The organism is Cupriavidus sp. FW305-F7, from assembly GCF_058782875.1.
The window spans coordinates 1-55,430 of sequence record NZ_JBYSYC010000012.1 but is presented as its reverse complement, the minus strand read 5'-3'; the positions used below and the strand labels follow the sequence as shown (position 1 = coordinate 55,430).

At 66.1% G+C, this 55,430-nt stretch carries 53 protein-coding genes, 1 tRNA gene, 1 pseudogene and 1 riboswitch (1 of these 56 running past the window's edge); of the genes and pseudogenes, 24 read left to right on the top strand and 31 right to left on the bottom strand.

Annotated features, from left to right (window positions below; translation table 11 throughout):
- The 15 genes from nuoH to AC3WL8_RS13455 form a co-directional block, all read right to left on the bottom strand.
- A protein-coding gene (nuoH, locus tag AC3WL8_RS13525; protein ID WP_013956018.1) for an NADH-quinone oxidoreductase subunit NuoH crosses the window boundary here: on the bottom strand, positions 1-757 show its 5' portion. 308 nt of this gene lie to the left of the window's left edge; 757 of the gene's 1,065 nt are visible here — the first part of the coding sequence; its start codon is at positions 755-757; the stop codon falls past the left edge of the window.
- Positions 758-778: 21 nt separating this feature from the next.
- On the bottom strand, positions 779-3,145 hold the full coding sequence (gene nuoG, locus AC3WL8_RS13520; protein WP_153955096.1) for an NADH-quinone oxidoreductase subunit NuoG: 2,367 nt from the start codon (positions 3,143-3,145) through the stop codon (positions 779-781).
- 12 nt (positions 3,146-3,157) lie between these two features.
- On the bottom strand, positions 3,158-4,453 hold the full coding sequence (nuoF, locus tag AC3WL8_RS13515) for an NADH-quinone oxidoreductase subunit NuoF (RefSeq protein WP_013956016.1): 1,296 nt from the start codon (positions 4,451-4,453) through the stop codon (positions 3,158-3,160).
- Between the two features lies 1 nt (position 4,454).
- Positions 4,455-4,952 (bottom strand): NADH-quinone oxidoreductase subunit NuoE, encoded by a 498-nt coding sequence (nuoE, locus tag AC3WL8_RS13510; RefSeq protein WP_041228324.1) that lies wholly within the window; start codon positions 4,950-4,952, stop codon positions 4,455-4,457.
- Between the two features lie 185 nt (positions 4,953-5,137).
- Entirely contained in the window at positions 5,138-6,391 is a 1,254-nt protein-coding gene (locus tag AC3WL8_RS13505; RefSeq protein WP_013956014.1) for an NADH-quinone oxidoreductase subunit D, read from the bottom strand.
- A gap of 9 nt (positions 6,392-6,400) precedes the next feature.
- Complete coding sequence (locus AC3WL8_RS13500; protein WP_013956013.1) at positions 6,401-6,997, bottom strand: NADH-quinone oxidoreductase subunit C; 597 nt, start codon at positions 6,995-6,997, stop codon at positions 6,401-6,403.
- Between the two features lies 1 nt (position 6,998).
- Positions 6,999-7,481, bottom strand: coding sequence for a NuoB/complex I 20 kDa subunit family protein (locus AC3WL8_RS13495; protein WP_008643342.1), 483 nt, complete (start codon positions 7,479-7,481; stop codon positions 6,999-7,001).
- A gap of 6 nt (positions 7,482-7,487) precedes the next feature.
- Positions 7,488-7,847, bottom strand: coding sequence for an NADH-quinone oxidoreductase subunit A (locus AC3WL8_RS13490; protein WP_010809131.1), 360 nt, complete (start codon positions 7,845-7,847; stop codon positions 7,488-7,490).
- A gap of 166 nt (positions 7,848-8,013) precedes the next feature.
- Positions 8,014-8,098 (bottom strand) — tRNA-Leu (locus AC3WL8_RS13485).
- Positions 8,099-8,285: 187 nt separating this feature from the next.
- Positions 8,286-8,654: a preprotein translocase subunit SecG gene (gene secG / locus AC3WL8_RS13480; RefSeq protein ID WP_013956012.1), complete on the bottom strand. Its 369-nt coding sequence runs from the start codon at positions 8,652-8,654 to the stop codon at positions 8,286-8,288.
- Positions 8,655-8,717: 63 nt separating this feature from the next.
- Positions 8,718-9,455 carry a triose-phosphate isomerase gene (gene tpiA, locus AC3WL8_RS13475; RefSeq protein ID WP_013956011.1) on the bottom strand — a complete coding sequence of 246 codons (738 nt, stop codon included), beginning with the start codon at positions 9,453-9,455 and terminating at the stop codon, positions 8,718-8,720.
- Positions 9,456-9,569: 114 nt separating this feature from the next.
- A complete protein-coding gene (locus tag AC3WL8_RS13470) occupies positions 9,570-10,574 on the bottom strand; it encodes an NAD(P)H-quinone oxidoreductase (RefSeq protein WP_153955094.1) in 1,005 nt (334 codons plus the stop codon).
- 184 nt (positions 10,575-10,758) lie between these two features.
- Positions 10,759-12,930 (bottom strand): polyribonucleotide nucleotidyltransferase, encoded by a 2,172-nt coding sequence (gene pnp / locus AC3WL8_RS13465; RefSeq protein ID WP_013956009.1) that lies wholly within the window; start codon positions 12,928-12,930, stop codon positions 10,759-10,761.
- Positions 12,931-13,380: 450 nt separating this feature from the next.
- A complete protein-coding gene (gene rpsO, locus AC3WL8_RS13460; protein WP_010809136.1) occupies positions 13,381-13,650 on the bottom strand; it encodes a 30S ribosomal protein S15 in 270 nt (89 codons plus the stop codon).
- 173 nt (positions 13,651-13,823) lie between these two features.
- Complete coding sequence (locus AC3WL8_RS13455; protein WP_013956008.1) at positions 13,824-15,080, bottom strand: branched-chain amino acid ABC transporter substrate-binding protein; 1,257 nt, start codon at positions 15,078-15,080, stop codon at positions 13,824-13,826.
- 204 nt (positions 15,081-15,284) lie between these two features.
- On the opposite strand from AC3WL8_RS13455, the gene AC3WL8_RS13450 reads away from it, so the two are divergent.
- Positions 15,285-15,812 carry a hypothetical protein gene (locus AC3WL8_RS13450; protein WP_013956007.1) on the top strand — a complete coding sequence of 176 codons (528 nt, stop codon included), beginning with the start codon at positions 15,285-15,287 and terminating at the stop codon, positions 15,810-15,812.
- Positions 15,813-15,911: 99 nt separating this feature from the next.
- Here the strand turns inward: AC3WL8_RS13450 and AC3WL8_RS13445 are convergent, their stop codons facing one another.
- The 7 genes from AC3WL8_RS13445 to AC3WL8_RS13415 form a co-directional block, all read right to left on the bottom strand.
- Complete coding sequence (locus AC3WL8_RS13445) at positions 15,912-17,453, bottom strand: 2-isopropylmalate synthase (RefSeq protein ID WP_013956006.1); 1,542 nt, start codon at positions 17,451-17,453, stop codon at positions 15,912-15,914.
- 333 nt (positions 17,454-17,786) lie between these two features.
- Positions 17,787-18,290, bottom strand: a complete 504-nt coding sequence (lysM, locus tag AC3WL8_RS13440) for a peptidoglycan-binding protein LysM (RefSeq protein WP_010809140.1) — start codon at positions 18,288-18,290, stop codon at positions 17,787-17,789.
- A 124-nt stretch (positions 18,291-18,414) separates the two neighbouring features.
- Positions 18,415-19,314: a CDP-diacylglycerol--serine O-phosphatidyltransferase gene (pssA, locus tag AC3WL8_RS13435; protein WP_013956005.1), complete on the bottom strand. Its 900-nt coding sequence runs from the start codon at positions 19,312-19,314 to the stop codon at positions 18,415-18,417.
- Between the two features lie 25 nt (positions 19,315-19,339).
- Positions 19,340-19,990, bottom strand: coding sequence for a phosphatidylserine decarboxylase (locus tag AC3WL8_RS13430; protein ID WP_153955093.1), 651 nt, complete (start codon positions 19,988-19,990; stop codon positions 19,340-19,342).
- Positions 19,991-20,235: 245 nt separating this feature from the next.
- Positions 20,236-21,252 (bottom strand): ketol-acid reductoisomerase, encoded by a 1,017-nt coding sequence (gene ilvC, locus AC3WL8_RS13425; protein ID WP_013956003.1) that lies wholly within the window; start codon positions 21,250-21,252, stop codon positions 20,236-20,238.
- Positions 21,253-21,375: 123 nt separating this feature from the next.
- Positions 21,376-21,867, bottom strand: a complete 492-nt coding sequence (ilvN, locus tag AC3WL8_RS13420; protein ID WP_010809144.1) for an acetolactate synthase small subunit — start codon at positions 21,865-21,867, stop codon at positions 21,376-21,378.
- Entirely contained in the window at positions 21,867-23,630 is a 1,764-nt protein-coding gene (locus AC3WL8_RS13415; RefSeq protein WP_013956002.1) for an acetolactate synthase 3 catalytic subunit, read from the bottom strand. The genes ilvN and AC3WL8_RS13415 overlap by 1 nt, the downstream gene beginning before the upstream one ends.
- Between AC3WL8_RS13415 and AC3WL8_RS13410 the strand changes: the two genes are divergently transcribed.
- From AC3WL8_RS13410 to AC3WL8_RS13360, 11 genes are all read left to right on the top strand, one after another.
- The gene (locus AC3WL8_RS13410; protein WP_153955092.1) at positions 23,623-24,009 is read left to right on the top strand and encodes a hypothetical protein; all 387 of its coding nucleotides are present in this window, start codon (positions 23,623-23,625) and stop codon (positions 24,007-24,009) included. The two genes, AC3WL8_RS13415 and AC3WL8_RS13410, sit on opposite strands and share 8 nt — an antisense overlap.
- Entirely contained in the window at positions 24,010-24,576 is a 567-nt protein-coding gene (locus AC3WL8_RS13405; protein ID WP_013956001.1) for an RNA polymerase sigma factor, read from the top strand.
- A complete protein-coding gene (locus tag AC3WL8_RS13400) occupies positions 24,573-25,004 on the top strand; it encodes a DUF3619 family protein (protein ID WP_013956000.1) in 432 nt (143 codons plus the stop codon). Before AC3WL8_RS13405 ends, AC3WL8_RS13400 begins: the two co-directional genes overlap by 4 nt.
- A gap of 1 nt (position 25,005) precedes the next feature.
- On the top strand, positions 25,006-25,788 hold the full coding sequence (locus tag AC3WL8_RS13395) for a DUF3106 domain-containing protein (protein WP_013955999.1): 783 nt from the start codon (positions 25,006-25,008) through the stop codon (positions 25,786-25,788).
- Positions 25,789-25,908: 120 nt separating this feature from the next.
- On the top strand, positions 25,909-26,445 hold the full coding sequence (locus AC3WL8_RS13390; protein WP_153955091.1) for an RDD family protein: 537 nt from the start codon (positions 25,909-25,911) through the stop codon (positions 26,443-26,445).
- Positions 26,442-27,422 carry an esterase/lipase family protein gene (locus AC3WL8_RS13385; protein WP_013955997.1) on the top strand — a complete coding sequence of 327 codons (981 nt, stop codon included), beginning with the start codon at positions 26,442-26,444 and terminating at the stop codon, positions 27,420-27,422. Before AC3WL8_RS13390 ends, AC3WL8_RS13385 begins: the two co-directional genes overlap by 4 nt.
- A gap of 113 nt (positions 27,423-27,535) precedes the next feature.
- A complete protein-coding gene (locus AC3WL8_RS13380; RefSeq protein WP_153955090.1) occupies positions 27,536-28,513 on the top strand; it encodes a UDP-2,3-diacylglucosamine diphosphatase in 978 nt (325 codons plus the stop codon).
- A 61-nt stretch (positions 28,514-28,574) separates the two neighbouring features.
- On the top strand, positions 28,575-29,696 hold the full coding sequence (locus tag AC3WL8_RS13375) for a glycosyltransferase family 4 protein (RefSeq protein ID WP_153955089.1): 1,122 nt from the start codon (positions 28,575-28,577) through the stop codon (positions 29,694-29,696).
- Positions 29,623-30,108 (top strand): diacylglycerol kinase, encoded by a 486-nt coding sequence (locus AC3WL8_RS13370; RefSeq protein WP_153955088.1) that lies wholly within the window; start codon positions 29,623-29,625, stop codon positions 30,106-30,108. Before AC3WL8_RS13375 ends, AC3WL8_RS13370 begins: the two co-directional genes overlap by 74 nt.
- Positions 30,109-30,210: 102 nt before the next feature.
- The gene (locus tag AC3WL8_RS13365; protein ID WP_013955993.1) at positions 30,211-30,912 is read left to right on the top strand and encodes a TetR/AcrR family transcriptional regulator; all 702 of its coding nucleotides are present in this window, start codon (positions 30,211-30,213) and stop codon (positions 30,910-30,912) included.
- Positions 30,909-31,493 carry an LOG family protein gene (locus tag AC3WL8_RS13360; RefSeq protein WP_211980867.1) on the top strand — a complete coding sequence of 195 codons (585 nt, stop codon included), beginning with the start codon at positions 30,909-30,911 and terminating at the stop codon, positions 31,491-31,493. Before AC3WL8_RS13365 ends, AC3WL8_RS13360 begins: the two co-directional genes overlap by 4 nt.
- Positions 31,494-31,517: 24 nt before the next feature.
- On the opposite strand, the gene AC3WL8_RS13355 is transcribed toward AC3WL8_RS13360, so the two are convergent.
- The 5 genes from AC3WL8_RS13355 to AC3WL8_RS13335 form a co-directional block, all read right to left on the bottom strand.
- Positions 31,518-32,114, bottom strand: a complete 597-nt coding sequence (locus AC3WL8_RS13355) for a DUF924 family protein (RefSeq protein WP_211980866.1) — start codon at positions 32,112-32,114, stop codon at positions 31,518-31,520.
- Between the two features lie 43 nt (positions 32,115-32,157).
- A complete protein-coding gene (locus AC3WL8_RS13350) occupies positions 32,158-32,574 on the bottom strand; it encodes a group II truncated hemoglobin (RefSeq protein ID WP_010809157.1) in 417 nt (138 codons plus the stop codon).
- Positions 32,575-32,598: 24 nt separating this feature from the next.
- The gene (locus AC3WL8_RS13345) at positions 32,599-35,205 is read right to left on the bottom strand and encodes an ABC transporter permease (RefSeq protein ID WP_211980865.1); all 2,607 of its coding nucleotides are present in this window, start codon (positions 35,203-35,205) and stop codon (positions 32,599-32,601) included.
- 76 nt (positions 35,206-35,281) lie between these two features.
- Positions 35,282-35,884 carry a DUF4126 domain-containing protein gene (locus AC3WL8_RS13340; protein WP_013955989.1) on the bottom strand — a complete coding sequence of 201 codons (603 nt, stop codon included), beginning with the start codon at positions 35,882-35,884 and terminating at the stop codon, positions 35,282-35,284.
- A gap of 121 nt (positions 35,885-36,005) precedes the next feature.
- Positions 36,006-37,103, bottom strand: a complete 1,098-nt coding sequence (locus AC3WL8_RS13335; protein WP_211980864.1) for a substrate-binding domain-containing protein — start codon at positions 37,101-37,103, stop codon at positions 36,006-36,008.
- A gap of 145 nt (positions 37,104-37,248) precedes the next feature.
- On the opposite strand from AC3WL8_RS13335, the gene AC3WL8_RS13330 reads away from it, so the two are divergent.
- Positions 37,249-38,082 carry an ABC transporter substrate-binding protein gene (locus tag AC3WL8_RS13330; protein WP_211980863.1) on the top strand — a complete coding sequence of 278 codons (834 nt, stop codon included), beginning with the start codon at positions 37,249-37,251 and terminating at the stop codon, positions 38,080-38,082.
- Between the two features lie 5 nt (positions 38,083-38,087).
- Here AC3WL8_RS13330 and AC3WL8_RS13325 read toward each other — a convergent pair whose 3' ends face one another.
- Positions 38,088-38,609 carry a GrpB family protein gene (locus AC3WL8_RS13325; RefSeq protein ID WP_211980862.1) on the bottom strand — a complete coding sequence of 174 codons (522 nt, stop codon included), beginning with the start codon at positions 38,607-38,609 and terminating at the stop codon, positions 38,088-38,090.
- Positions 38,610-38,698: 89 nt separating this feature from the next.
- Here AC3WL8_RS13325 and AC3WL8_RS13320 point away from each other — a divergent pair, with 89 nt between their 5' ends.
- Complete coding sequence (locus AC3WL8_RS13320) at positions 38,699-39,748, top strand: RNA-guided endonuclease InsQ/TnpB family protein (protein WP_492378358.1); 1,050 nt, start codon at positions 38,699-38,701, stop codon at positions 39,746-39,748.
- A gap of 26 nt (positions 39,749-39,774) precedes the next feature.
- Here the strand turns inward: AC3WL8_RS13320 and AC3WL8_RS13315 are convergent, their stop codons facing one another.
- Positions 39,775-40,722 (bottom strand): LysR substrate-binding domain-containing protein, encoded by a 948-nt coding sequence (locus AC3WL8_RS13315; RefSeq protein ID WP_010809162.1) that lies wholly within the window; start codon positions 40,720-40,722, stop codon positions 39,775-39,777.
- Positions 40,723-40,954: 232 nt separating this feature from the next.
- Between AC3WL8_RS13315 and xdhA the strand changes: the two genes are divergently transcribed.
- From xdhA to AC3WL8_RS13280, 7 genes are all read left to right on the top strand, one after another.
- Positions 40,955-42,457, top strand: a complete 1,503-nt coding sequence (gene xdhA, locus AC3WL8_RS13310; RefSeq protein WP_211980861.1) for a xanthine dehydrogenase small subunit — start codon at positions 40,955-40,957, stop codon at positions 42,455-42,457.
- Between the two features lie 25 nt (positions 42,458-42,482).
- Complete coding sequence (gene xdhB, locus AC3WL8_RS13305) at positions 42,483-44,831, top strand: xanthine dehydrogenase molybdopterin binding subunit (RefSeq protein ID WP_211980860.1); 2,349 nt, start codon at positions 42,483-42,485, stop codon at positions 44,829-44,831.
- Between the two features lie 181 nt (positions 44,832-45,012).
- A complete protein-coding gene (xdhC, locus tag AC3WL8_RS13300; RefSeq protein WP_153955108.1) occupies positions 45,013-46,002 on the top strand; it encodes a xanthine dehydrogenase accessory protein XdhC in 990 nt (329 codons plus the stop codon).
- Positions 46,003-46,057: 55 nt separating this feature from the next.
- Entirely contained in the window at positions 46,058-47,113 is a 1,056-nt protein-coding gene (locus AC3WL8_RS13295) for an adenosine deaminase (protein ID WP_013955983.1), read from the top strand.
- A 76-nt stretch (positions 47,114-47,189) separates the two neighbouring features.
- Positions 47,190-48,512 (top strand): guanine deaminase, encoded by a 1,323-nt coding sequence (guaD, locus tag AC3WL8_RS13290; RefSeq protein WP_153955085.1) that lies wholly within the window; start codon positions 47,190-47,192, stop codon positions 48,510-48,512.
- A 185-nt stretch (positions 48,513-48,697) separates the two neighbouring features.
- A complete protein-coding gene (locus AC3WL8_RS13285) occupies positions 48,698-49,873 on the top strand; it encodes a fatty acid desaturase (protein WP_211980859.1) in 1,176 nt (391 codons plus the stop codon).
- A 49-nt stretch (positions 49,874-49,922) separates the two neighbouring features.
- A riboswitch (yybP-ykoY riboswitch) is annotated at positions 49,923-50,083 on the top strand.
- Between the two features lie 114 nt (positions 50,084-50,197).
- Positions 50,198-50,773, top strand: coding sequence for a TMEM165/GDT1 family protein (locus tag AC3WL8_RS13280; protein ID WP_035819898.1), 576 nt, complete (start codon positions 50,198-50,200; stop codon positions 50,771-50,773).
- Between the two features lie 162 nt (positions 50,774-50,935).
- Here the strand turns inward: AC3WL8_RS13280 and AC3WL8_RS13275 are convergent, their stop codons facing one another.
- Both AC3WL8_RS13275 and uraH read right to left on the bottom strand, forming a co-directional pair.
- On the bottom strand, positions 50,936-52,147 hold the full coding sequence (locus AC3WL8_RS13275; RefSeq protein WP_211980858.1) for a urate hydroxylase PuuD: 1,212 nt from the start codon (positions 52,145-52,147) through the stop codon (positions 50,936-50,938).
- A gap of 31 nt (positions 52,148-52,178) precedes the next feature.
- Positions 52,179-52,532, bottom strand: a complete 354-nt coding sequence (gene uraH, locus AC3WL8_RS13270; protein ID WP_010809171.1) for a hydroxyisourate hydrolase — start codon at positions 52,530-52,532, stop codon at positions 52,179-52,181.
- A 297-nt stretch (positions 52,533-52,829) separates the two neighbouring features.
- Between uraH and AC3WL8_RS13265 the strand changes: the two genes are divergently transcribed.
- The 3 genes and pseudogenes from AC3WL8_RS13265 to AC3WL8_RS13255 all read left to right on the top strand — a co-directional run.
- Entirely contained in the window at positions 52,830-53,600 is a 771-nt protein-coding gene (locus AC3WL8_RS13265; RefSeq protein ID WP_013955977.1) for a GntR family transcriptional regulator, read from the top strand.
- Between the two features lie 179 nt (positions 53,601-53,779).
- Positions 53,780-55,186 (top strand): nucleobase:cation symporter-2 family protein, encoded by a 1,407-nt coding sequence (locus tag AC3WL8_RS13260; protein ID WP_013955976.1) that lies wholly within the window; start codon positions 53,780-53,782, stop codon positions 55,184-55,186.
- Positions 55,187-55,311: 125 nt separating this feature from the next.
- Positions 55,312-55,430, top strand: a pseudogene (locus tag AC3WL8_RS13255) (allantoinase); the annotation flags it as partial.

Sequence of the window (55,430 nt, the reverse complement as noted above, 5' to 3'; positions counted from 1 at the left end):
AGCCCATGCCCGAATACTCGATCATGTGGCCGGCCACGATTTCCGACTCCCCTTCCACCACGTCGAACGGGTGGCGGTTGGTTTCGGCCACGCCCGAGATGAAGTAGACGGCGAACATCGGCAGCAGCGGCAGCCAGTTCCACGACAGGATGTTGATGCCCATGTCGGCAAAGTAGCCGGTGTTCTGGCCGTTGACGATGGCCGACAGGTTCAGGCTGCCGGCAACCATCAGCACCGTCACCAGCGCAAAGCCCATGGCGATTTCATACGACACCATCTGGGCCGCGGCACGCATGGCGCCGATGAAGGCGTACTTGGAGTTCGAGGCCCAGCCGGCCAGGATCACGCCGTACACGCCCACCGAGCTGATCGCCATCACGTACAGCAGGCCGGCGTTCACATCCGCCAGCACCACTTCGGCCTGGAACGGAATCACGGCCCAGACCGCCACGGCGGGCATCAGCACCATCAGCGGGGCAATCAGGTACATGCCCCGGCTGACCTGCGTGGGCATCATGACTTCCTTGAGCAGCAGCTTCAGCACGTCGGCGATCGGCTGCAGCAGGCCCAGCGGGCCCACGCGGTTCGGGCCGATACGGACGTGCATCCAGCCGATCAGCTTGCGCTCCCACAGGATCAGGTAAGCCACGCACAGCAGCAGCGGCACCACGATGATCACGGCGCGAATCAGGATCCACAGCGGTGTCCAGTAGGCACCCAGCAGGCCCTGTCCTTGCGAGGTAATCCAGTCAATCATGTCTTGTTCTCGCTGTTGTTCTTACGCCGTGGCCACGGTGCCGGTGGCCGGCGCCAGGTCAATGGCCTTCTCTACGGTGACCGTGCCGTACATCGCGCCCAGGCTCATGGCCGCCGGCGTTGCCGCCGGCACGCGCACGGTGTTGGCCGGGAGCGTGGCTTCGAGCACGGCCGGCAGCACCACGCTGCCCTGCCCTTGCGTGACCCGCACCGGATCGCCGGACTGGATGCCAAGGCTGGCGAACAGGTCGGCCGGCAGCGCGATCTGCATGGCGCGGCGCGCGGCAGCGCTCAGCTGCAGCGACTCGGCGCGGCGCACGATCGGGTCGGCGTGGTAGATCGGCACATCGGCAATGCGTTCGATGCCGTTGGCGGCAGCGGCGGCCACGCGGATCGGCGCGTCGGTGGTGTTGTCCAGCTGCGCGTCGACCGGGGCCGACAGCACTTCGACACGCACCGACTCGGCGGTTTCATAGTCGAAGCCAACCACGTCCAGCAGGTTGCCCAGCACGCGCAGTACCTTCCAGCCCGGACGCGATTCGCCCAGGGCGCGCACCACACCGTTGAAGCTCTGCGGCTTGCCTTCGCAGTTGACGAAGGTGCCGGCGGTTTCCGTGAACGGCGTCACCGGCAGGATCACGTCGGCGTACTGCATGGCCGCTTCCGAACGGAACGGCGACAGCACCACCACCGTGCCGGCCTGGGCCAGCGCGGCCAGCGCCTTGCGCGGGTCGGCGGCGTCGAACTCGGGTTCGGTGTTCAGCAGGATGTAGGCCTTGCGCGGCGTGTCCAGCATCGCCTGCGCATTGGCGCCGCCCTGCTTGGGCAGCGCGCCCGCGACATAGCCGCCGACGGTGTTGGCGGCTTCGGTCAGGAAGCCCAGGGTCGCACCGGTTTCGATGGCGATCCACTGTGCCAGCGCGTGCAGCGCCGAGAACTGCGGATGGCGCACCGCCTCGTTGCCGAGGAACACCGCACGGCGCTCGCCCGACAGCAGCGCTTCGGCCACTTTGCCAGCGGCTTCGCCGCCGTCGAATCCTTCAGTGCCGGCCGGGGCAGCAACGCCCTTGGCGGCAGCCACGGCACGGGCCACGCCGGCGAGCGCCGCGGTCCAGCCGGACGGCGCCACGTCGATGCGGGCGGCCAGCGGCATCAGCAGGTCTTCACCGCCGGCACCCAGCACGGCCACGCGGGCACCCTTCTTGGTGGCCTGGCGCAGGCGCGAGGCCAGCAGCGGATGATCCTTGCGCAGCGACGAGCCGATCACGAGCACGCGTTGCAGGGTGGTCACGTCGGCCACCGGCATGCCCAGCCACGGCGCGCCCTTCAGTGCGGCCGAGAAGTCGGTCTGGCGCAGGCGGAAGTCGACGTTGTCGCTGCCCAGGCCGCGCATCAGCTTGCCCAGCAGGAACAGCTCTTCCAGCGTGCTGTGCGGGCTGGCCAGCGCGGCGATCTGGTCGGCGCCATGATCGCGCTTGATGCTGGCGAGGCCGTTGGCCACGTATTCCAGCGCGGTCTGCCAGTCGGTTTCCATCCATTCGCCGCCCTGCTTCAGCAGCGGGCGGGTCAGGCGGTCGGCGCTGTTCAGGCCTTCATACGAGAAGCGGTCCTTGTCGGAGATCCAGCACTCGTTGATGTCTTCGTTTTCCAGCGGCAGCACGCGCATCACGCGCTGGTTCTTGGTCTGCACCACCAGGTTCGCGCCCAGGCCATCGTGCGGCGACACCGACTTGCGGCGTGCCAGCTCCCAGGTACGGGCCGAGTAACGGAACGGCTTGCTGGTCAGCGCGCCGACCGGGCACAGGTCGATCATGTTGCCCGACAGCTCCGAATCGACGGTCTTGCCGACGAAGGTGGTGATTTCCGAATGCTCGCCGCGGCCCAGCATGCCCAGCTCCATCACGCCGGCCACTTCCTGGCCGAAGCGCACGCAGCGGGTGCAATGGATGCAGCGGGTCATCTCCTCCATGGAGATCAGCGGGCCCACGTTCTTGTGGAACACCACGCGCTTCTCTTCCTTGTAGCGCGACTCCGAGGCACCGTAGCCCACGGCCAGATCCTGCAGCTGGCATTCGCCGCCCTGATCGCAGATCGGGCAGTCGAGCGGGTGGTTGATCAGCAGGAATTCCATCACGGACTTCTGCGCCTTGACCGCCTTCTCCGAATTGGTGAAGACCTTCATGCCAGGGGTCACGGGCGTGGCGCAGGCGGGCAGCGCCTTGGGCGCCTTCTCGACCTCGACCAGGCACATGCGGCAGTTGGCCGCGATGGACAGTTTGCGGTGGTAGCAGAAGTGCGGGATGTAGGTGCCCAGCTTGCGGGCTGCTTCCATCACCAGGCTGCCTTCAGCAACCTCAACCTTCTTGCCGTCGATCTCTAGTTCAACCATGTTCTGCCACGCTTAGATGTAGGCCGGAACCATGCACTGCTTGTGTTCGACGTGATATTCGAACTCTTTCCAGTAGTGCTTGAGCATGCCGCGGACCGGCATCGCCGCGGCATCGCCGAGCGCGCAGATGGTGCGGCCCATGATGTTTTCCGCGACGTTGTTGAGCAGGTCCAGGTCTTCCTGGCGCCCCTCTCCGTGTTCGATGCGATTGACCATGCGGTAGAGCCAGCCGGTGCCTTCGCGGCACGGCGTGCACTGGCCGCACGATTCCTCAAAATAGAAGTACGACAGGCGCAGCAGCGAGCGGACCATGCAGCGCGTCTCGTCCATCACGATCACCGCGCCCGAGCCCAGCATCGAGCCGGCCTTGGCGATCGAGTCGTAGTCCATGTCGGACGCCATCATCAGGTCGCCCGGCACCACCGGCGCGGACGAGCCGCCCGGGATCACCGCCTTGATGCGCTTGCCGCCGCGCATGCCGCCGGCGAGTTCCAGCAGCTTGGCGAACGGCGTGCCCAGCGGGATCTCGTAGTTGCCGGGACGCTCGACGTCGCCCGAGATCGAGAAGATCTTGGTGCCGCCATTGTTCGGCTTGCCCAGCTTCAGGTAGTTCTCGGGGCCGACGGCCAGCAGGAACGGCACCGCGGCGAAGGTCTCGGTGTTGTTGATGGTGGTCGGCTTGCCGTACAGGCCGAAGCTGGCCGGGAACGGCGGCTTGAAGCGCGGCTGGCCTTTCTTGCCTTCCAGCGATTCGAGCAGCGCGGTTTCCTCGCCGCAGATGTAGGCGCCGTAGCCGTGGTGCGCGTGCAGTTGGAAATCAAAGCCCGAACCCAGGATGTTGTCACCCAGGAAGCCGGCAGCGCGCGCCTCTTCGAGGGCTTCCTCGAAGATCTTGTATTCGTTCCAGATCTCGCCGTGGATGTAGTTGTAGCCCACGGTGATGCCCATCGCATACGCGCCGATGGCCATGCCCTCGATCAGCGAATGCGGGTTGTAGCGGATGATGTCGCGGTCCTTGAACGTGCCGGGCTCGCCTTCATCGGTGTTGCAGACCAGGTATTTCTGACCCGGGAAGGTGCGCGGCATGAAGCTCCACTTCAGGCCGGTCGGGAAGCCCGCACCGCCACGGCCGCGCAGGCCGGAGGCCTTGACGTCGGCGATCACCTGCTCGGGCGGGATCTTCTCGGTCAGGATGCGCTTGAGTTGCTGGTAGCCGCCACGCTTGACGTAGTCTTCCAGGTGCCAGTTCTTGCCGTCCAGGCCGGCCAGGATCAGCGGCTGGATATGGCGGTCGTGCAGACAGGTCATGTTACTTGCCCCCCTTGGCAGCCTCGGCCTTGAGCTCGTCGACCAGTGCGTCGAGCTTGTCGTCGCTCATCCAGCTGCACATGCGGGTATTGTTGACGATCATCACCGGCGCATCGCCGCAAGCGCCCATGCACTCGCCCTCTTTCAGGGTGAAGCAGCCGTCAGCGGTGGTCTCGTTGTAGTCGATCCCGAGCTTGCGCTTCAGGTACTCGCCGGCCCGCTCGCCGCCCGACAGGGCGCACGGCAGGTTGGTGCAGACGGCGAGCTTGAATTTGCCCACCGGCTTGGTGTCATACATGTTGTAGAAGGTCGCCACCTCTTCCACCCACACGGGCGGCATCTCGAGGTAGTTGGCGACGAACTGCATGACTTCGGGTGAAACCCAGCCCACCTCGCCCTGCGCCACGGCAAGCGCCGCCATCACGGCCGACTGCTTCTGGTCGGCCGGATACTTCGCGATCGCGCGATCGATTTCCTTGAGAGCTTCTGCTGATAGCATGGTCATTGCAGTAAAACGGCGTCAGGCAGCGCCACTGGGCGTTCCCTTCCGCAGGTTTGCAGCCGTCGCTGCCCGTTCCGCCGGCAGGCCTGAGGCCCTGCCGGTCCGCCGCGGGTTTTCCGCCCGCTCCCCTGGGGAGCGCCGTGGAAAGCGCCCGGATCGTCGTCCGGGCCGGCGGTCCGTGATTAACGGTCGATCTCGCCGAAGACGATGTCTTGCGTGCCGATGATCGTTACCGCGTCAGCAATCATGTGTCCCTTGGCCATTTCGTCGAGCGCGGCCAGGTGGGGGAAGCCAGGTGCACGGATCTTCAGGCGGTACGGCTTGTTCGCGCCGTCCGAGATCGCGTAGATGCCGAACTCGCCCTTCGGGTGTTCCACCGCTGCATACGCTTCGCCTTCGGGCACGTGCATGCCTTCGGTGAAGAGCTTGAAGTGGTGGATCAGTTCTTCCATGTTGGACTTCATGTCCACGCGCGAGGGCGGCGCCACCTTGTGGTTCTCGGTGATCACCGGGCCCGGGTTGCGGCGCAGCCATTCCACGCACTGTTTGATAATGCGGTTGGACTGGCGCATCTCTTCCACGCGCACCAGGTAGCGCGCGTAGCAGTCGCCGCCCACGCCTACCGGGATGTCGAAGTCCAGCTTGTCGTACACCTCGTACGGCTGCTTCTTGCGCAGGTCCCACTCGATGCCGGAGCCGCGCAGCATCGGGCCGGTAAAGCCCATCTGCAGCGCCCGTTCCGGGCTGACCACGCCGATGTCCACCAGGCGCTGCTTCCAGATCCGGTTGTCGGTCAGCAGCGTCTCGTATTCGTCAACGTACTTCGGGAACCGGTTGGTGAAGTCCTCGATGAAGTCCAGCAGCGAGCCCGAACGCGCCTCGTTCATGGCCTTGATGGCGCGCTCGTTGTGTACCTTGGACGCGCGATATTGCGGCATCGTGTCAGGCAGGTCGCGATAGACGCCGCCCGGACGGTAGTAGGCCGCGTGCATGCGCGCGCCCGACACCGCCTCGTACATGTCGAACATGTCCTCGCGCTCGCGGAAGGCGTACAGGAACACCGCCATCGCGCCCACGTCCAGCGCGTGCGAGCCGATCCACATCAGGTGGTTCAGCAGGCGGGTGATCTCGTCGAACATCACGCGGATGTACTGCGCGCGCACCGGCACCTCGAGGCCCAGCAAGCGCTCGATTGCCATCACGTAGGCATGCTCGTTGACCATCATCGACACATAGTCGAGGCGGTCCATGTACGGCACGTTCTGGATCCAGGTCTTCTGCTCGGCCAGCTTTTCAGTGGCACGGTGCAGCAGGCCGATATGGGGGTCGGCGCGCTGGATGACTTCGCCGTCCAGCTCCAGCACCAGGCGCAGCACGCCGTGCGCTGCCGGGTGTTGCGGGCCGAAGTTCAGGGTGTAGTTCTTGATGTCTGCCATGGCGCGTTATCAGTGCAAGCCGCCGTAGTTGTCCTCGCGGATCACGCGCGGGGTGATTTCGCGCGGCTCGATCGTGACCGGCTGGTAGATGACCCGCTTCTGTTCCGGGTCGTAGCGCATCTCGACGAAGCCCGAAACCGGGAAATCCTTGCGGAACGGATGGCCGACGAAACCGTAGTCGGTCAGGATGCGGCGCAGGTCAGGATGGCCGTCGAAGACGATGCCGTAGAAATCAAAAGCTTCGCGCTCGAACCAGTTGACGCCGTTCCACACGTCGATCACCGACGGCAGCACCGGAAAATCATCGTCCGGGGCAAACACGCGCACGCGCAGGCGCCAGTTGTGGGTAATCGACAGCAGCTGCGAGACCGCGGCAAAGCGCAGGCCGTCCCAGGCACCGTCGCCGTACTCGGAATAGTCCACGCCGCACAGGTCGATCAGCTGCTCGAAGCGCAGCGACGGATCGTCACGCAGGATGCGGGCAACTTCGAGGTAGTCGTCGGCCTTGACGATCAGCGTCAGTTCGCCGGTCGCCTCGATCAGATTCTGCACGCGCTTGCCGAGAGCTTTCTCGAGCGCGGCCTTGAGGATGTCGAGCTTCGCCATTTCAGCCCTTGCGCGCGATGGTGTTGGTACGCTTGATCTTGTTCTGCAGCTGGATCACGCCGTAGATCAGCGCTTCGGCCGTCGGCGGGCAGCCCGGCACGTAGATATCCACCGGCACGATGCGATCGCAGCCACGCACCACCGAATACGAGTAGTGGTAGTAGCCGCCGCCATTGGCGCACGAGCCCATCGAGATCACCCAGCGCGGTTCCGCCATCTGGTCGTAGACCTTGCGCAGCGCGGGGGCCATCTTGTTGCACAGCGTGCCGGCCACAATCATCACGTCCGACTGGCGCGGCGACGGGCGGAAAATCACACCGAAGCGGTCCATGTCGTAGCGCGCGGCGCCGGCATGCATCATTTCCACGGCACAGCAGGCCAAGCCGAAAGTCATCGGCCACAGCGACCCGGTGCGGGTCCAGTTGATCAGCTTGTCAGCGGTAGTCGTGACGAAGCCTTCATTGAGAACGCCTTCGATTGCCATTTCACATCACTCCCAATCGAGCGCGCCCTTTTTCCAGATGTAGACGAAGCCCACGATGAATTCCAGCAGAAACACGCCCATGGCGATGAACCCCGGCCAGCCGATATCCCGCAGGGCGACACCCCACGGAAACAGGAAGGCGGTTTCGAGATCGAACAGGATAAACAGGATGGCGATGAGGTAGTAGCGCACATCGAACTTCATGCGCGCGTCCTCAAACGCTTCGAAGCCGCACTCGTACGGCGACAGCTTCGCGGGATCGGGCTTGTTCGGACCGAGGATCCGACCGATCGACATCAGTGCCACGCCAAGCACGACACCGAAGATGATGAAGATGAGAACGGGGAAGTAGGCTTCGAGATTCAAGGTACGGCCAGCCTTATCTGGAATGTTGTCAACAGCACCAGCTGAAGCGGCGTCCTGTTGCCCACCCCAGGCGCTAAGCCATAAGCCTCATGGCGCGCCGCCTTGCGGACTGCCGGAGCCCCACGCTCGGGTGCATTGCCCGGCCAGGGACTCCGATCAAGTTGTTTGGTGCCGACGGCGAGACTCGAACTCGCACAGCTTTCGCCACTACCCCCTCAAGATAGCGTGTCTACCAATTTCACCACGTCGGCTGGGGGAGAAACAATATTGCCTGGCGCCGGGTTTTCAGGCCCTTCAGGTCCGTTGCAGAGGCTTTCGTCTTTGCTCGGAACCCATCGCTGGGGAATCGTTTCAAGCCTTGCATTCTAACCTAGATTTCTTGCTTTGTTCAACGCACAACTGCAAAAAAACTCAGGAATCCGCCGCAAGGCTTACGGATTATTTCGGAACAGCGGGGGCTGCCGGCGCCGACGCGTCAGCGGCCGCGGCTGCAGCGGGAGCCGAAGCACCTGCCACTGCGGGCGCCGAAGCCGGCGCCGCGCCCATCACGCCCAGCGACGCAGCCGGCTTGTAGTTGCCCAGCAGCGTCAGTGCCAACGTGCAGACGAAGAACAGCGTGGCCAGCACGGCGGTGGTGCGCGACAGGAAGTTTGCCGAGCCAGTGGCACCGAACAGGCTGCCCGAGGCGCCCGAACCGAATGCCGCGCCGACATCGGCGCCCTTGCCATGCTGGATCAGCACCAGGCCAATCACGCCCAGCGCCGACAACACCTGCAGCACCACCAACAAAGTCTTGAAGATTGCCATTTGATTTAAATAAGCCTTACTGGCTGGTTACTTGCCTGATCGGTCGATCGGAACGGCCGGCATTCAGGCGTTGCCGATCGCGAGAAAATCTTCCGACTTCAGCGAGGCGCCGCCAATCAGGCCCCCGTCGATATCGGTCATGGAAAACAGTTCGGCCGCATTGTCCGGCTTGACGCTGCCGCCGTACAGGATGGCCATGCGCTCGGCCACGCCCGCATCGCGCGCAACAACCTGGCCGCGCAGGAACGCGTGCACCGCCTGCGCCTGTTCGCTGGTGGCGGTCTTGCCGGTGCCGATCGCCCAGACCGGCTCATAGGCCAGCACCACGCGGCTCAGCTGCTCCACCGTCAGCGCGTCCAGCACGGCCTGCAGTTGCCTGCCGACCACCGCCTCGGTTTCGCCCGCCTCGCGCTGGGCCAGCGTTTCACCCACGCAGACCACCGGGACGATGCCGAATTCCAGCGCGCGCAGCGCCTTGGCCGCGACGGTCTGGTCGGTTTCGCCATGATAGGTGCGGCGCTCCGAGTGGCCGACCAGCACATAAGTGCAGCCAAATTCACCGACCATCGATGCCGCGACTTCACCGGTGAAGGCGCCACGCGCCTCCGCCGACACATCTTGTGCGCCCCAGGCCACCTGCGAGCCATTCAGCAACGCCTGGCATTGTGCAAGATAGGGGAACGGCGCGCAGACCGCCAGCGTCGCCTTGGCCGCGCCAGCCTTGATACCCTCCAGCAGCGCCGCGTTTGCAGCCAGGCTGCCGTGCATCTTCCAATTGCCGATGACGAGCTTTTGTCTCACGAAGTGCCCCTCCCAAATCAAACCCGGTATTGTAGCTTGTGGCGGGGGCACGGCGCTACCGCCGCCCGATGGCGGGGGGCGGCAGCATTGGCCACATGCAACGGTCGATGTGACTTACCAGGTCAGCACGATCTTGCCGATATGCTCGCTCGACTCCATCAGGCGATGCGCATCGGCCGCCTGCGCGGCCGGGAACACCTGGTGGATCACCGGCTTGATCTTGCCGGCGGCCAGCAGCGGCCACACCTGCTCATGCAGTGCCGCGGCGATCTTGCCCTTGAACGATGCCGGGCGCGGACGCAGCGTGGAGCCGGTCACGGTGATGCGCCGGCGCAGGATATCGCCCAGCGGGATCTCGGCCTTGGCGCCGCCCAGCAGCGCAATGATGACGATGCGGCCATCGTCGGCAATGCACTTCAGCTCGCGCGCCAGGTACGGGCCGGCAACCATGTCGAGAATCACGTCGACACCCTTGCCGCCGGTCAGCGCGGCCACCTCGGCGACGAAGTCCTGCGTCTTGTAGTTGATCGCGCGATCCGCGCCCAGGTCTTCGCAGGCCTTGCATTTCTCATCGGTCCCGGCGGTGACGAACACCTTGTAGCCCAGCGCCTTGGCGATCTGGATCGCGGTCGTGCCGATGCCGCTGGAGCCGCCCTGGATCAGCAGGGTCTCATCCTTGCCGCGCGGGCCTTGGCCCAGGTAGCCGCGGTCGAACACATTGCTCCAGACGGTGAAGAAGGTCTCCGGCAGCGCGGCGGCCTCGACATCGCTCAGGCCTTGCGGCGCGGGCAGGACCTGCGCCAGCGGCGCCGTGCACAGCTGTGCGTAACCGCCGCCCTGCACCAGCGCGCAGACGCGGTCGCCCACCTTCAGGCCGAAGCGGTTGTCGGCATGCGACAGGTCGCCGCCCACCACCACGCCCGCCACTTCCAGGCCGGGCAGGTCCGAAGCGCCCGGCGGCACCGGGTAGTTGCCGGTGCGCTGGAATACGTCCGGACGGTTGACGCCGGCCGCAGCCACGCGGATCAGGACCTCGCCCGCACCCGCGACCGGATCGGGACGCTCGGCCAGCTGGAGGACTTCGGGGGCACCGTATTCGCGGATCTCGATGGCTTGCATGCTGCTCTGCTCCTTGTACTTGTCTTGGCGCGGCTCGACGATGCGTCGCGCCAGGGTCGGTGTGAGCCGTGGCTCGATAGGGTTGCCGGCAGTGTAAACAAAAAAACGGCTGGACATCGTCCAGCCGTTTTTTCGGCGGCGCCACCTTGCGGCGGCACCTGCGGGCAATCCGGCCCCGCTGACTTTACTGCTGTTCCGAGCCTTCGGCCGGAGCGGCCGGCGCGGCGGCTTCGCCAGCGTTGATCGGGCTGATGCTGCCGCCCTCTTCGGCCAGCGCGGCCTTCAGCGACAGGCGCAGGCGGCCCTTCTCGTCAGCCTGGATCAGCTTGACGCGGACATGCTGGCCTTCCTTCAGCCAGTCCTTGATGTCCTTGACACGCTCGTTGACGATTTCCGAGATGTGCAGCAGGCCATCCTTGCCCGGCAGGATGTTGACGATGGCGCCGAAGTCCAGCAGCTTCAGCACGGTACCGGCGTAGATCTTGCCCACTTCGGCTTCCGCGGTGATGCCCTCGATGCGGCGCTTGGCTTCGGCCATGCCGTCGGTCGAGGTCGACGCGATCGTGATCGTGCCGTCTTCCTGGATGTCGATGGTGGTGCCGGTTTCCTTGGTCAGCGCCTGGATGGTCGAGCCGCCCTTGCCGATCACTTCGCGGATCTTGTCCGGATGGATCTTCATGGTGATCATGCGCGGTGCGTGCGCCGACAGCTCGGTGCGTGCGTGGCCCATCGCTTCCTGCATCTTGTGCAGGATGTGCAGGCGGCCTTCACGGGCCTGCGCCAGCGCAACCTGCATGATCTCCTTGGTGATGCCCTGGACCTTGATGTCCATCTGCAGCGCGGTGATGCCGTTGTCGGTACCCGCCACCTTGAAGTCCATGTCGCCCAGGTGATCTTCATCGCCCAGGATGTCGGTCAGCACGGCGAACTTGTTGCCTTCCAGGATCAGGCCCATGGCCACGCCGGCCACGTGCGCCTTGACCGGAACGCCGGCGTCCATCAGAGCCAGGCAGCCGCCGCAGACCGAAGCCATCGACGACGAGCCGTTGGACTCGGTGATTTCCGAAACCAGGCGGATGGTGTAGGCGAATTCATCGTCCTTCGGCAGCACCGGGATCAGTGCGCGCTTGGCCAGGCGGCCGTGGCCGATTTCGCGGCGCTTCGGGCTGCCCACGCGGCCGGTTTCACCGGTGGCGAACGGGGGCATGTTGTAGTGGAGCATGAAGCGGTCGCGGTATTCGCCGGCCAGCGCGTCGATGATCTGCTCGTCGCTCTTGGTGCCGAGCGTGGCCACCACCAGCGCCTGCGTTTCACCACGGGTGAACAGCGCCGAACCGTGCGCGCGCGGCAGCACCGACGAACGGATCTCGATCGGGCGCACCGTGCGGGTGTCGCGGCCGTCGATACGCGGCTCGCCAGCCAGCACCTGGCCGCGCACGATCTTGGCTTCGAGGTCGAACATGATGTTGCCGACTTCCACCTTGTCGGCTTCCACGCCGGCGGCTGCCAGTGCGGCCGCCACGTTGGCGTTCACTTCCTTCAGCTTCTGGCTGCGGGCCGACTTCTGGCGCAGTTGATAAGCTTCCTGCAGCAGCGGCAGTGCCACTTCGGTGACCTTGCCGATCAACGGCTCGTTCTTGGCGGCCGGGGCCCAGTCCCACTCGGGCTTGCCGCCTTCGCGCACCAGCTCATGGATGGCGTTGATCGCGATCTGCATTTGCTCGTGGCCATAGACCACGGCGCCCAGCATCACTTCTTCCGACAGCTGGTTGGCTTCCGATTCCACCATCAGCACGGCGCGCTCGGTGCCGGCGACCACCAGGTCCAGGTCCGAGGTGGCGAGCTGCGAGCGGGTCGGGTTCAGCAGGTACTGGCCATCCTTGTAGCCCACGCGCGCGGCGCCAACCGGGCCGTTGAACGGGATGCCCGACACGGCCAGCGCGGCCGACGCGCCGATCAGCGCGGGAATGTCAGCGGGCACTTCCGGGTTCAGCGACACCACGTGGATCACCACCTGGACGTCGTTGTAGAAGCCTTCCGGGAACAGCGGGCGCAGCGGACGGTCGATCAGGCGCGAGGTCAGGGTCTCGTTTTCCGACGGACGGCCTTCACGCTTGAAGAAGCCGCCGGGGATCTTGCCGGCCGCGTAGGTCTTCTCGATGTAGTCGACGGTCAGCGGGAAGAAGTCCTGGCCCGGCTTCGGGCTCTTGGCGGCGACCACGGTCGCCAGCACCACGGTGTCTTCCACATCGACCAGCACGGCACCGCCGGCCTGGCGGGCGATTTCGCCGGTTTCCATGCGGACCGTGTGCTGGCCCCACTGGAATTCCTTGACGATCTTGTTGAACATGGACATGTGCATTCCTTGGCTTGCGTGCAGGCCGCGCCATCACGCAATAACACGCGCACGGCCTGCGACGCCTGCGTTCTCAGCCGCAGGCAAACTGCCGGGTTGCCGGTCGCAGTCGCAGGGAAGTGCTATGCCATTCCAGCGCGGCACTGGCGTTGCCGATGCCGCGCTGGAATGACACAAAGCCCTGTTTCCTTGGCCGGTCCGGGGTATTGAAAACAGAAAAAAGAACAACTTACTCCGTTGCGCAGCTTGCTGCAACGGGCGCCCGGGAATCAGAATGTCCGCCGGACGGCGTGAAGCGAAAATCACTCCATCAACTGCCTGCATCCCTGGGCAAAGCGGATTCACCCCGCCAGAAATGCAAAATGCCTGCCCCAGCATTGCTGAAGCAGGCATCGAGGCCTCACGCGAAACCGTGCAAACCCTGGAATCGCGCTGCCATCGGGCGCAACCTTACTTGCGCAGGCCCAGCTTTTCGATCAGGGCGCGGTAACGGTCGGCGTCGTTGGACTTGAGGTAGTCCAGCAGGCGGCGACGGCGGCTCACCATGCGCAGCAGACCGCGGCGGCTGTGGTGATCCTTCATGTTGGCCTTGAAGTGCGGGGTCAGTTCGTTGATGCGGGTGGTCAGCAGGGCCACTTGCACTTCGGGGCTGCCAGTGTCGTTGGCGCCACGTGCGAACTGCTTGATGACTTCGGACTTGTTGATATCGGCAACTGCCATGATGATTTCCTTTCACTTGCGAACGCTACAGCGCGGGATGCGCCGCATGCGTCGTGCCATGTTTTGACTGGCTACCGCCGCCGCCCGACCAACGGCCAGACAACGACAGCCGCGGATTATAGCCGAAAAGCCGCGGCAGGAGTACCACGGGGCCCGTGCGAGCGCGCTGGCGCTCAGGGGCGCTCCATCCGGCATGTGGTCGGCAGCGTGGTCTGCGCGGCCTTGAGCCTGCGCACGGTACGGAAGCCATAACCCGAGCCCTCGTTGTCGAAGCGCACTGCCCCGCCCTGGCGCTCCATCACCGACACGTATAGCGGCTGCAGCACCTGGTGGTCGTCGGCACGCACGGTGGCCTCATGGAACTGGTTGACGTAGCGCATGTTCTCCAGCGCGCGCGCCACCTTGACCGCATCGGTGGAACCGGCCTGCTCGATCGCGCGCGCCAGCATTTCCACCATCATCTGCATGCGCAGGTGCACGTAGTCGTCCTTCGGCTCCGGATAGCGCGCGCGGAACTGCTGGTAGAAGGCGTCCGATGCCGCCCCGCCCACGTTCGGGTGCCACTCGGCCACCGCCAGCACGCGGCCCACGCCGGCATCGCCCATCGCCGCGGGCGCGCCCAGGCCATTGCCGTAGAAGGTGTAGAACTTGGCCTGCAGGCCGCCTTCGCGCGCGGCCTTGACCATCAGCGTCAGGTCGTTGCCCCAGTTGCCGGTGATGACCGCGTCCGCCCCGCTCGCCTTGATCTTGGCGATATAGGGCGCAAAGTCCTTGATCTTGCCGATCGGGTGGAACTCATCGCCCACGATCTGGATATCCGGCCGGCGCGCCGCCAGCATCTCGCGCGCCGAGCGCGACACCTGGTGGCCGAAGCTGTAGTCCTGGTCGATCAGGTAGACGCGGCGCACCGCCTGGTCCTGACGGATCACCTCGGTCAGCGCCTGCATGCGCATGTCGGCGCTGGCGTCGAAGCGGAAATGCCAGAAGCTGCAATTCTCGTTGGTCAGGCTGGGATCGACCGCCGAGTAGTTCAGGAACAGCACGCGCGCGTCGGGCTGGCGCGCGTTGTGGCGGTTGATGGCCGACACCAGCGCGCCGGCCACGGCCGAACTGTTGCCCTGCAGGACAAAGGGAATGCGCTTGTCGGTCAGGGCCCGCAACTGGATCAGGCTCTCGTCGACATTGCCCTTGCTGTCGAAGGTGACCAGCTCCATGGGCCGTGCGCCCTCTGCGGTCTTTACGCCGCCGCGCGCGTTGATGCGCTCGATCGCCAGGCGCAGGTTGCGCGTCACGGCTTCGCCCGCGTTGGCAAACGGGCCGGACAGCCCGTCGATCATGCCCAGCCGGATCGGCTCTTGTGCCGACGCGCCCGCCGCTGCCACCAGCAACAACCCGCCCAGCCATCCACGCCACCGTGCTGCAACCTTCATGTTCTCTCCCGGAAAGCGCTGGATAGTACGGCAGCGACCGGTTGCGGGCAAATGCCACCGGGGCACGATCATAGGCCGCCAGTTCCGCGAGGAAACCGCCAGGTTGCTGGAAGATCCGTCAATAAGCAGCGCCCGGCGCACACAAGGCCGGAGGCCGCACTACACTTGCGGTATCCACTATCCACGCATCGACCGAGGTCTGCCATGAATCCTGTCATCGCCAACGGCGCGCGCCGGCTAATGCTGGCGCTGGGCGTCGCCATGCTGTCTGCCTGCACCACGCTGATGCCGGTACAGGAAGGCACCAAGCTGGTGGGCCAGCCGCAGGCCGCGGTACAGGCCGCGTTCGGGCCGCCCACCGATGTGTTCCAGTTGCGCGACGGCACCTCGCGCTGGATCTACACCAAGCAGCCGCTGGGCCAGTATGCCTATGGCGCGGACTTCGACCGCAACGGCAACCTGACCCGCTTCAGCAATGTGCTGTCTACGCCGGAACTGTACAAGGCGCAGGTCGGCACCTGGACCAGGCAGGATGTGGCCGAGCATTTTGGCAGGACGCGCCTGCCGGTCGAGTACTACCCGCTGATGCGGCGCGAGGTCTGGTCCTACCGCTTCCGCCATGAAGACGTGTGGCCATCGTTGTACAACTTCTATTTCGACGACACCGGCATCCTGCGCCAGACCCAGATCACGCCCGACCCGATGTACGATCCCGACGATCGCCGCCACTGAGCCATAAAAAAAAGCCCGCCATCCCCGGGTCGGGAATGGCGGGCTTGGTCCGTACGCTCAGGCCGGGTAAGCCTTCCGCCGTCTACGCAGAGGCCTGGGTCAGATCTGCGGATTGATCTTTTGCACAGCCTTGTCGTGCAGCTTGTTCAGCGCGGCCAGGTAGGCCTTGGCCGAGGCGGCGACGATATCCGGGTCGGTGCCCACGCCGTTGACGATGCGGCCGGCCTTGGACAGGCGCACGGTGACTTCGCCCTGGGCCTCGGTGCCGCCGGTGATGGCGTTCACCGAATAGAGCACCATCTCGGCGCCGCTGGACACGCGCGATTCAATCGCATGCAGGGTGGCGTCGACTGGGCCGTTGCCCTCGCCCTCGCCGCTCTGCTCCTGGCCGTCCATGCTGAACACCACGCGCGCGTGCGGGCGCTCGCCGGTCTCGGAGCGCTGCGACAGCGAGATAAAGCGGAAGTGCTCGTTGGCATCGTGCTGGGCTTCGTTCGAGACGATGGCGACGATGTCCTCGTCGAAGATCTCGGCCTTCTGGTCGGCCAGTTCCTTGAAGCGGGTGAAGGCGGCATTGACTTCGGTCTCGCTCTCGAGCTCGATGCCCAGTTCCTGCAGGCGCTGCTTGAAGGCATTGCGGCCCGACAGCTTGCCCAGCACGATCTTGTTGGCGCTCCAGCCCACGTCTTCCGCACGCATGATCTCGTAGGTGTCGCGCGCCTTGAGCACGCCATCCTGGTGGATGCCCGAGGCATGCGCGAAGGCGTTGGCGCCCACCACGGCTTTGTTCGGCTGCACCACGAAACCGGTGATCTGCGACACCAACTTCGAGGCCGGCACGATCTGGGTGGTATCCACGCCGACATCCAGGTCGAAATAGTCGCGGCGGGTCTTCACCGCCATCACCACTTCTTCCAGGCTGGTGTTGCCGGCGCGCTCGCCCAGGCCATTGATGGTGCATTCGATCTGGCGCGCGCCGGCCATCTTGACCGCGGCGAGCGAGTTGGCCACGGCCATGCCCAGGTCGTTGTGGCAGTGCACCGACCAGATCGCCTTGTCCGAGTTGGGAATGCGCTCGCGCACCGAGCGGATCAGTGCGGCGTAGCCTTCCGGCACCGCATAGCCCACGGTATCCGGCAGGTTGATGGTGGTCGCGCCCTCGGCAATCACGCCTTCCAGCACGCGGCACAGGAAGTCCATGTCCGAGCGGCTGCCGTCTTCCGGCGAGAACTCGATATCGTCGGTGAACTGGCGCGCAAAGCGCACCGCCAGGCGGGCCTGCTGATACACCTCGTCCGGCGTCATGCGCAGTTTCTTCTCCATGTGCAGCGCGGACGTGGCGATGAAGGTGTGGATGCGGAACGAATTGGCAGGCTTGAGCGCCTCGGCGGCGCGGGCAATGTCCTTGTCATTGGCACGAGCCAGCGAGCAGATGGTCGAGTCCTTGACTACCTGCGCGATCGAGCGGATCGCCTCGAAGTCGCCGTTGGAGCTCGCCGCGAAACCGGCCTCGATCACATCGACCTTCAGGCGTTCCAGCTGGCGTGCGATGCGGATCTTTTCCTCGCGGGTCATCGAGGCGCCGGGCGACTGCTCGCCGTCACGCAAGGTGGTGTCGAAAATGATGAGTTTGTCAGACATTTTGTGGAGCTCCTGATTGCTTATCGTGTGCTGTCCCCGGCATGCTGCGTCCGGGGCCTACCGCCTGTTCCGCGCTCCACGGCTGTGGAATGCAAAACGCCCCGGCGTGCATGGAGCAGGCCGGGGCGTTGGAAAAATTCCTTGCGGATTTCGCGCTAAGGGGTGAGTCCGTCCTTAGCGCGCGCGCGTCCCGACCTGATGGCCTAGTAGGCCACCTAGGGCGGTGCGGGCGAATAGGACTTGGCGCGAAATCATGGCACCGACTATAGCCGAGTTGGCGCGCCCATGCAATACAGGGTTTAGCCCATTTTGCCCGGACGCGCCAGCAGCGGATCAGCCCTTGGGCGGAATGCGCAGTTTCTGGCCCGGGTAGATCTTGTCCGGGTGGCTCAGCATCGGCTTGTTGGCCTCGAAGATCTTGTTGTATTCGGCGCCGTTGCCGTAAGCAGCCTGGGAGATCGCCCACAGCGTGTCGCCCTTGACCACGGTATGCCAGCTCGATTCCGCGGACTCGACGTTGACGGACATCTTGTCCTCGACCTTGTCCACGCCCTCGACGTTGCCGGCGCACAGGATGATCTTCTCGCGCGTGGCCTGGTCCGGCGCCACGCCAAACACGGTGACCAGCCCCTGCGAGCCGTCCACCTGCACCATCAGCCCGGTGGCATCAAGGCCCATCTTCCTGATGTAGCCCTCGATCGCATCGCCCGCGGCGCGATTGGCGGCATCGACCTTCTCCGCCGACGCATCGGCGGCGGCGGCCTCTTGCGCGGCCTTGGCCTCGCCAGTGCCGAACAGCTTTTCTCCCGCTTCCTTGATGAAGTCGAACATGCCCATGACATCCTCCTGACGGTGAGTGGAAAACACTGCAGAGTGCCACGGCTTGATGGCCGCGGCATGAAAACAATTGTGAATCCGGAAAAGCATGAAGGGCGCCTGAGCGCCCTTCTGCCTGAAACGTCTACGAAGCCTTGCCGCCGTTCTCGCGCTGCTTCTTCTCGATGGCCGGCTTGCCGTGCATCGCCCGCCAGGCCCATAGCACATAGCCCGAGATCGCATAGGCCACGAACAGCCCGAACAGCGCCACCGGCGGATCGGTGGACACCACCACGAACAGCACCAGGACCAGCACCATCATGCCGAACGGCACGCGGTAGCGCACGTCCAGCGCCTTGCCGCTGTAGAACGGCGCGTTGGACACCATCGACAGGCCGGCGTACAGCGTAATGCCGAACGCCACCCACGGCATCCACAGCTCCTTGACCGGCAGCTTGTTGTCGATCACCAGCCAGACGAAGCCTGCGACCAGCGCGGCGGCGGCCGGGCTGGGCAGGCCCTGGAAGAAGCGTTTGTCGACAACGCCAATATTGGCATTGAAGCGCGCCAGGCGCAGCGCTGCGCAGGTGCAGTAGACAAAGGCTGCTATCCAGCCCCACTTGCCCAGGTCATGCAGGATCCACTCATACATCACCAGCGCCGGCGCAACGCCAAACGAGGTCATGTCCGACAGCGAGTCATACTGCTCGCCAAACGCACTCTGCGTATTGGTAATACGCGCCACGCGCCCGTCCATGCCGTCCAGCACCATCGCCGCGAAGATGGCGATGGCCGCCGCGTCGAAGCGCATGTTCATGGCCTGGACGATGGCGAAGAAACCCGCAAACAGCGCCGCGGTGGTGAATGCGTTGGGCAGCAGGTAGATGCCGCGCCGGCGCGGACGCTGGTAGACGATATCGTGGTCGTCGGTGGCTTCGTCGTCGAAGTCGTCGTCGGCCCCGCGCAGCTGGTTATGGCGGAACGGCCGCAGGTGGGTCACGTTGCCGTTGCTGCTGCGCTTGTTACGTCGATGGAAGGCAACCATCACAGTCCTCCGGTCAGGCTGTCGCTCACTTCACGTCGAGTTCGGCGAGGATGGTCGACGAGGCCGATACCTTCTCGCCGATGGTCACGCGCGGGCGCGCATCGAGCGGCAGGTAGACGTCCACGCGCGAGCCGAAGCGGATAAAGCCGTAGCGCTGGCCGCGCGAGAGGTTGTCGCCCACCTTGGTGTAGCACAGGATGCGGCGGGCCACCAGGCCGGCCACCTGCACCAGCGTCACCAGCTGGCCGTCCGCAGCACGCCGGATCAGCACGGCGTTGCGCTCGTTCTCGACCGAGGCCTTGTCCAGGTCGGCGTTGACGAACTTGCCGGGGAAATATTCGACCTTCTCGACCGCGCCATCGACCGAGACACGGTTCGAGTGCACGTTGAAGACGTTCATGAAGACGCTGATCTTCAGCGCCTCGCGGCCGGCGTACGGATCCTGGGTCTTCTCGACCACGACGATGCGGCCGTCTGCGGGGGCCAGCACCGCGTTGGGCTGCGACGGGATCGGGCGCGGCGGATCGCGGAAGAACTGGAGCACGAATACCGTGATGATCCACAACGGCAACGCCCACCAGAAGCCCGCGCTGGCGTGCACCAGCAGCGAGATGACAAAGGCGCCGGCCAGGAATGGCCAGCCTTCACGGGCGATCAGCGGATGAGGATAGTTCATGCAGTACAGGTGTCGGTGGATACAAGACCATGGCAAGGCAGCGCGGCGGCGGCGATAGCCACCATCGGGCGGCGCCCCGTGGTCGCGGAGCAGGATAATGCACGCCTTGCCCAAAGTCTGACAAGCATAACAAAAAGCCGTTCAGGTCCCGCGCCTCCCCTCTGATGATAGAAGGGCGTGGCACGGAACGCTGAACGGCCTCGGCCCGCCGCCGTGCGGCGCGGGCCATCAGACAGCGATGCAGCTTAGTTCTTCGACTGGTCGACCATCTTGTTCTTGGCGATCCACGGCATCATTGCGCGCAGCTTGGCACCCACTTCCTCGATCTGGTGCTCGGCCGTGAGGCGGCGGCGCGAGATCAGCGTCGGGGCGCCGGCCTTGTTTTCCAGCAGGAAGCTCTTGGCGTATTCGCCAGTCTGGATGTCGGTCAGGCACTGCTTCATCGCCTTCTTGGTCTCTTCGGTCACCACGCGCGGGCCGGTGACGTACTCACCATATTCCGCGTTATTGGAGATCGAGTAGTTCATGTTGGCGATGCCGCCTTCGTAGATCAGGTCGACGATCAGCTTCAGTTCGTGCAGGCACTCGAAGTAGGCCATTTCCGGCGCGTAGCCGGCTTCCACCAGGGTTTCGAAGCCAGCCTTGATCAGCTCGACGGTACCGCCGCACAGCACGGCCTGCTCGCCGAACAGGTCGGTTTCGGTTTCTTCGCGGAAGTTGGTCTCGATGATGCCGGCACGGCCGCCGCCGTTGGCAGTGGCGTACGACAGCGCGATGTCACGGGCAGCGCCGGACTTGTTCTGGTGCACGGCGATCAGGTGCGGCACGCCGCCGCCTTGTGCGTACGTGGCGCGCACGGTGTGGCCCGGGGCCTTCGGCGCGATCATGATCACGTCCAGGTCGGCGCGCGGGATCACGGCACCGTAGTGCACGTTGAAGCCGTGGGCAAAGGCCAGCGCTGCGCCTTCCTTGATGTTGGCGTGCACTTCGTTGTTGTACACGTCGGCGATCTGCTCGTCCGGCAGCAGGATCATGACCACGTCCGCACCCTTGACGGCCTCGGCCACTTCCTTCACTTGCAGGCCGGCGTTGACGGCCTTGTTCCACGACGCGCCGCTCTTGCGCAGGCCGACCGTCACATTGACGCCCGAATCCTTCAGGTTCAGCGCGTGGGCATGGCCCTGCGAGCCATAGCCGATGATGGTGACGTTCTTGCCCTTGATCAGGGAGAGGTCGGCGTCCTTGTCGTAAAACACTTTCATGATGATTCCTTCAATCTCTGTCTTTTGTATGAGGGGGGCGGCATCCTCGGACGCATCGTGTGCGCCCGGATCGCGCCGCCCCGGGGATACTGCGTGAAGCCGTGCGGGTGAACCGGGGCCCGGTCAGACCTTCAGGATGCGCTCGCCGCGGCCGATGCCCGAGCCGCCGGTACGGACGGTCTCCAGGATGGCGGTGCGGTCGATGGCGTCCAGGAACGCATCGAGCTTGACGCCATTGCCGGTCAGCTCGATGGTGTAGGTCTTCTCGGTAACATCGATGATGCGGCCGCGGAAGATGTCGGCGGTGCGCTTCATTTCCTCGCGCTCCTTGCCCACCGCGCGCACCTTGACGAGCATCAGCTCGCGTTCGATGTGCGCGCCTTCGGTCAGGTCGACCACCTTGACCACTTCCACCAGGCGGTTCAGGTGCTTGGTGATCTGTTCGATCACGTCATCCGAGCCGGAGGTGACAATGGTCATGCGCGACAGCGAGGCATCCTCGGTGGGTGCCACGGTCAGCGTCTCGATGTTATAGCCGCGGGCCGAGAACAGGCCCACCACGCGCGACAGCGCGCCCGGTTCGTTTTCCAGCAGGACCGAAATGATGTGTCGCATTACAGGTCCTCCGCGCCGAGCAGCATTTCCGAAATGCCCTTGCCCGCCTGGACCATCGGCCAGACGTTTTCGGTGGGATCGGTCTGGAAGTCCAGGAACACGGTACGGTCCTTCAGGCGGAACGCTTCGCGCAGCGCCGGCTCGACGTCGGCCGTCTTCTCGACGCGCATGCCGATGTGCCCGTAGGCCTCGGCCAGCTTGACGAAATCGGGCAGCGCGTCCATGTAGGAGTGCGAGTAGCGGTTGTCGTACTCGATCTCCTGCCACTGGCGCACCATGCCCAGGTAGCCATTGTTCAGCGAGCAGATCTTCACCGGGGTGTCGTACTGCAGGCAGGTCGACAGTTCCTGGATGCACATCTGGATCGAGCCTTCACCGGTGATGGTGACGACTTCCTTCTCCGGGAACGCCTTCTTGATGCCCATTGCGTACGGCAGGCCCACGCCCATCGTGCCCAGGCCGCCGGAGTTGATCCAGCGGCGCGGCTCGTCGAACTTGTAGAACTGCGCGGCCCACATCTGGTGCTGGCCGACATCGGAGCAGATGAAGGCATCGCCGTGAGTCAGTTCCCAGATCTTTTCCACCACGTACTGCGGCTTGATGATCTCGGAGCTGCGGTCGTACTTCAGGCAGTCCACCGAGCGCCATTGCTCGATCTGCTCCCACCATTTGGCAAGCGCCTCGCGCTTGGGCTTGACGTCGCTGGCCTTGATCTGGGCGATCAGTTCCTGCAGCACGTCCTTGACGTTGCCGACGATGGGGATGTCGACCTTGACGCGCTTCGAGATCGACGACGGGTCGATATCGATATGGATGATCTTGCGCGCCTGCGAGGTGAAGTGCGCCGGGTTGCCGATCACGCGGTCGTCGAAACGGGCACCGATGGCGATCAGCACGTCGCAGTTCTGCATGGCCATATTGGCTTCATACGTGCCGTGCATGCCAAGCATGCCGACGAACTGCTTGCTGGTGCCGGGGAACGCGCCCAGGCCCATCAGCGTGTTGGTCACCGGGTGGCCGGTCAGCGCCGCCAGCTGGCGCAGCTCATCGCTGGCATTGGCCAGCACCACGCCGCCGCCGCTGTAGATGTACGGACGCTCGGCGCCCTGCAGCAGCGCCACGGCCTTGCGGATCTGGCCCGAGTGACCCTTGTTCACCGGGTTGTACGAGCGCATGTCGATCGACTTGGGGTACTCGTACTTGCAGGCATTGCGCGAGACATCCTTGGGGATGTCCACCACCACCGGGCCCGGACGGCCGGTCGAGGCAATGAAGAACGCCTTCTTGATGGTCGCGGCGAGGTCGCGCACGTCCTTCACCAGGAAGTTGTGCTTGACGATCGGGCGGGTAATGCCGACGGTGTCGCACTCCTGGAAGGCGTCCTGGCCAATGGCGTGGGTCGGCACGTTGCCGGTGATCACCACCATCGGGATCGAGTCAAGGTACGCGGTGGCAATGCCGGTGACGGCATTGGTCACGCCGGGACCGGAGGTCACCAGCGCCACGCCCACCTTGCCGGTTGCCCGTGCATAGCCGTCTGCGGCATGGACCGCGGCCTGCTCGTGGCGCACCAGGATGTGCTCGAACTTGGTTTGCTTGTGGAGCTCGTCGTAGATATACAGCACTGCGCCGCCGGGGTAGCCCCAGACGTACTCGACGCCTTCTTCGGCAAGTGCGTGAACGAGAATCTCCGCCCCGATCATTTCGGGTGCGGCAGATGAATTGCTGTCTGCGTGGGAGAATTCCGCGCTGGGCATGTTCATTTCAGTCCTTTGCAATTTTCGGCAAAAAATTGTTTGGATGCTCTCTGCCGGGCTTGTGGCACGGGTTCAAGCGTTGCGCGTCTGCATGGAAGACCGCCTCATAAGCGGCCGGATGAGACAACCACTGATGTCGTGTGAACCGGCGATGATACTGCAATGCACCAGCGCGGTCTACGGTTGTTTTTGGCCTGCGCGTAAGGGATTTTCCGGAGTTGCGGCGGGTCTTTTGCGCGCCTCAATGTATTTGCTGCAATACAAGGTGGTACAGGGGGTCGTTTTTTTGCTAGCATCGCAGCACATTGAATGCGCCACGGGCCGTACGCAGCACATTCACCAGAACCGGGCATTTGTCCCGCAGCAACGAGCCGCAACCGCCTGAATGGCCACCGACCAGGAACTGTCCGATTTTCTTACCAGCGTCGAGCGCCGCGCCTTCAAGCAGGCCGTATTTGCGGTCCGCGACGACGAGGCCGCGCTGGATATTGTCCAGGACGCCATGATCAAGCTGGCCGAGAAGTACGGCGACAAAGGCGCCGCCGAGCTGGCGCCGCTGTTCCAGCGCATCCTGCAGAACACTATCCACGACTGGTTCCGCCGCCAGAAGGTGCGCAACACCTGGGTCTCGCTGTTTTCCAGCCTGCGCACCGACCGCGACGGCGACGACAATGACCTGCTGGAGACGCTGGAGGCACAGGCCGGCTCTGAATCGGCCGAAAGCAGCGCCGACAAGGTCGAGCGCGCCCAGGTCATGCATATCATCGAGCAGGAAATCCAGCGCCTGCCGACGCGTCAACGCGAGGCGTTCCTGATGCGTTACTGGGAAGATATGGACGTCGCCGAAACCGCCGCCGTAATGGGCTGCTCCGAAGGCAGCGTCAAGACGCACTGTTCCCGTGCCACGCATACCCTTGCGCAGGCCCTGCGCGCACGGGGGGTCCGACTATGAGCAGAAACGACAAAGAAATCCACGAACGCCGGTTTGCCCATGAGATTCGGGCGGCACTTGATGCCGGCACCGACGACCTGCCGACCGACATCACCGAACGGCTCGCCGCTGCGCGCCGGATGGCGGTCGCCCGCAAGAAGGCCGAGGCACCCGTGCTGGTCCCGCAGCTGGCCATGCCTGGCATGCACGCCCCGCTGTTCGATGAAGACAGCTCGCCGCTGCACCGTGCCGGCGCCTGGCTGCGCCGCCTTAGCCTGATCTGGACGCTGGTGGCGCTGGCCGCCGGCCTGATGGGCATCTATCACTGGCAGGAGCAGAAGCGCATCGAGGAACTGGCCGATATCGACGCCGCCATGCTGCTCGACGACCTGCCGCCCACGGCCTACGCCGACGAGGGCTTCCACGTATTCCTGAAGCGCGGGCAATAGCATGGCGCGCGCAATGTTCCACCCCGACGCCTTGCGCCGCCGGCTGGCCGCGCTGCTGGCCGGCGCCGGCGCAGCCGCCTGCTGGGGCCTGCTGCCGCCCGCGGCGCATGCGCAGGGGGCTTCCGCGGTGACAGCGCCTGCCGCCGCGCAGGCAACCAATGCCCGGCCAGCCTGGGCCGACCTGAGCCCGGTCAACCAGCGCATCCTGGCCCCGCTGCAGCCGCTGTGGGACAGCCTGCCGGAGCTGAACCGCCACAAATGGCTGCGCATCGCCGAGCGCTACCCGAAGTTCTCCCCGGCCGAGCAGGCCCGGCTGCAGGCGCGCATGTCGGAATGGGTCAAGATGACCCCGCAACAACGCCGGCTGGCGCGCGAGAACTACCAGATCACCCGCTCGCTGCCGGCCGAGAAAAAGGCCGAGGCCTGGGACAAGTACCAGCAGCTGCCTGAAGAGCAGAAAAAGAAGCTGGCCGCCACCGATCACGTGCCGCGCCGGCCTGGCGCTGTCAGTGCGCTGCCCAGCGGCAAGCGCCTGCCCAGCGACACCAGCCGCCAGCTCCACCGCGAGCCGAAAACGGCCAGCGCCGCAGCGGGCCACAGTGGCCACACTGCCGGCAAGCCCGCCAGCGAAGCCCAGGCGCAACCTGCCTCCGCGCCCGCTGCCGTGACCGCCGCCCCGGCCCCGGCCGCCTCGGCGCCTGCGGCGCTCGGCGTGCCCGCCTCCGCAGCCGAGGTCGCCACCGAAGCGGCAGCCGCGGCTTCTGACCCCACCATGCGCCAGTAATCCCCAAGTCATTTGGCATAATGGCCGTCTCACGCCGGCCAGCGAAGCAAGGCCGGCCCCGACTGACCAGCGCCAGCACCACCATGCCCCCGTGCGCCAGCCCAGCTTTCTTCGCCTTCCATGCCCGCTGCCACCCTCGATCCCAAGCACGCCGCAGCCGCCCGCCCCGCCGCCCCGCCCTTGCGCCGCCGCATCGCCTGCATGCTCTATGAAGGCGTGCTGCTGTTCGGCGTGCTGAGCGCCTCGACCGCGGCCTACCTGCTGGTGCGGCCGCTGCTGCAGAAGCTTGGCGTGGACGGGCCGCTCGTGATCCAGGTGTGGAGCTTCCTGGTGATGGGCCTGTATTTCACCTGGTTCTGGCAACGCAACGGCCAGACCCTGGCCATGCAGACCTGGCGCATGCGCGTCGAAAACGCTGCCGGCGTGCCGCCGCGCTGGCCACAGGCGGCGCTGCGCTACGTGCTGGCATGGCTGTGGCTGCCGCCATCGGCGGCGGTCGGCCATCTGCTGGGGCTGGTCAAGGGGCCGTTCGTAGGGGTGCTGTGCGCCGGCCTGCTGGTCTGGGTCCTGCTGGCGTGGCTGGATCCGCGCCGCCAGTTCCTGCACGACCGCCTGGCCGGCACGCGGCTGACCGACCTGCGCCCGCCCAAGCCATGAGCCTGTCGGCTGCCGGCATCCGCCGCCTTGCGGTGACCTTGCAGGCAGCCGCCGCGCTGGGCATCGCCGCCGGGCTGGTGCGGCTGGGCGGCTGGCCATGGCCCGGCGCGGTCGCCGCCGGCGTGGCGGCCATCCTCGGCAGCTTCGCCTGCGGCATTGCCTTCGCTTTCGCCCTGAGCGGGCGCGGCCTGTGGGTCGGGCGCGGCAATCACCCGCCCGCACCACCGGTTGAACTCGCCGCCACGCGCCGGCCGCTGCGCCTGCCTGAGGCGTTGCGCTGCTTTGCGGCCGAGTGCGTGGCCGTGCTGCGCATGTTCGACTGGCTGCAGCCATTCCGCGCGCACGCACCCTTTGCCGCACCGCTTGACGCCCTGCCTGGCCGCGACGCCCCGCCGGTGCTGCTGGTGCATGGCTACGCCTGCGGGCAGGCCATCTGGCTCGACATGCAGCCGGCGCTGGCCGCCGCCGGCTACCGCTGCGAAGGGATCGAGCTCAAGCCGGTGTTCGGCGATATCGACGACTACGCACGCGCGCTGCTGGCCGCCATGCGGCGCATCACAGCCGAAGCCGGGCGCCCGCCGCTGCTGGTCTGCCACAGCATGGGCGGCCTGGCCGCGCGCGCCGCGCTGCAGCTGGCGGGCGACGAAGACGTCTGCGCCGGCGTGGTGACGCTGGGCAGCCCCCACCACGGCAGCGCGCTGGCGCGCTTTGGCGGCGGCCCCAATGCGCGCCAGATGCGTTGCGGCAGCGCCTGGCTGCGCGCGCTCGCCGCCGCGGAAACCCCGCGCCGCCGCGCGCGCATGATCTCGATCTTCAGCTGGCATGACTCGATCGCCGGGCCGCCCTGCACCGGCTGGCTCGACGGCGCCGGGCATATCCCGCTGGCCGGCATTGGCCACGTCACGCTGCTGCGCCATCCCGCGGCCGTGCGTGCGGTACTCGACGCCCTCGCAGAGCTGTCCGCCCGCGGGCACTGACACTAGCCCGGGCTGTTCCACTTCCGCCACGATTCATATGTCAGTCATGTTTCCGTCACGGCACCGTCATCGCAGGCTGGCTGAATGCAGCCATCGCCGCAACCGGGACTGCCATGGTGCAAGCAATCCGATCTGCCCGCGGGTATCTGTCGAAGACCGCGCAACTGACGCAATGGCTGCGCCGCAGCCCTGAGAGCGACAGCGCCGCGCCGCTGACCGCCTTCATGGCGCCGGCCCTCGATGCCGCCGCGCTGGCGCCCCAGCGCGAACAGCAGCAGACCTACCCGCCCGAGCCGCACCCGATCCAGCGCTACCGCGCCATCTGGCTGTCGGACATCCACCTGGGCACGCCCGGATGCCAGGCCAACTACCTGCTGGACTTCCTCAAGCACAACGAGTCCGAGCAGCTCTACCTGGTCGGCGACATCATCGACGGCTGGCAGCTGCGCCGCGGCTGGTACTGGCCGCAAAGCCACAACGACGTGGTGCAGAAGCTGCTGCGCAAGGCGCGCAAGGGCACTGAAGTGATCTACGTGCCCGGCAACCACGACGAGGCCGCGCGCCAGTTCGACGGCATGGCCTTCGGCGACATCACCGTGCGCGAAGAAGCGGTGCACGTCACCGCCACCGGGCGCCGGCTGTGGGTGGTGCACGGCGACCTGTTCGACGGCGTGGTGCAGCACGCGCGCTGGCTGGCCTACCTGGGCGATTCGCTGTACACGGTGATCCTGGCGTTGAACCGCCACTTCAACCGGCTGCGCGCGCGCCTGGGCTTCCCGTACTGGTCGCTGTCGCAGTTCCTCAAGCACCAGGTCAAGAACGCGGTCAACTACATCGGCGCCTTCGAGAGCGCGATGGTCGATGAAGCGCGCCGCCGCGGCTGCGACGGCGTGGTCTGCGGCCATATCCACAAGGCCGAGATCCGCGAGGTCAACGGCCAGCTCTACTGCAACGACGGCGACTGGGTCGAAAGCCTGTCGGCGCTCGTCGAGACCATCGAAGGCGAGCTGAAGATCGTCTACTGGACCACGCTGCTGGACGCGCCGGCCCCGGCCACGCGCCGCCGTCGCCGCGCCGCTGTGGCGGGCTGATTCCGGCCTGCCACCCTTTGCCCCATCCGCATTGCCCTTCCACCGCGCCCGAGGAGGCTGCATGAAGATCCTGATCGTCACCGATGCCTGGGAACCGCAGGTCAACGGCGTGGTGCGCACGCTCAAGTCCACCCGTCGCGAACTGGAGGCCATGGGCCACACGGTCGACATGATCACGCCGCTGGAATTCCGCACCGTGCCGTGCCCGACCTACCCCGAGATCCGCCTGTCGCTGTTGCCGGCGGCGCGCGTGCAGCGCCGCATCGAAGCCTTCGCTCCGGACGCCCTGCATATCGCCACCGAAGGGCCGCTGGGCCTGGCCGCGCGGCGCCACGCGATCCGCCGCCGGCTGCCCTTCACCACGGCCTACCACACGCGCTTTCCGGAATACGTGCAGGCACGCTTCGGCATCCCGCTGGCATGGACGTACCGCTTCCTGCGCTGGTTCCACGGCCCGGCCCGGGCGGTGATGGCGCCCACCCCGGTGGTGCTGGACGACCTGCGGCACTATGGCATCACCAACGCCGTGCTGTGGACGCGCGGCGTGGACCTAGACGTGTTCACGCTGCAGCGTCCCAATGTGCTCAACACCGCCCACCCGATCTTCCTCTACGTGGGCCGCGTGGCGGTGGAAAAGAACGTCGAGGCCTTCCTGGCGCTGGACCTGCCCGGCTCCAAGTGGGTGGTCGGCGACGGCCCGGCGCTGTCGGGGCTGCGCGCGCGCTATCCGGGCGCCAACTACCTGGGCGTGCTGAGCCAGCCCGAACTGGCCCGGGTGTATGCTTCGGCTGATGTGTTCGTGTTCCCGAGCCGCACCGACACCTTCGGGCTGGTGCTGCTGGAAGCGCTGGCCAGCGGGCTGCCCGTGGCCGCCTATCCGGTCACCGGCCCGATCGATGTGCTGGGCGACAGCCCCGCCGGCGTGATGCACGAAGACCTGCGCGAAGCCTGCCTGGAAGCGCTGCGCATCGACCGCGCCACGGCCCGTGCCCACGCCGAGCGGTTCTCCTGGCGCGCCGCCTCCGAGCAGTTCCTGGCCCATCTTCGGCCGTTCGCTCCCGGCAATCCAGGCCGGGACAGCGCAGCGGCCCAATCCGCCCCGCAAAACCATGTCCAAACCCCATCCGGAACTGCCGTCCGACCCGCCTCTGCAGAGGCCGCCGCAGGCAGTCCAGAGCGCTGAGTATTCGATCGAGCAGAATCCCCACAAGGGCAATCGCGGCCTGACGCGCGCCTGGCATGCGGCCATCAATTCGCTGTCGGGCCTGCGCTATGCGGTGCTCGAGGAAAGCGCATTCCGCCAGGAGCTGACGCTGGTGGCAATCCTGGCGCCGTGGGCGTTCCTGCTGCCGGTGGGGGTGGTCGAGCGCATCCTGCTGCTGGCCACGCTGCTGGTGGTGCTGATCGTGGAGCTGCTCAACTCCAGCGTCGAGGCGGCGATCGACCGCATTTCGCTGGAGCGGCACAGCCTGTCCAAGCGCGCCAAGGATTTCGGCAGCGCCGCGGTGATGCTGGCGCTGGTGCTGTGCGGCGGCACCTGGGCCGCCATCGCCGGGCCGCACGTGGTGCACTGGGTGCGGACGCTGGCGGGCTGATCCGTCACTCGCCGGGGATGCCGGACGGGGTGGCCGGGCCGATTGCTTATAATCGCTACCCTGCCCCCCGACTTACCGATCGCACCGATCGCCCGGACGCCCATGGAACCGAAACCGCAAACCGGCCCCCGCCGCACCAGGGACCGCATCCTCGACGTCTCGCTGCGCCTGTTCAACGAAGTCGGCGAACCCAACGTCACCACCACGACGATTGCGGAAGCCATGGAGATCAGCCCCGGCAATCTCTACTACCACTTCCGCAACAAGGACGACATCATCAACTCCATCTTCGTGCGCTTCGAGCAGGAGATGGAGCGGCGCCTGAAGATGCCGGACGACCACAAGGCCACGCTGGACGAAAGCTGGGGCTACCTGCAGTACATGTCCGAGTTCCTGTGGAACTACCGCTTCCTGTACCGCGACATCAACGACCTGCTGGCGCGCAACCGGATGCTGGAGACCAACTTCAAGCGCATCGTCGAGCAGAAGAAGCGCTTTGCGCACGAGATCTGCCGGCAGTTCATCGAAGACGGCGAGATGGAAGCCACGCCCGATCAGGTCGAGGCCATCTGCACCAACATGGTGGTGATCGCCACCTACTGGCTGTCGTTCCAGTTCGTGCAGCATCCGCGCCAGTACAACGACCCCGAGCAGATCCGCGGTTACCTGCACGGATCGAGCTACCACATCTTCTCGATCCTGGCGCCCTACCTGCGCGGCCGGGCCCGGGATGCATTCGACCAGCTGGCGCGCGACTACGCGGCAGCCAAGGCCGCAGCCGACGCGGCAAAGGAAGCAAAGTGAAATCTGTCTGCGTGTATTGCGGGTCCAGCCCCGGCAACCGTCCTGAATACGCCGAAGGCGCGCGCCTGCTCGGCCGCACCCTGGCCGAAAGCGGCCTGGCGCTGGTGTACGGCGGCGGCAAGGTGGGCCTGATGGGCATCGTCGCCGACGCCGTGATGGAACACGGCGGCAGCGCCATCGGCATCATCCCCGACGCGCTGATGCAGAAGGAAGTCGGCCACCGCGGCCTGACCGAGCTGCACGTGGTGCGCAACATGCACGAGCGCAAGCAGATGATGGCCGACCGTGCCGATGCCTTTATCGCCATGCCGGGCGGCGTGGGCACCTTCGAAGAGCTGTTCGAGACTTTCACCTGGCTGCAGCTGGGCTACCACGACAAGCCGGTGGGCCTGCTGAATGTCGCCGGGTTCTACGACGGCCTGCTGGGTTTCCTTGCGCACGCGGTGCAGGAAGGCTTCATGAAGCAGGTGCATGCCGACCTGCTGCATGTGGCAGACACGCCCGCCGGCCTGCTCGGCCAGTTGGCGGCCGCGCCGCGCGTGCGCGTCGACAAGTGGCAAGAGGCGCGCGACAAGACCTGAGCGCGCCCCTGCTGCCGGCCTGGTTCAGAACGACGAGCCCGGCTGCCGCAGGAACGCCAGTTCCTGCTCAGTGCTCTGCCTGCCCAGCACCGCATTGCGGTGCGGGAAGCGGCCAAAGCGCGCGATGATCGCGCGGTGCTTCCCGGCCCACTCCACCACATCCACCACCCCGCCGCTGGCCTCGCGCAGCTGCGTCATCAGGCGCACCGCCTCATCCTGGTCCTCCAGCGCCTCGGAATGCTCGAACGGCATGTAGCAGAACATGCGGTGGTAGTCCGTCGGCAGCTTGCGGTCCATGCCGGTGGCGACGATGCGCCTGGCCAGTGCCAGCGCCAGCGCATCGCTGCCAAAGCTGCGCGGATCGTTGCGGAACATGTTGCGCGGGAACTGGTCCAGCAGCACCACGCGCGCGCAGGCGCCTTCGGGCGTGACCGACCAGTCGTCCGGGGCCCCGTCGCAGGCGACCTGCCAGTCGGACAGGAAGTTCGTGCGGATCTGCGCATCGAATGTGTCCGACTTGGTGAACCATTGCGGGCGCTCGGTATTCCAGGCGGCGGAACCGGGCTGTCCGAACCAGAAATCGAGCAAGCGCAGGGCGTCTTCAGGCAGTTGGTCTGTCATGGGCTGGAAAACCTTTCGGTGGAAGGAAAGGAGCAGCGGCGCCTCAGCGCGCCACGTTGCGCATCCAGTCGGCGGTCTGGAAGAAGGCCTGCATCAGGCGCAGCTGCAGGTCTTCGGACAGGCCGATATCCTGCATCGCCAGCGCCATGCAGCGCATCCACTGGTCGCGCTCGCTCACGCCGATCTCGAACGGCATATGGCGCGCGCGCAGGCGCGGATGGCCGAAGCGCTCGATAAAGTGGTTGGGGCCGCCCAGCCAGCCGCACAGGAACCAGAACAGCTTGTCGCGCGAGCCCTCCAGCGAGGGCGGGTGCAGCGCGCGCAGCCCGGCGAACTGGGTCTCCAGGTCCATCAGGTCGTAGAAGCGGTCGACCAGCTCGCGCACGCGCGCTTCGCCGCCCACCAGTTCAAATGCAGTCACCTCGGCCGTGCCGGGCTTGTCGTTGGATTCAGTACTCATCACACACTCAAACAGCGTAGCCACTCAGGCATCACGCAAAGTCGCCAGCGCGGGCTGGCGCAGCACTTCGCGCAGGCCCAGCCAGCCGCCGGCAAAAGCGCACAGCATGCCAGAAACCACGCCCACCGGCACGATCCAGGCATTGAAGCGGTACGGGAAATCGAAGACGAACTGCGACAGGCCCCAGCCCACCGCGATCGCGCCCAGGCTGGCCAGGAATCCGGCCAGGCCGCCCACCACCAGGAACTCGGCGTACTGGGTCTGGCGCACCAGCGCGGCCGAGGCGCCCAGCGCCTTGAGCAGGCCCGCGTCGCGCATGCGCTCGTCACGCGCGCCGGACAGCGCCGCGTACAGCACGGTCACGCCGGCGGCCAGCGTGAACACAAAGAGGAACTCCACCGCCGCGATCACCTGGTCCAGGATGTCCTGGATCTGGCGCAGGATCAGGTCGGTATTGACCACGGTGATGTTGGGGAAGGCCGCGATCAGCCGGTTGCCCAGCGCCGCGCTGGCGGGCGGCAGGTGGAACGACGTGATGTAGGTCTCCGGCAGCCCCTGCATCGCCTGCGGCGGCAGGATCACGAAGAAATTGACGCGCATCGAGCCCCAGTCCAGCTTGCGCAGCGAGGTCACGCGGGCCTGCACCGCCTGGCCGGCCACGTCAAAGCGCAGCGTGTCGCCAAGCCGGATGCCTAGCGTCTTGGCGATGCCCTCTTCCACCGAAGCGCCGGCGTCCGGGCCGTTGGACCAGCGCCCGGCAATCACGCGGTTGCCCTCGGGCAGCGCATCGGTATAGGACAGGTTGAATTCGCGCTCGACCAGGTTGCGCGCGCGCCCGTCCTCGAAGCTGTCGCCGCGGATGGCGCGCTCGCCGATATGGGTCAGGCGCCCGCGCACCATCGGGTAGAGCAGGTCGTTGATGCCGGCGCCGGCCAGCATCTGGCGCAGCGGCTCGCGCTGGTCCGGCTGGATATTGATGATGAAGCGGTTGGGCGCATCAGCCGGCGTGGCTTTGCGCCAAGAATCGACCAGGTCGTTGCGGGTCATGCCGAGCAGCAGCAGCGCCATCAGCCCCACCGCCAGCGCCACGGTCTGCAGCACCGTGACCGCCCGGCGACGTTCCAGCACCGCCAGCGCAAAGCGCCAGCCCATCGCCGCGCGCCCGCGCAGGCGCCCCCGCAGCAGGCGCGACAGCAGCGTCAGTAGCCCCAGCGCCAGCACCGCGAAGACCACGCCCGCGGCGACAAAGCCGCCCGCCGTGGTCAGCCCCAGCCGCAGGTCGCGCGCCGCCACCAGCAGCAGCGCGACAAAGGCGCCCAGGCCCAGCGCATAGGCCACCCAGGCCGACACCGGCGGCAGCCCGATATCGCGGCGCAGCACCCGCAGCGGCGCCACCCGTGTCAGCGCCAGCAGCGGCGGCAGCGCAAACCCGGCCAGCAGCACCAGCCCGGCCAGCACGCCCACCAGTGCCGGCAGCAACGACGGCTGCGGCAGCGACACCCGCAGCAGCCCGCCCAGCGACAGCAGCAGGCCATAGTGCGCCAGGTACCCGAGCAGCACCCCGACGAGCGCGCCCGCCGCCCCCACCACCAGGAACTCCAGGCCGAAGGTGCGCAGGATCTGCCCGCGCGACAGCCCCAGGCACTTGTAGACCGCGCAGGCATCGGTGTGGCGCTGCATATAGCGGCGCGCCGACATGGCAATGGCCACCGCCGCGATCATCGACGACAGCACCGCCACCAGCGACAGGAAGCGCTCGGCGCGGTCCAGCGTGGCGCGCATCTGTGGTTGGCCCGATTCCAGCGACTCGACCCGGGTATTGCGCAGCTTGCGGCGACCGATCTCGTCCTGCGCCCATTTCTGAAAGGCAGCGCCGGCGGCGTCGGGGCCGGCCACCAGCAGCCGGTAGGTCACGCGGCTGCCCCAGCCGATCAGCCCGGTGCTGTCCAGGTCTGACAGCGGCATCAGCACGCGCGGCGCGAAGTTCATAAAGCCGGTGCCGCGATCAAGCTCCTGCGTGATGATGCGGTCGATGCGGAAGCTGCGGCTGCCCAGTTGCAGGGTGTCGCCCACGGCAACCCCCAGTGCGCCCAGCAGCGCCTCGTCGACCCAAACGGTGCCCGGCGCGGGAATGCCTTCGGCGGGCGCATCCGGTGCCCCCGCCGCACTGGCCACCTTGAGCTTGCCCCGCAGCGGGTAGCCGTCGGTCACCGCCTTGAGCGCGGCCAGCTGGCTGGGGGCGTCACCGCCGGACGGCGCCTTGCCATTGGCGGTAGCCATGCTCGGGAAGGTGACGGTCTGCGCCACGGCCAGCCCGGCCGCTTGCGCACGCTGCGCAAAGGCGGCATCGAAGGGCTGGTCAGCCACCAGCAGCACGTCGGACGCGATCATCTGGCGCGCGTCGCGCTCCAGGCCCAGCCGCATGCGGTCGGCCATGAAGCCCACGCTGGTCAGCGCGGCCACGGCCAGCACCAGCGCAAAAAGCAGCAAGTAGAGCTCGCCGGCAATCCAGTCGCGCCGCGCCATGCGCAGCGCCTGGCGCCAGGCGGAGAAGCGGCCGCCGTGCGCGGGGCGCGTGCCCGCGGGGTTGGCGGCCGTGGCCGGGGCTTCGATGGCGGACTCGGGAGGCATCGGTTGGTTTGGTTCCTGGTTTCTGGCGGCGGCGCGCCTCGGGTCAGTCGAAAGCAAAGCAGGAATTGCCGGGAAGCTAGCGGGGTGTGCCAGGCCGCTCAGTCCTGCCGCGCAGGCTCGCATGCAGCCGGCGCACGCCGCGCCACAATTTCGGCAGCAGCCACACCGACACCAGCAGGAAGACCACCAGCAGCACCAGGAACACCACCGGCAGGAAAAACGCCAGCAGCAGGCTGCCGGTCGCGGTCACGTCTTCCGTGAATGAGGCCGTCCAATTGGAGAACGGTTCCGGCGAGACATTGATCAGCGCGCGCGTGCCGGCCTTGACCGCATGCGCGGTGCCGGCCAGCGTGCCGCCGATCAGCCCTGCCGCCACCATCCACTGCGGATCCAGCTGGCCGAAGGCGGCGGCGGCCAGGATCGCGCCCGCGGGAATGCGGATGAAGGTATGGATGCCGTCCCAGACGGTATCGAATGCGGGCACCTTGTCGGCGACGAATTCGGCCACGGCCAGCACGGCGGCCACGCCGATGACCCACCAGGATTCCAGCGGCTGCAGCCCGGGCGGCAGGTCAAGCCAGCCCAGGCGCGCCAGCACGCCGGCGGCCAGCACCGCAAGGTAGAGGCGAAAGCCGCTGGCCCAGGACATGCCCGCGGCCAGCGCGGCGGTTTCCAGCATGGCGCTCCTTGCAAGAGTCTGGCGCAAGCCGATGCAAACCACGGCGCGCCTGGCAGGGAGTGTAATACGGACCGGGCCGCGCAGCCGCGCGCCCGTCGGCGTCATGCCGCCTGGCTCGCCCTCAGTTGTCTTCCTTGCCGTCCGGCCCGAACCACGGCAACGCCTCCTGCGGCGTCAGGATGCCGGCCGGCTCGGCCATGGTGTAGCCGGGCAGCGCCTCGATGCGTCGGGCAAAGGCCGGGTCGGCCAGCAGCGCCAGCAGCGCTGCCATCCAGCCGGCGGTCTGGTCGTTCTTGCGCAGCGCCAGATAGTAGGCCTCGCGCGTCAGCGGCACGAAGGCGAGCCCGTGGGCCTCGGCATTCATGCGCAGCCCGAAGCCCACCTGAGCGCGGCCGCCGTGCACGGCCTCGGCCACCTTCTCGTTGCTGAACTCGGTCTCGTCGTAGCCGGCGATCTGGTCCGGGTACAGGCCCTGCGCGGCCAGCAGCTGGTCGAACAGCATGCGCGTGCCCGAACTGCGCTGCCGGTTGACGAAGCGCGCCTGGGTGCGCGCCAGGTCGCGCAGGTCATGCACCTCGCGCGCCACCTCCGGCGCCAGGATCAGGCCCTGCTCGCGCCAGGCCAGCCGCAGCAGCCGCACCGCGGCCGGCCGCAGCCACTTGCGCAGCGTCACATGCGCGACCGAGCCCGCGGTCTGCACCGGCGAGACATAGAAGCCGGCCAATTCCGACTGCCGCTCCTGCAGGCAGATCAGCCCCTCCACGCTGCCGCAAAACACCGTATCGAGCTGCAGCGAAGTTCTTGCCTCGCCCAGCGCGGCGGCCAGCACCTCCACCGCGGGGTCATGGCTGCCGGTGAAATGCACTTGCGACTGCGGCTGCTGGGCATCGTCCAGCTCGGCAATGAAATCCGCCATGGCCTTCTGCACCACCGGCTCGACCGATTCGCGCAGGCGCAGTTCGGCGCGCAGCAGGCGTTCGCCAAAGCGCGTCAGCGAGGCGCCGCGGCCGCGCTCCATATCGAGCATGCTGCGCCCGAGCATTTCCTCCCAGGTCCGCATCACGCCCCAGGCGTGCCGGTACGACAGGCCGATCTCGCGCGCCGCGCGGTGCAGCGAGCCGGTCTCGCGCACGGCCTTGAGCAACTGGAAGACCTTCCCGTTGGCGCGCGGATTGTCGTCAGGCGCGATCACGGGAAACAGATCAAAGCGGAAGGTCATATGTCCTCCGCAGCATATTTACTTGTCGATCTCGGCTGGACCACAATGAATACCCCATTTTTATGTTCTTTTGCCGCATTCTCCATGAGATCCAAAGGCAAAAGCAATTATGTCCAACAGAACATAATACAAAGGAGCCCACTGCATGTCGCCTCGCCTTGCCCAACGTCTGCGCCGCCCTGTGCGCCATCTCGTCGCGATTGCCTGCGTAGGCCTGCTGTCGGCGGCCCATGGCGGGGAACTGAAGCTGGCCACCACCACCAGCACCGAGAACTCGGGCCTGCTGAAGTACCTGCTGCCGCGCTTCGAGCAAAAGGCAGGCGTCAGCGTCAAGGTGATCGCGGTCGGCTCGGGCAAGGCCATGAAGATGGGCGAGATGGGCGACGTCGACGTGCTGCTGGTGCACGCGCGCAAGATGGAAGACGCTTTTGTCGCGGCCGGCTACGGCGTGAACCGCCGCGACGTGATGTACAACGACTTCATCGTGGTCGGCCCGGCCAGCGACCCGGCAGGTGTCAAAGGCGGCAAGGACGTGCTGGCGGGGTTTCGCAAGCTCGCCGGCAGCGGCAGCAAGTTCATCTCGCGCGGCGACAATTCCGGCACCGACGTGATGGAGAAGGACTACTGGAAGCAGCTCGGCATCGAGCCCAAGGGGCAGCCGTGGTACGTCAACGCCGGCCTGGGTATGGGCGAGGTGCTGACCATGGCCGCGCAGATGCCGGCCTATACGCTGTCGGACCGAGCCACCTACGGCGCGTATCGCGCCAAGACCGGTCTGGCTATCGCCATCGAAGGCGACCCGAAGATGTTCAACCCGTACGGGATCATCGCGGTCAACCCCGCCAGGCATCCGGGCATCAACCATACGGATGCGATGAAGCTGGTGGAGTGGATCACGTCAAAGGAAGGGCAGGACGCGATTGCCGGGTACAAGGTGGAGGGAGAACAGTTGTTCTTCCCGGACTACAAGGCGAAGTGAGACGCCTATTCCGCGCCGGGCTCGTCGCCAGGCAGGCCCAATACCGAGGCAATGAACGCTGATTTCGCAGCTCGATACGTATTCATTTCCGCGCCTTCATGAGAGCGCTTGAGGGCGTTGTATCGCTCGGTCAGCTTCGGGTCCTCCCGCAGACGGTCCCGGAATCGGACGAATACATCCAGCGGGGCACCTCGCACCACTAACTGGACTCCGATCGGCGGCTGGATGTGATCGCGTTTGAAGGCGGAAAAGCGGTCTGTGCATACCGACCCCAGGTTTCGCTCGAATACCCTGGACAACGCCCGATCCGCTGCCGCAAATGCCTCCGGGCTTACCTGGACAGAAATGTCGAGGTCCCCTTTCGTCAGGCATCCGCTGACCGCCGTAGCACCCACGTGCTCAATGACAGCATCGGACGGCAGAATCGCGGCAAGCTCGGCCCGGAGCGTCTGGAACATGCGCTCCGCCGCCCCCACTGCATGTTCAGGGGAGGCGAGTTCCAGTCGCTCCGTGGTGCCATCCTTCATCAGACTTGCTCCGAGAAACCTCGCCCTTCAGGGCGGGGAGTGAAAGGAGTGCTGCCGGCAGCAAGCAATCCCATATTAGAATGACCGGCATGCTTCTGGTCTATCGCTACCGGGTGAAGTCGCTGAACGGCCTGCTCAATCAGCAGAGCCGCGCGGTGAACTACGTCTGGAACTTCTGCAACGACACGCAGAAGCACGCACTCAAGTGGGGCAAGAAATGGCCCACGGGTTTCGATCTGAACGTGTTGACCACCGGCAGCAGCAAGGAACTGCGCATCCATTCCGGCACCGTCAACGCGGTTTGCGAGCAGTACGCCAAGTCGCGTAGCCAGCACCGCCGGCCGTACCTGCGCTATCGCGGCCGCAAGTCGCTTGGCTGGGTGCCGCTCAAGGGCCGGGATCTCAAGCGCTCGGGCGACGCATTCCGCTTTGCCGGCAACACGTTTCGCGTGTTCAGCTCCCGCCCCTTTCCCGAAGGCAAGATCAAGGACGGCACAAATTTCTCCTGCGATGCGCGAGGCAACTGGTTCCTGAACATCGTGATTGAAGTTGCCGACACCCAGGCCCGCTGCCCGGAACGCGGCGTCGGCATCGATCTGGGCTTGAAGGACATTGCCACGCTGTCCACCGGCGAGAAGGTCGAGAATCCGCGCCACCTTGGCCGACTCGAGCAAGCGCTGGCCAAAGCGCAGCGTGCGCGCAAGCGGCGACAGGCGACGAACCTTCACGCCCGCATCACCAACGCAAGGCGTGACTTCCTGCACAAGCTCTCGCATCGCATCGTGCGGGACTTTGACTACATCGCGGTGGGGAATGTGAACGCCGCCGGCCTCGCCAAAACCAGCATGGCGAAGTCCGTCCTCGATGCGGGCTGGTCGACCTTCCGCACAATGCTCGCGTACAAGGCGATTGCGCATGGCGCGTGGTATGAGGAAGTCGACGAACGTTTCACCACCCAGGTTTGTTCTTCGTGCGACGCGATGCCGCCGGGGAGGCCGAAAGGTATCGCAGACCTCGGAATAAGGCAGTGGGTATGCAGTGAATGCGGTGCCGTACATGATCGCGATGTGAACGCTGCGTTAAATATCCTTGCCCGATCGGGACATCGATCGCCTGCAGAGGGAATCTCCTCCCTTTAGGGAGGGGAGATGTCAAAGGCGTTGCCTCACCCTGCCTCTGCCTCCAGCCGTGGCAGCTGCGGCAGATCCGCCGCCACCTCGGCGATCATCCGCCGGATCCACATCACATCCGGCGCCGCGTGGCAGCGCTCATGCCACAGCTGGTAGAAGCGCATGCGCGGGAACGACACCGGCGACGGCACCATGCGGATCGGCAGGTACTGCGCGTAGTGCGCGGCAAACTGCCGGCCGGTGGTAAAGACCATATCGGTCTTCATCAGCACATACGGCACCAAGCCGAAATACGGCAGCGTGACCTGGATATTGCGCTTATAGCCCTGCTCGGCCAGCGCCTGGTCGATCATGCTGCGCTGCATCGACGCATAGGGCGCCGGGGCCAGGTGCGGCATCTCCAGGTAATGCTTGAGCGTTAGCCCCTTGCGCGCCAGCGGATGCTGCGCGCCCAGCATGCACACCACCTCGTCGTCGAAGAGCGGCGAGATATGCAGGTGCTCCGGCGGCGACAGCCAGTTGCCGACCACGATATCCAGCTGCCCCTGCTCCAGGTCGTCCAGGAAGTCCGACGACGACGTCATCGGATGCACGAACAGCTTGGCGCCCGGCGCCAGCCGGCGCACGCGCTCGACGATATTGGGCAGGAAGAAGGCATCCAGGTAGTCCGGCGCGCCCAGGTGGAAGGTGCGTGTAGTGGTGGCCGGGTCGAACTGCTGCGGCGGGCGCGCGATGCGGTCCATCGCCGCCAGGCTCTGCTCGGCCAGCGCCAGCAGTTCGCGGCCGCGCTCGGTCGGCACCATGCCGTTTTTGCCCCGCACCAAAATGGCATCGCCGGTGATCTCCCGCAGGCGCTTCAGGGTATTGCTGATGGCGGGCTGGGACTGGCCTAAACGCACGGCCGTGCGGGTCACGCTCTGCTCGGTCAGCAGGGTGTGAAGCACCCGCAGCAAATAAGTATCGAGATGGTCGCGTCCGTGCATGGCGATGGCGGCCCTCCGGCGGGGGCCGGATGGGTGGCGTGGGGGATGGGAACGGCGCATAGTGTATGACAGGCGCCCCACAAACGGTCAAATCACCTCCTCTAGGGGGGCGCCCGCCGGTGCGGCGGGGCACCAATCGGGGCCGCGCGCTGATGGGGCATATCACCTGGGCCGAATATTGCATGAAAGCCCAGGGTGCTATGTTTCCGCCATCACCAAAAGAGAGAAGACCATGGAGACGCAAACCATCCGCTTTTTCCACCGCGGCCAGGTCACGGAAGTATCCGACGCCCCCATTACCCGCACCGTGCTGCAGTACCTGCGTGAAGACGCGCGCTGCACCGGCACCAAGGAAGGCTGCGCCGAAGGCGACTGCGGCGCCTGCACCGTCGTGGTCGGCGAGCTGCAGGACGGCGGCGATGTCGAATTCAAGGCAGTCAACGCCTGCATCCAGTTCCTGCCCACGCTCGACGGCAAGGCCCTGATCACGGTCGAAGACCTGCGCCAGGCCGACGGCAACCTGCACCCGGTGCAGGAAGCCATGGTCGAGTGCCACGGCTCGCAGTGCGGCTTCTGCACCCCCGGCTTCGTGATGTCGCTGTGGGCCCTGTACCAGCAGCACACCCCGGGCGGCGAAGCGCCCCCGCGCCAGACCATCTGTGACGCGCTGACCGGCAACCTGTGCCGCTGCACCGGCTATCGCCCGATCATCGACGCCGGCGAGCGCATGATGGCCCTGCCCGCCCCCACCGCGGACAAGCTCAACCCGAAGCAGATCGCCGACACCCTGCGCAACCTCAAGCGCGGCGAGACCTTCCGATACCGCGCCCAGGGCCAGGAATTCTTTGCCCCGCGCACCGCGGCCGAGTTCGGCGCGATCAAGGCGGCACAGCCCGATATCCGTATCCTGGCCGGCAGCACCGACGTGGGCCTGTGGGTGACCAAGCAGTTCCGCGAGCTGGGCAACCTGCTCTACGTGGGCCAGGTGGAAGACCTGAACCACATTGAGGAGCGCGACGGCATGGTCGAGATTGGCGCCGCCGTGACGCTGGAAAAGGCCTACGCCGCACTCAACACCGCGCACCCCGAGCTGGAAGAGATGTGGAAGCGCTTTGCCTCGCTACCGATCCGCAATGCCGGCACGCTGGGCGGCAATATCGCCAACGGTTCGCCGATCGGCGATTCGATGCCGGCGCTGATCGCGCTGGGCACGGAAGTGGTGCTGCAGCACGGCGAAACGCGCCGCACGCTGCCGCTGGAAGACCTGTACCTGGCCTACCAGAAGACCTCGATGCAGCCGGGCGAATTCGTCGCCGCGCTGCGCGTGCCGGTGGCCGGCCCGCAGCACTTCCGCACCTACAAGCTGTCCAAACGCTTTGATGAGGATATTTCCGCCGTGTGTGCCGCATTCGGCATCACCGTGCAGGACGGCATTGTCACGCAGGCCCGCATCGCCTTCGGCGGCATGGCCGCCACGCCCAAGCGCGCCGCCGCCACTGAGGCGGCCCTGACCGGCCAGCCGTGGAATGAAGCCACCGCCCGCGCCGGCATGGCCGCGCTGGCGCAGGACTACACGCCGCTGTCCGACATGCGCGCGACCGCGTCGTACCGCAGCCGCGGTGCCGCCAACCTGCTGTACCGCTTCTGGCTGGAGACCCGCGCCGAAGCGCTACCCGCGGCAGCCGTCAACGTCCGCGCCATCGGCGCCGGCGCCACTGAAACCGCCACGGCCTGAGCCAGAGAAAAAGGAAAGCATCGGCATGAACAAGCAAACCGAACCCTTCCTGCTCGACGCCACCGCCGAACAGGTCCCGCAGGTCGGCATCTCGCGTCCGCATGAATCCGCCCACCTGCACGTGGCCGGCACCGCCACCTACACGGATGACATCCCCGAGCTGGCCGGCACGCTGCACGCCGCGCTCGGCATGAGCACCCGCGCGCACGCCCGCATCAAGTCGGTCTCGCTCGACAAGGTGCGCGCCGCGCCTGGCGTGGTCGACGTGCTGACGGTGGACGACATCCCGGGCACCAACGACTGCGGCCCGATCATCCACGACGACCCGATCCTGGCGCGCGACGTGGTCCAGTTCATCGGCCAGCCGATATTTATCGTGGTGGCGACCTCGCATGACGCCGCCCGCCGCGCAGCCCGCCTGGGCGCGATCGACTACGAAGACCTGCCCCCGGTGCTGTCGCCGCAAGCGGCGCACGAGGCCGGCAGCTATGTGCTGCCGCCGATGCACCTGACGCGCGGCGAGCCCGCCGCGCGCATCGCCGGCGCGGCCCACCAGGACAGCGGCAAGATCCACCTGGGCGGCCAGGAGCAGTTCTACCTGGAAGGCCAGATCTCGTACGCCGCACCGCGCGAGAACGACGGCATGCAAGTGTGGTGCTCGACCCAGCACCCGACCGAGATGCAGCACGCGGTGTGCCATATGCTCGGCTGGCAAGCGCACCAGGTGCTGGTCGAATGCCGCCGCATGGGCGGCGGCTTCGGCGGCAAGGAGTCGCAGTCGGCGCTGTTCGCCTGCTGCGCCGCGCTGGCCGCCTGGAAGCTGATGTGCCCGGTCAAGCTGCGCCCGGATCGAGACGACGACATGATGATCACCGGCAAGCGCCATGACTTCGTGTTCGACTACACCGTGGGCCACGACGACGAAGGCCACATCGAGGGCGTGAAGGTCGAAATGGTGTCGCGCGCCGGCTTCTCGGCCGACCTGTCGGGCCCAGTGATGACCCGCGCCATCTGCCACTTCGACAATGCCTACTGGCTGCCGAACGTGCAGATCGACGGCTACTGCGGCAAGACCAACACGCAGAGCAACACCGCCTTCCGCGGCTTCGGCGGCCCGCAGGGCGCGTTCGCGGTCGAGTACATCCTGGACAATGTCGCCCGCACGGTCGGCAAGGATTCGCTCGACGTGCGCCGCGCCAATTTCTACGGCAAGACCGAGAACAACGTCACGCCCTACGGCCAGACCGTTGAAGACAACGTCATCCACGAGCTGATCGACGAACTGGTGGCCAGCAGCGAATACCGCTCCCGCCGCGAAGCCACGCGCGCCTTCAACGCCACCAGCCCGGTACTGAAGAAGGGCATCGCCATCACCCCGGTGAAGTTCGGCATCTCGTTCAACGTGGCCCACTTCAACCAGGCCGGCGCGCTGGTGCACGTCTACAACGACGGCTCGGTGCTGGTGAACCACGGCGGCACCGAGATGGGCCAGGGCCTGAACACCAAGGTGGCGATGGTGGTGGCGCATGAGCTGGGCATCCGCATGGAACGCGTGCGCGTGACCGCGACCGATACCAGCAAGGTGGCCAATACCTCGGCCACCGCAGCTTCCACCGGTGCCGACCTGAACGGCAAGGCCGCGCAGGACGCCGCCCGCCAGATCCGCGAGCGCCTGGCCGTGTTTGCCGCGCGCAAGGCCGGCGTGGAGCCGTCCGAGGTGCGCTTCAACGATGACCTGGTCAGCGCCGGCGAGCTGCGCCTGGCGTTCGGCGAGCTGGCGCGCGAAGCCTACGTGGCGCGCGTGCAGCTGTGGTCCGACGGCTTCTACACCACGCCCAAGCTGCACTGGGACCAGAGCAAGCTGCAAGGCCGCCCGTTCTACTACTTCGCCTACGGTGCCGCGTGCTCCGAGGTGCTGGTCGACACGCTCACCGGCGAATGGAAGCTGCTGCGCGCCGACGCGCTGCACGACGCCGGCCGCTCGCTGAACCCGGCGATCGACATCGGCCAGGTCGAAGGCGCCTTTATCCAGGGAATGGGCTGGCTGACCACCGAGGAACTGTGGTGGAACAAGGACGGCAAGCTGATGACGTACGCCCCGTCCACGTACAAGATCCCGACGGTCAACGACTGCCCGGAGGAATTCAACGTGCGCCTGTTCCAGAACCGCAACGTCGAGGACAGCATCCACCGCTCCAAGGCCGTGGGCGAGCCGCCGCTGCTGCTGCCGTTCTCGGTGTTCTTCGCGATCCGCGACGCCGTGGCTGCCGTTGGCGACTACCGCATCAACCCGCCGCTGAAGGCCCCGGCCACCAGCGAGGCGATCCTGGATGCCGTCGACGCCGTGCGCGAAGCCGCGGCACAGCCAGCCTGAGCTGGCTGAACGATCGCAGGAAGCGCGCGCCTGCTGGCGCCCCCGGACTTTCCCCCCTTGCCCGCATTGACGGGCAAGGGGCCGGTGGAAGAAGCAGGCGCGCGCCACCCTTGCGATGACATGGCGCAGGCAGCACCACAGCATCAAGCAGCAACCAGGCAATACCGACAAGGCCCCCGACATGCAGGACGCACCGCTCAAACCCTTCCGCTTCGCCGACGCCGCCCGCATGGTGCGCGCCGGCGTGCCGGTGGCAATGGTCACCATCGTCGAGGTCAAGGGCTCGGCCCCGCGCGAGGCCGGCATCCGCATGCTGGTCAGCGCCGACGACCTGGTCGGCACCATCGGCGGCGGCCACCTGGAGTGGCGCGGCATGGATATCGGGCGCGAGATGCTGGTGCGCGGTGAACAACGCCGGATCGAGCGCATTCCGCTCGGGCCGGCGCTGGGCCAGTGCTGCGGCGGCGTGGTGCAGCTGGCGTTCGAGGTCCTTGGCAAAGCCGACCTGCACTGGCTTGACGCGGTCCAACGCAACTTCACTGCCGGCAAGGCACTGCAACGGCAGGTGCCGGCCAGCGGCGCGATCACCCATGGCGACAGCCATGCCATGATCCCCGGCGTAACGCTGCACGCCGACGGCAGCTGGACCGATACGCTGGTGCCCGACACCATGCACGTGGTGCTGTTCGGCGCCGGCCATGTCGGTCATGCGCTGGTCAAGGTGCTGGCCACGCTGCCGTGCCGCGTGCACTGGGTCGACGAGCGCGACACGCTCTTCCCCGGCGGGCTGCCCGACAATGTCGAGGCCGAGGCCAGCGACACGCCCGAGGCGGTAGTGGCGCAGGCGCCCGCGGGCAGCTACTTCCTGGTCATGACGCACAGCCACGCGCTGGACCAGACCCTGTGCGAGGAAATCCTCAAGCGCACCGACTTCGCCTACTTCGGGCTGATCGGTTCCAAGACCAAGCGCGCGCGCTTTGAACACCGCATGGCCGAGCACGGCATCGACCCGGCCCGGTTTGCGGAAATGACATGCCCCATGGGGGTTCCCGGGATTACCGACAAGGCTCCGGCTATGATTGCGGTAGCCATCGTCGCCCAGCTGCTCCAGGTCCGCGAACAGCGCCTTGCCGCGCTGCGTCTGGGCCGCCCGGAGGCGGTGCATCCCTGAACCCGTGCCGCCGGCCCCGCCGGCAGGCACAGAAATGCCCAGAAACGAGGCCCCCATGACCATCGATGCCGCGCTCGCGGAACAGATCCGCCGCACTCCCAAGGCCGAACTGCATGTGCATATCGAAGGCACGCTTGAACCGGAACTGATCTTCCGGCTGGCGCAGCGCAACCAGGTGGCGCTGCCCTACCCCAGCGTCGAGGCGCTGCGCGCCGCCTACGCCTTTACCGACCTGCAGTCGTTCCTGGACATCTACTACGCCGGCGCCAGCGTGCTGCTGACCGAGGAAGATTTCTTCGACATGACCATGGACTACGTCAAGCGCGCCGTCGCCGACAACGTCCGCCACGCCGAGATCTTCTTCGATCCGCAGACCCATACCGCGCGCGGCGTTCCCATCGGCGTGGTGATCGACGGCATCGCCGATGCCCTGGCCCAGGCGCGCACCGAATATGACTTCTCCAGCAGCCTGATCCTGTGCTTCCTGCGCCATCTGCCGGAGGAAGACGCCTTCGCCACGCTGGAAGCGGCGCTGCCCTACCGCGACCGCTTTGTCGGCGTGGGCCTGGATTCGTCCGAGCAAGGCAATCCGCCCGAGAAGTTCGCGCGCGTATTCGCCAAGGCGCGCGAGCTGGGCCTGCACCTGGTGGCCCACGCGGGCGAGGAAGGTCCGGCGCAATACGTCACCGACGCCCTCGACATCCTCAAGGTGCAGCGCATCGACCACGGCGTGCGCGCCATCGACGATCCGGCGCTGGTGGAACGCCTGGCGCGCGAGCGCGTGGCGCTGACCGTGTGCCCGCTGTCCAACGTCAAGCTCAAGGTCTACCCGGACCTGCGCGACCACCCGCTCAAGCGCATGCTCGATGCCGGCGTGGTGATCACGCTGCATTCGGACGATCCGGCCTACTTCGGCGGCTATATGAACGCCAACTGGGAAGCCACCTTCGACGCGCTGCCGCTGGACGCGGCCGATGCCCACAAGCTTGCCCGCAACAGCTTTGAAGCGGCCTTCCTGCCTGCCATGCAGAAGGCCGAATTCCTGGCGGAAGTCGACCAATTCTGGTCGAGCCCGCCCAAGTCCCCGCCCGCAACGGCCCCAGCGGCCTGAGCGCGGCGCATGCCAATAGCCCGGCCCGCTGCTTGAACCATGCCGTTCCGCGCGGGCCGGCCACAAGAGACAAACCATGACGACCAACCCCAAGACTGACTCCCTCACCCGTGCCATTCGCGGCCGCGTGCTGCATTTCCTGCGCGATCCGCAATTCCATGAGGATGCGTATCAGTATTGGGACGACGGGGTGCTGATCGTCACCAACGGGCGCATCGCCGCCGCAGGCGACTACACGCAGCTGGCTGCGCGCATTCCGGCCGACGCCGAGATCGTCGACCACCGCGGCAAGCTGATCGTGCCCGGCTTTATCGACACCCACGTGCACTACCCGCAGACTGACATGATCGCGTCGCCGTCGCCGGGCCTGCTGCACTGGCTCGACACCTACACCTTCCCCGAAGAGCGCCGCTTTGCCGACCCCGACTACGCGCGCGGCGTGGCCGGCTTCTTCACCGAGGAACTGCTGCGCAACGGCACCACCAGCGCGGTGGTCTGGAGCACGGTGCACAAGGCCTCGGCCGAGGCCCTCTTTGCCGAAAGCGAGGCGCGCAACCTGCGCATGGTCACGGGCAAGGTGATGATGGACCGCAACTGCCCGGAATTCCTGCGCGATACGGCCGAGACCGGAGCCCGGGACTCCGCCGACCTGCTGTCGCGCTGGCATAACAAGGGACGCCTGGCCTACGCCATCACGCCGCGCTTTGCCCCGACCTCGACCGAGGCGCAGCTGGCCGCCTGCGGCGAGCTGGCGCGCGCCTACCCGGACGCCTTTATCCAGACCCACGTGGCCGAGAACCGCGACGAGGTCAAATGGGTCGCCGAGCTGTTCCCGGACGCGCGCAGCTACCTGGACGTGTACGACCGCTACGGCCTGCTGCGCCCGGGCGCGATGTACGGCCACGCCATCTACCTGGACCAGGACGACCGCCGGCGCCTGGCCGACAGCGGTGCCGCGGTGGCGCATTGCCCCACCTCCAACCTGTTCCTGGGCAGCGGCTTCTATGACTTCCACCAGTCCGACGCCAACCGCCTGAATGTGACGCTGGCCACCGACGTCGGCGGCGGCACTTCGTTCTCGATGTTCCGCACCATGAACGCCGCGCACAAGGTGGCGCGCATGGGCGGCTACTACCTGACCGCCCTGCGCATGTTCTACCTGGCCACGCGCGCCGCGGCCGAGGCGCTGGGCTGGACCGACCGCGTCGGCAGCTTTGGCGTTGGCTGCGAGGCCGACTTCATCGTGCTGGACCCCAAGGCCACGCCGCTGATCGCCCGCCGCAGCAACCGCTCGGAAACGCTGGAAGAGGAGCTGTTCGCCTTTGCCATGCTGGGCGACGACCGCCTCATCGACAGCGTCTATGTGATGGGCGAGGCCGCCCACGTGCCGGCCGCCTGATCCGTCACCTGGCCAGCAGCCGCCCGCCGCCATGCGGCGGGCGCGCTTTTACCGCTTCGCCCCCGCCTCCGGCTTGACGAGCGTCAAGACCGTCTCCGACAAAGCCTTCTAACCTTGCGGTTCCGCCGCGGCCGTTCTGCGTGCCGTGCGCCCATACCCATCCGACCGCAATCAGAAGGTTCTGCATGACCGCATCCCAATCCGCCGCTCACGCCCCTGAGCGCGCCCATGGCCCGCATGACGTGCCCTATGCCGCGCGCAAGGGTGCGCCCAACCACGCCCCGCTTCCGGCGCCGATCGCACCGGACGCCCCGCTGCCCTCGCGCAAGATCATCCGCGGCTGGCTGATCCCGCTGGGCCAGCGCAGTACCCCGCGCGCACTGCTGCTGTTCGCCTTCGACTACCTGCTGTTCGGCGCCGTGCTGGCCGGCGTGGTGCTGGCGCAGCACTGGGCCGCCAAGCTGGCGCTGGGCGTGCTGGCCGGGCTGATCATCGCGCGCCTGTTTATCATCGGCCACGATGCCTGCCACCAGAGCCTGACCCCGCGCCGCGGCCTGAACAAGTGGCTGGGCCGGCTCACCTTCCTGCCCTCGCTGACGCCCTACAGCCTGTGGGAAGTCGGCCACAACGTGGTGCACCACGGCTACACCAACCTGAAGGGCTTCGACTTCGTCTGGGCGCCCTACTCGCTGGAAGAATTCAACGCGCTGCCGCGCTGGCGCCGCGTGATGGAGCGCATCTACCGCACCGGCTTCGGCCCGGGCCTGTACTACCTGGTGGAAATCTGGTGGTGCAAGATGTTCTTCCCGAGCAAGCGCCAGATGGCCACGCGCCGCCCGATCTTCACCGGCGACTGTGTGCTGGTAGCCGCCTTCGGGCTGGCCTGGATCGGCGCGCTGGCTGGCCTGGCACTGGCCACGGACCAGTCCGTCTGGATGCTCATCGGTGCCGGCTTCGTGCTGCCCTTCCTGGTCTGGAACGTCACCGTCGGCTTCGTGCTGTACGTGCACCACACCCATACCAGCGTGGCCTGGTATGACACCAAGGCCATGTGGGCCAAGGCGCAGCCCTTTGTTTCGACCACCGTGCACCTGCGCTTCCGCCACGGCATCGGCGCCGCGCTGCACCACATCATGGAACACACCGCGCACCACGTCGACATGAGCGTGCCGCTGTACCGCCTCAAGCGCGCCCAGGCGCTGCTGGAGCATGCGCTGCCAGGCCGCATCATCATCGAGAACTTCTCCTGGCGCTGGTATTTCGACACCGCGCGCCGCTGCAAACTCTATGACTTCAAGGCCCTGTGCTGGACCGATTTCCGCGGCCGCCAGACCAGCGACAACGCGCCTGTACCCGCCTGAGGATACAGGCCATGTGGCGGGGGGGCAGGTGGACGCCTGCCCCCCGCTGCCGTTATAATTGGCGCTTCCATTGGGGAGTAGCCGCCCTGCTCTTACCGCGCCGCGCAATGCGGATTCCGGGGGACAGGGGCGCACGTCAACAGACTTGACCGCTTGCGGTTATGGCGTGCGCAGCTCCGGACCCGCCCGGCCGTGTACTGATACGGACCCGGCAGCGTCCAGCCTGGCGAGACCGATGACCATACCTTTCTGGCCGGGCCGGGAAAGGTGTGCGTCATTGGCATCTCGCGATGCATTGCGGCCCGGTTACCCCACAAGACCAATATGGAAGCCTTCCTCGTCTCCACAGGCATCGTCGCCCTCGCTGAAATGGGCGACAAGACGCAATTGCTGTCGCTGGTGCTGGCCGCGCGCTACCGCAAGCCCGTTCCCATCATCCTTGGCATCCTGATCGCCACGCTGTTCAACCATGGCTTTGCCGGCGCGCTCGGCGGCTGGATCACGCATGTGCTGGGCGAAAGCCTGCTGCGCTGGATCCTGGGCCTGGGCTTTATCGCGATGGCGGGATGGATGCTGATCCCCGACAAGCTCGACGACGCCGAACAGGCCAAGCCGGTCAAGGGCGCCCTCGGCATCCTCGGCACCACCATCGTGGCGTTCTTCTTTGCCGAGATGGGCGACAAGACCCAGATCGCCACCGTGGCGCTGGCCGCGCGCTTCAGCGATGCGGTGATTGCCGTGGTGGCCGGCACCACCTTCGGCATGATGGTCGCCAATGCGCCGGCGGTCCTGCTTGGTGACAAGTTTGCCAACAAGATGCCGATCGCGCTGGTGCACAAGATCGCGGCAGGGATTTTCCTGGTGCTGGGGGTGTTGGCGTTGCTAAATATCGGCGGATAAGTCGTCGAAAAAAAACGGGGCGCAAGGCCCCGTTCAAACCCTCGCCGGTCCGGTACTGACGGTTGCCAACTGCACAACCCTCCGGACCGTCGATCACCGATGCTCGGATTTCGCGAGCCGGCTGCACGCGCCGGCCCTGATGCTTTTCAGATCAAGCCACCCTTAGTTAGTGGTCTTGGCACCGCCTTCGAACCACTGGCCCAGCAGGGCGCGTTCGTCGTCGGTGATCTGCGTCACGTTGCCCAGCGGCATCGCCTTCTGCTGCACGGCCTGCTGGTAGATCAGCTGGGCGTGGGCCTTGATGTCTTCCGCGGTGTCGAGCTTGATGCCCTTGGCTGCGGTCGGCATCAACTTCGGCTGCGCGGCGTGGCACTGCACGCAGCGCGCGTTCAGCACTTCCTGCACCTTGGCAAAGCTGACGGTGGCAACGGCGGCGTCACCGCCTTCTGCCTTGGCCACGGCCGGGCGCGGTTGCGGCGCGATCAGCACGGCGACCACGGCCAGCACGGCAACGCCGGCTGCGGGCCAGGCCACGTTGATCTTGCCCTTGTGCTTGAGGATGAAGAACTGGCGGATCAGCACACCGGCCAGCATGATCAGGATCAGCGCGGCCCAGTTGTACTTGTAGCTGTAGGTCATGCTGTAGTGGTTCGACAGCATCGCGAACAGCACCGGCAGCGTGAAGTACGTGTTGTGCACGCTGCGCTGCTTGGCGTTCTTGCCATGGACCGGATCGACCGGCTGGCCTGCGCGCAGCGCGGCAACCACCTTGCGCTGGCCCGGGATGATCCATACCAGCACGTTGGCGCTCATGATGGTGGCGATCATCGCACCGGTCAGCAGGAACGCCGCACGGCCCGAGAACAGGTGGCACGCCACGTAGGCAGCCACGGCCACGTAGATCGCCACCAGCACGCCCACGGTCTTGTCGCTCTTGCCGAACACGCGGCAGATCACGTCATAGACCACCCAGCCCGCGGCCAGGTAGGACAGCGCCAGGCCGACCGCCGCGCCAGGCGACATGTCGTAGACGTTCTTGTCGATCAGGAACGTGCTGGCGTTGAACAGGTACAGCACCACCAGCAGGCCGAAGCCGGTCATCCAGGTGGAATACGACTCCCAGTAGAACCAGTGCAGGTTCTCAGGCAGCGTCTTGGGCGCGGTCAGGTATTTCTGCGGGTTGTAGAAACCGCCGCCGTGCACGGCCCACAGCTCGCCGCCGACACCCTTCTCCTGCAGGTCAGGATCGGTGGGACGGGTCAGGCTGTTGTCAAGCCAGACGAAATAAAACGAGGAGCCGATCCACGCGATCGCCGTGATGACGTGCACCCAGCGCAGCAGCAGATTGGCCCAGTCGAGAATGTAGCCTTCCATGTCTTGTCTCCTGTTTCCCTATGCCACCGCTTCAGCTGCCGCGGTAGGTCGAGTACGACCAGGGCGAAACCAGGAGGGGCACGTGGTAGTGCGCGTTGACATCGGCAATACCGAAGCGCAGGGGCACCACGTCCAGGAAAGCCGGCTCGGGCAGCTGCGTGCCTTGCGCGCGGAAGTAGTCGCCCGCAGCGAATTCCAGCTCATACACGCCAACGGCGAAGTCCGCGCCTTCCAGTAGCGGCTGGTCGCAACGGCCGTCGTGGTTGGTCACGACTGTCTTCAGGGTTTCGCGACGATTGTCGACAATCTTATGAAGCGTAACCGACATGCCCTTGCCGGGCGTGCCGGCAGCGGTGTCGAGTACGTGTGTGGTCAAGCGTCCCATCGTGTTTTTCCTTAGGCGATTGGGTTGTGAGGGGCGCCGCTGCCTTCACTAGCACCATTTGTGGGAATGGTGCCCGCTCGGTACGTCTGGTAACGCATCCCGGCGCTGGGTGGTGCGTGGCGACAATGCGCCTGCACTACCCGGTTGGCAATTCAGGGATTTCCCTGAGTTGTCGAAAACCTGAGTCGGTTTTGTTGACAATATTGAAGCAGCAACCAAATAATTGTCAACAATTTTTGGATCACCGCTGCCTGATGTCCAGGATTTGCGGTGCCCCGCCTGACTGCTGGTGCCACGATGTCCAAGAGCCTGAAGCTGATTGCCGCCAACGCCGAAACCAAGGCCGACGCCGAGCCGACCGAAATCCAGGCGGGCAAGCCCGCCAAGCCCGCACGCAAGGGCTCGGTCGAAGAGCGCATGTATCACGAGATCTACGACGCGATCATGGAGCACCGGCTGCCGCCGCGCACCAAGCTGACCGAGCATTCCCTTTGCGAGATCTATGCCACCGCGCGACACACGGTGCGCAAGGTGCTGTCGCACCTGGCCGCCGACGGCATGGTCGATCTCGAACCCAACCGCGGCGCCTTTATCGCCAGCCCCTCCACCGACGAAGCGCACGACATGTTCGAGCTGCGCCAGATGCTGGAACGCGCGGTGCTGGAAAAGCTTGCCGGCATGCCCGACGTCAAGACCGTGATCGCGCCGCTGCGCCAGATGGTGGCCAGCGAGCGCCAGGCCTTCCTCACGCATGACCGGCCCAAATGGATCCGCCTGTCCGCCGAGTTCCATACGGCCCTGGCGGAACTGTCGGGCAACGCGCTGCTCGTCAACATGATGCGCCGGCTGGTGTCGCGCACCACGCTGATGATCGCCAGCGTGGAAGCCCCGGGCAACAACGCCTGCTCGTTCGATGAACACGAAGAGATCCTCGACGCACTCGAACAGGGCAATGCCGCGCTGGCCCAGTCGCGCATGGCGCACCACCTTGGCGCCTGCGCCGACCGCGTGCAGCCGGACGAGCCGGGCAACTTTGATCTTCGCAGCGTGCTAGGCCGCTCCACCTAGCACGGTGTTCCCGCCGCTGCCCCCAAATACAAGGCCAGACCCGGTCGGCAAACAGCACCCGGCTCACCGACGAGAGTGCTGACACGACCGGCAGATAACGGTCCGGAGACCTTCCGGGATCCAGAACCGGGGCCATGGCAGTGGTGTTCCCATCAAACCAAAGGAGAGGAGACGCACCCATGAATTCCGCAAGCACCACGGTCCCGACGGACCTCACCAACGAGCGTTTGCCTTCCGGGCGCCTGCTCGCGCTCGGGTTGCAGCACGTTCTGGTGATGTACGCCGGCACGGTTGCCGTGCCCCTGATCGTGGGTGGCGCGCTCAAGCTGCCCAAGGACCAGCTGGCGTTCCTGATCAACGCCGACCTGTTCGCCGCGGGCCTGGCCACGCTGATCCAGGCCTTTGGTTTCTGGAAGTTCGGCATCCGCCTGCCGGTGATGATGGGCGTGACCTTCGCCTCGGTGGCGCCGATGATCGCCATCGGCACCGATCCCAATGTCGGCCTGCTCGGCATCTATGGCGCGGTGATTGCGTCGGGGATTTTCGGCATCCTGATTGCGCCGATGATGGGGCGCATGCTGGGGCTGTTCCCGCCGGTGGTGACCGGGACGGTGATCACGCTGATCGGCGTGTCGCTGATGCGCGTGGGCATCAACTGGGCGGCCGGCGGCCAGCCCACCACCCGTGCCGTGATCGACGGCGTGGTCAAGGAGGTGCCCAACCTCGCCTACGGTGACCTGGCCAACCTCGGCATTGCCGGCCTGACGCTGCTGATCATCCTGCTGCTGACCAAGTACGGCCGCGGCCTGGTGGCCAACTGCGCAGTGCTGCTGGGCATCATCGCCGGCACGCTGGTGGCGATGGCGATGGGCAAGGTGTCTTTCGAAGGCCTGGATGAAGCCAGCTTCATGGCTGTCATCACGCCGCTGCACTTCGGCATCCCGACCTTCGAAGTGACCGCCATCCTGTCGATGTGCATCGTCATGCTGATCACGCTGGTGGAATCCACCGGCATGTTCCTGGCGCTGTCGGACATCACCGGCAAGAAGCTGAGCAACGAGGACCTGACCCGCGGCCTGCGCGCCGACGGCCTGGGCACCGTGATCGGCGGCATCTTCAACACCTTCCCGTACACCTCGTTCTCGCAGAACGTAGGCCTGGTGACAGTGACCGGCGTGCGCTCGCGCTACGTGGCGGCTGCCGGCGGCATCATCCTGATCGCGTTCGGCCTGTTCCCCAAGATGGCCCACGTGGTGGCCTCGGTGCCGCAGTTCGTGCTGGGCGGCGCCGGCATCGTGATGTTCGGCATGGTGGCCGCCACCGGCATCCGCATCCTGGGCTCGTGCGATTTCAACCGCAACCGTTACAACCTGTTCATCGTCGCCATCTCAATCGGCGCCGGCATGATCCCGACGCTGGCACCGACCTTCTTCCAGTACCTGCCGAAGTGGACCGGTCCGTTCACCCACAGCGGCATCGTGCTGGGCACCATCGTGGCCGTGGCGCTGAACCTGTTCTACAACGGCATCCAGTCGCGCGAGGAGGCCATGCGCAACGCCGCCGCCAACTCGCACGGCACCGAGTAACCGAAGCAACGGTATCGAAGTATCCGGCACCGCCGCCGGCACGACTGGCACGTACATTGCGTGATGGTCGGCGCTTGCGGGCGGCGCGGCGGTGCCGGAAGTTTTCCTGAAGCAAGCAAAGACACATGACCAAAGATAACTATCCACGCGATCTCATCGGATACGGTGCCCGGCCGCCGCACGCCCGCTGGCCGGGCGGCGCGCGCGTTGCGGTGCAGTTCGTCCTCAACTACGAAGAAGGCGG

Bases quoted from the DNA above. Each gene is read 5' to 3' on its own strand.
- nuoG (WP_153955096.1), bottom strand. From the start codon at position 3,145: ATGGTTGAACTAGAGATCGACGGCAAGAAGGTTGAGGTTGCTGAAGGC.
- nuoF (WP_013956016.1), bottom strand. From the start codon at position 4,453: ATGACCTGTCTGCACGACCGCCATATCCAGCCGCTGATCCTGGCCGGC.
- nuoE (WP_041228324.1), bottom strand. From the start codon at position 4,952: ATGCTATCAGCAGAAGCTCTCAAGGAAATCGATCGCGCGATCGCGAAG.
- AC3WL8_RS13505 (WP_013956014.1), bottom strand. From the start codon at position 6,391: ATGGCAGACATCAAGAACTACACCCTGAACTTCGGCCCGCAACACCCG.
- AC3WL8_RS13500 (WP_013956013.1), bottom strand. From the start codon at position 6,997: ATGGCGAAGCTCGACATCCTCAAGGCCGCGCTCGAGAAAGCTCTCGGC.
- AC3WL8_RS13495 (WP_008643342.1), bottom strand. From the start codon at position 7,481: ATGGCAATCGAAGGCGTTCTCAATGAAGGCTTCGTCACGACTACCGCT.
- secG (WP_013956012.1), bottom strand. From the start codon at position 8,654: ATGGCAATCTTCAAGACTTTGTTGGTGGTGCTGCAGGTGTTGTCGGCG.
- AC3WL8_RS13470 (WP_153955094.1), bottom strand. From the start codon at position 10,574: ATGCAAGCCATCGAGATCCGCGAATACGGTGCCCCCGAAGTCCTCCAG.
- pnp (WP_013956009.1), bottom strand. From the start codon at position 12,930: ATGTCCATGTTCAACAAGATCGTCAAGGAATTCCAGTGGGGCCAGCAC.
- rpsO (WP_010809136.1), bottom strand. From the start codon at position 13,650: ATGGCAGTTGCCGATATCAACAAGTCCGAAGTCATCAAGCAGTTCGCA.
- AC3WL8_RS13455 (WP_013956008.1), bottom strand. From the start codon at position 15,080: ATGAAGGTTGCAGCACGGTGGCGTGGATGGCTGGGCGGGTTGTTGCTG.
- AC3WL8_RS13450 (WP_013956007.1), top strand. From the start codon at position 15,285: ATGAATCCTGTCATCGCCAACGGCGCGCGCCGGCTAATGCTGGCGCTG.
- AC3WL8_RS13445 (WP_013956006.1), bottom strand. From the start codon at position 17,453: ATGTCTGACAAACTCATCATTTTCGACACCACCTTGCGTGACGGCGAG.
- lysM (WP_010809140.1), bottom strand. From the start codon at position 18,290: ATGGGCATGTTCGACTTCATCAAGGAAGCGGGAGAAAAGCTGTTCGGC.
- pssA (WP_013956005.1), bottom strand. From the start codon at position 19,314: ATGGTTGCCTTCCATCGACGTAACAAGCGCAGCAGCAACGGCAACGTG.
- AC3WL8_RS13430 (WP_153955093.1), bottom strand. From the start codon at position 19,990: ATGAACTATCCTCATCCGCTGATCGCCCGTGAAGGCTGGCCATTCCTG.
- ilvC (WP_013956003.1), bottom strand. From the start codon at position 21,252: ATGAAAGTGTTTTACGACAAGGACGCCGACCTCTCCCTGATCAAGGGC.
- ilvN (WP_010809144.1), bottom strand. From the start codon at position 21,867: ATGCGACACATCATTTCGGTCCTGCTGGAAAACGAACCGGGCGCGCTG.
- AC3WL8_RS13410 (WP_153955092.1), top strand. From the start codon at position 23,623: ATGTTCATTTCAGTCCTTTGCAATTTTCGGCAAAAAATTGTTTGGATG.
- AC3WL8_RS13415 (WP_013956002.1), bottom strand. From the start codon at position 23,630: ATGAACATGCCCAGCGCGGAATTCTCCCACGCAGACAGCAATTCATCT.
- AC3WL8_RS13405 (WP_013956001.1), top strand. From the start codon at position 24,010: ATGGCCACCGACCAGGAACTGTCCGATTTTCTTACCAGCGTCGAGCGC.
- AC3WL8_RS13400 (WP_013956000.1), top strand. From the start codon at position 24,573: ATGAGCAGAAACGACAAAGAAATCCACGAACGCCGGTTTGCCCATGAG.
- AC3WL8_RS13395 (WP_013955999.1), top strand. From the start codon at position 25,006: ATGGCGCGCGCAATGTTCCACCCCGACGCCTTGCGCCGCCGGCTGGCC.
- AC3WL8_RS13390 (WP_153955091.1), top strand. From the start codon at position 25,909: ATGCCCGCTGCCACCCTCGATCCCAAGCACGCCGCAGCCGCCCGCCCC.
- AC3WL8_RS13385 (WP_013955997.1), top strand. From the start codon at position 26,442: ATGAGCCTGTCGGCTGCCGGCATCCGCCGCCTTGCGGTGACCTTGCAG.
- AC3WL8_RS13380 (WP_153955090.1), top strand. From the start codon at position 27,536: ATGGTGCAAGCAATCCGATCTGCCCGCGGGTATCTGTCGAAGACCGCG.
- AC3WL8_RS13375 (WP_153955089.1), top strand. From the start codon at position 28,575: ATGAAGATCCTGATCGTCACCGATGCCTGGGAACCGCAGGTCAACGGC.
- AC3WL8_RS13370 (WP_153955088.1), top strand. From the start codon at position 29,623: ATGTCCAAACCCCATCCGGAACTGCCGTCCGACCCGCCTCTGCAGAGG.
- AC3WL8_RS13365 (WP_013955993.1), top strand. From the start codon at position 30,211: ATGGAACCGAAACCGCAAACCGGCCCCCGCCGCACCAGGGACCGCATC.
- AC3WL8_RS13355 (WP_211980866.1), bottom strand. From the start codon at position 32,114: ATGACAGACCAACTGCCTGAAGACGCCCTGCGCTTGCTCGATTTCTGG.
- AC3WL8_RS13350 (WP_010809157.1), bottom strand. From the start codon at position 32,574: ATGAGTACTGAATCCAACGACAAGCCCGGCACGGCCGAGGTGACTGCA.
- AC3WL8_RS13345 (WP_211980865.1), bottom strand. From the start codon at position 35,205: ATGCCTCCCGAGTCCGCCATCGAAGCCCCGGCCACGGCCGCCAACCCC.
- AC3WL8_RS13340 (WP_013955989.1), bottom strand. From the start codon at position 35,884: ATGCTGGAAACCGCCGCGCTGGCCGCGGGCATGTCCTGGGCCAGCGGC.
- AC3WL8_RS13335 (WP_211980864.1), bottom strand. From the start codon at position 37,103: ATGACCTTCCGCTTTGATCTGTTTCCCGTGATCGCGCCTGACGACAAT.
- AC3WL8_RS13330 (WP_211980863.1), top strand. From the start codon at position 37,249: ATGTCGCCTCGCCTTGCCCAACGTCTGCGCCGCCCTGTGCGCCATCTC.
- AC3WL8_RS13325 (WP_211980862.1), bottom strand. From the start codon at position 38,609: ATGAAGGATGGCACCACGGAGCGACTGGAACTCGCCTCCCCTGAACAT.
- AC3WL8_RS13320 (WP_492378358.1), top strand. From the start codon at position 38,699: ATGCTTCTGGTCTATCGCTACCGGGTGAAGTCGCTGAACGGCCTGCTC.
- AC3WL8_RS13315 (WP_010809162.1), bottom strand. From the start codon at position 40,722: ATGCACGGACGCGACCATCTCGATACTTATTTGCTGCGGGTGCTTCAC.
- xdhA (WP_211980861.1), top strand. From the start codon at position 40,955: ATGGAGACGCAAACCATCCGCTTTTTCCACCGCGGCCAGGTCACGGAA.
- xdhB (WP_211980860.1), top strand. From the start codon at position 42,483: ATGAACAAGCAAACCGAACCCTTCCTGCTCGACGCCACCGCCGAACAG.
- xdhC (WP_153955108.1), top strand. From the start codon at position 45,013: ATGCAGGACGCACCGCTCAAACCCTTCCGCTTCGCCGACGCCGCCCGC.
- AC3WL8_RS13295 (WP_013955983.1), top strand. From the start codon at position 46,058: ATGACCATCGATGCCGCGCTCGCGGAACAGATCCGCCGCACTCCCAAG.
- guaD (WP_153955085.1), top strand. From the start codon at position 47,190: ATGACGACCAACCCCAAGACTGACTCCCTCACCCGTGCCATTCGCGGC.
- AC3WL8_RS13285 (WP_211980859.1), top strand. From the start codon at position 48,698: ATGACCGCATCCCAATCCGCCGCTCACGCCCCTGAGCGCGCCCATGGC.
- AC3WL8_RS13280 (WP_035819898.1), top strand. From the start codon at position 50,198: ATGGAAGCCTTCCTCGTCTCCACAGGCATCGTCGCCCTCGCTGAAATG.
- AC3WL8_RS13275 (WP_211980858.1), bottom strand. From the start codon at position 52,147: ATGGAAGGCTACATTCTCGACTGGGCCAATCTGCTGCTGCGCTGGGTG.
- uraH (WP_010809171.1), bottom strand. From the start codon at position 52,532: ATGGGACGCTTGACCACACACGTACTCGACACCGCTGCCGGCACGCCC.
- AC3WL8_RS13265 (WP_013955977.1), top strand. From the start codon at position 52,830: ATGTCCAAGAGCCTGAAGCTGATTGCCGCCAACGCCGAAACCAAGGCC.
- AC3WL8_RS13260 (WP_013955976.1), top strand. From the start codon at position 53,780: ATGAATTCCGCAAGCACCACGGTCCCGACGGACCTCACCAACGAGCGT.